Below are 57671 nucleotides of genomic sequence, written 5' to 3'. Positions count from 1 at the left end.
CCAGTTCATCAAGCAGACGGTCGCGATCTTTTTCTGCGTCGCTCATGGCTTCAGCGCCGTGCTGCTTCACGAGATAGGTATGGATCTGCCGCACTTCTTCGGATGTGAAGATCGGCTCCAGATCCTGCACCGCCAAGACCCCATCGGATACCCGGCTCCGGGTGTTCATCACCACTTGCGGACCACGGGCCGCCAACGGCAGAAATCCAAGCTTTTCGAAATACGGCACCTTGCCGGCCACGCAGGCCACCTCCGCGTGGGGATACCGCGCCATCATCGCATCGACCATGGCCCGCCCGACGCCATGCTGGCGATGGCTGTCCCGCACCGCCAGATACAGCAACGCGCACGCGTCGGCGTCATCCACATACGGAAGATACAACGCAAAACCCAGCAGGCTCGCCGGGTCGTCCGCATCCAGCGCCATGATCAGCTCCGGCTTGCCCGCCTGCGCACCGTCCATGCTGTCGAGATAACGATGCACTTCGAACCCCACGACATACTGATAGAGCTGATACAGAGGGTTACTGGGCGGCAGCGACACCGAGCTGATGTCGCTGAGGTAATCCACCACCATCTGCAACACCTGGCCTTTCATCGATTCCGGTGGCGGGGTGTTGAGGTGGGTGAGGGTGAACATGGTTGGGCTCCGGCGCGGTTTGGCAAAGGTTGCATTGTAACGGCGATCCACTCGAGGGTAGTGAGATTAGGCCCGAGCGTGCTGTGTCTCGACAGACAGGGACCTTGTGAGCCGTAGCCCCAGGCCCATCAACACTACGATCCCGGCAGCCATCATCAGCCATGTATTTGCGAGGCTGTTCAGGTGATCGCGCAGCAGGCCTGCCGTCAGCGGCGCCAAGCTGGCGATCAGATAACCACCACCTTGCACGAAGCCCAGGAGAGCGCCTGTCTCGGCGGCGTGCTCGACATGGTCCATCGCCAGTATCAATGAAAGGGGAAACAAACCACCAATCCCCACGCCCAGCAGGATGGCTGTAGGAATGGCCAAGGTCAGTGGGGCAAACGCCAGACATAACAATCCGACCAGCACGACTGTCAGTACACCCATGACCAGCAGCCGGCGCTTTTTGAATCGTCCGATAAAGGCGGAGAGCAACAGGCCCGCGCATACCTCGGCGAGGCTGATCCCGCCAAGTAAGAGGCCGCTATCGGCAGCGCTCCAGCCAAGAGAGGTGTAATAGGGTGGCAGCCATGCCAGCACCAGGGTATAGGCAGCGGTACCGACGCCGAAGAAAATCATCAGCCGCCAGGCTACCGGTGATCTCAATGGCAATGGATGTGAAGAGGTTGGGCCTGTGGCGACTGGGCGTTGCGCCATGAACCACCATCCCACCAACGTCAGTACTGCCGGCACTGCCCACATGGCCAGCCCATTGGCCCATCCGAATCGCTCGGCTAGTGGCGCTGCCGCCGTGGCGGCCACAGCAGCGCCACCCATGATGCCAGTGGTATAGAGCCCCATCAGAGTGTTGGCGCGCTGCGGATGGCAGCTACGTATGTAAGCCGGTACCAAAGCTTGTGCCAGAGCAATCCCTGCGCCTCCCAGCGCAGCTGTAAGGATCAGCCCCGTGCCGCTTGGCGCGCCCCATCGCAGGGCGCTGGCCAGAGCGACTAGCGCGAGCCCAAGCGCCACGCCACGTCGCTCGCCAAGACTCGCTTGAAGCCTGGCCCCGCCGAGCGCACAAAGACCCATCGCGGCGATGGGCAGCGTAGTCAATGCACCGGCTCCGCCGCCGCCCAGTCCTGTCGCAGCCTGGATACCATCGAGCAGCGGGCCGATGGACGCCAGGATTGGCCTCAAATTCAGGCCCACCAGTAGCACAAGCACGACTGTGGCTAAGGCTTCGCCACCCCGCAATAATGAAGGCGATGCGGATGTTCGAACGGAAAGCATATGTTTCTCCGGGAAGGCGGCAAGTATCTTAACGAAAAGTATCTTAGCACTAAGATAAATGGATGAGGAATTCATGACTGATCGAGCGCAGCTCGCCGTGGAGCAATGGCAGGACCAACGGCCCGACCTGGATACATTGCCGATGCGCCTGATCGGGCGTCTGGGTGAGGCGGCACAGTTGCTGAGTAGGGATGTGCTCCAACCGTTCTTTGATGCACATCGGCTGCACTTCGGTGAATTCGACGTACTGGCGACTCTGCGTCGCGCAGGAGCACCCTATGCGTTGAGCCCGACTGCGTTGTATGAGGCCGCGATGATTTCCTCGGGCGGGATGACCAACCGGCTCGACCGATTGGAGCGCGCAGGACTGATCGATCGTCGACCCAACCCGGACGATCGTCGGGGCACACTGGTCGCCCTAACCGACTCGGGCTTTACCCTGATCGACGGTCTAATGGAAGCACACGTAGAAAATGAGAAACGAGCGCTTGCGCCCCTCAGCCGTGACGAGCAAGAGCAGCTCGATGCGCTACTGGGCAAATGGTTGGCGGGGCGCTAAGGCGAATATCGGACGGTAGATAGCGCGACTGGCAAACCACTTGCGCCGCATGTAACCGCCGGTCCTCAGCAAGCTTTGGCTTGCTCTTGAGCGGCTTGGACCGCAGGAGTAACCGCTAGCGCGGCCGCAAGTCCCCCGCCACCTGTTCCTGGCTGGAAACGTTCAGCGTAAGCGTTGCTGCGGCGCCATGGGACGCCGCCTGATCGATGCTTGGTGTGACTGCGCTCAGCCTACGGTTTGATCAAAAACCGCATGCCGTTGTTGCCGCCTCAGTAAGGCATGGCGGCGTTGAGCAGCAACATCAGATCGTTATTGCCCGCCTCGTTGTTGTAGTCCTCGATGCGCAACAAGCTGCCTTTGAAGTTGATTGCCCATACGGGCATTTCGTAACGGAAGAACATTTCATATTCCATGTGCTTGCCATCGGCGTTCAGGCTCAGATCAACCTGATTCCAGGCTATGCTGTTGTCCTGGTTCAAATCGGTGGGCAATGATGTGGAAAGCGTGCCGTCTTTGATCCGTAGAGGCTGATAGGCGAGGGCGCCCAACTGCCATTGGCTGGTTGGTTGTCCGATCACGCCGAGGGTAAAACTGTCGCTGTATACGGTGGCTTCCTGTGCCCAGCCGTTGCTGGCTAAGCGGCTCCGGCCCGTGTTGTATCGCCCATAAACCTTCCAGCGTTCACTGAGCGGCATTGCCACGTTCAAACCGCTGAACAATGTTCGCGCCTGCCCATCACCAAACAACGCATTGCTTTGTGAGCCAAGCAGGCGCTGTTCTTCGCTCAGTACTCCCAGCTGTACGCTGGCTGCCAGGCCTGAGGGCGCAACGTAACCCCATTCGGTTTGCATACTGTGCTGCAGTTGCGAATCTCCTCGGTCGGCGAAGCGCTGCGGCACCTTGCCGGCTTGAACCTGCAAGCCGCCATGCCAATGGCTACCGAGCTGCCAGTGCATGCCCGCTCCGCTGGCCTGCTCGTCCAGGCTCAGATAAGGGTTACTGAATGCTTGGGTCAGGCTCGCGTGTTTGAGCGTCGGCGCCAGATGCTGCAGGCCCTGGTTCCAGGACGGATCGGTGTTGAAGCTGGCGCTGAGGGCAAGATCCGGGCTGAACTGCTGCCAGGCCTGCATTGCGCCGACGGCGTCGAGCCCGCTGCCTTCACCGCCTGCGCTGTAGTCCAGACGCAGGCCGCCCTCGGTGGTGAGTGACTGCATGCGGTACTCCTGATCGAAGCGCGCCAGATACCGGTCGGTGTCGATTCGGCTGGGCTCTGCCTGAGCATCGGCGCTCAGTGTCGCTCCGCTGAACAGGAACGGGGCGTTCAGGCTGTCCTTGAGTACCAGATCCACCTTGGCAAGCGAATTGCGGATTGCACTGCCCATGGCGGAGCTCTCTGAGATCACCGCGCTGTTGAACGGGACTATCCGGCCGGTGGAGGTCTCGATCATCAGCGCACCGATGGGTTGAGTGGCGGCGTTCAGGTCCATCACGCCCTGACCGTAAATAGCCTGGTCCGAATAAGGCCCGGTCTTACTGGCTGAGACGAGCAGGCGCTGGACGATCTGCGCCGGGCTCAGCGTGGGGAACAGATCCATCAGCAGGGCGACTCCGCCGCTGACTTGCGGAGCGGCAATCGAGGTGCCGGCTACCCATTGACTGGAGCCATCTCCATGGACATCGACCACGATCTGCCCAGGTGCCGCTATACACCAGGCTGCCGCATCACCGCAGCGATTGGAGTACCCGGAGATTGAGCCGGTGGAACTGTTGTTGTGGTCGACCGCGACAACTGCAAGCCACTGCCCCTGAAGGCCGGGGACGAGTACTGGCAGTGCTGCTAGGGAGCTGGGCTGGCTGTCACCGCTGTTGCCAGCGGCCCAGACGTAGACGATGCCCGCATCGACTCCTTGCTGATAGATCGGGCCAAAGTGATCGCGAACCCACTTGCCACCGTCGGCGTTGTCCTCGATGCGCGAGGTACCACCGCCCGCTCGGGTCAGGCTCCAGCTGTTGTTGGAGACGCGGGCGCCATACTGAATCTCTCGAGCGACCTGGTCCTGGTCGCTCAGTGCGCCGCTTCCCATTACCCGGATTGGCAGCAGTTTCGCACCGTACGCCACACCGTGAACGGCCGAGTCGTTCTTTTCCGCGGCGACTGCCTTGGCGACAGCAGTACCGTGGGTGCCGGTATCCGACATCCGCTCGCCGCCGTCAGTTACACGGTCCCCGCCGGGTGCGATCTGGTTTCGAAGCTCGGCCGCATCGATATCGACGCCGGTATCTTTCACCGCCACGACAACGCCATCGGCACTGGCCCCGCGGGCGTAGGCGTAATCGGCACCGAGCAACGACAGATGGTTGGCGCGGTTGAACTCAGGCGTGCGGAAATCCCCGGGCACAGCGACACGCGGGGGTTCAGGTGGCTGTGGCTCGGGTTCAGGTGTCGGGTCCGGTTGAGGAACTGGTGCTGGTGCTGGTGCTGGCGCTGGTTCCGGTTCCGGTTGTGGGGCCGGGTCCGGCGTCGGCGTCGGGGCTGGGCTCGGGGTCGGATTCGGTTGCGGAGCGGGACTCGGTGTTGGAGCAGGTTGCGGTGACGGGGTAGGCGCAGGAGCAGGAGCAGGTTGGCCACCCGTTGACGGCTTCGGGCGGCTTTCATCGGAACGGTTATTGGCTGCTATCAGCACGGCTGCCGTCGCAACGGCCCCGGTGATGGCAAGTTTCTGGCCGCGAGGCGTCTGAAACCACGCCACGCGCTCCTCCTCGGTGGCATTGGAAATCTCAGCCAGCAGCTTCTGCCTTTGCGGGCTGGCATCCAGGGCCAGGTATTGCACAAGCGAGCTGCGGTATTCGGGGAAAATCTCCAGAGCCGGCTCGACCTGCATGCGCAGCAGGGAGTCCGGCAGCTCATACAGACGTATGAACTCCTGCTGGATTTCAGGCATCAAGTCTGCTGGAGGAAAAGGCGTGGCCCACGCTGAAGTAGAGATAAACAGACCCAACAGCGTTCTGCGAGCAACCAGCCCTGTATTCCATGCCGACTTTCTACCCTTATCCATCTGTATGAACTCCCGTGTTGTTCTTGGCCATCCAACTGGCTAGAAGCAACCGGTGCGCCACTCTATTGGCGAAGTGCCATGCGTGTGCCGTTTTTGTGACGCGAAGCGCGCATGGATAAAAGTGAAAGCGAAGCGGTTAACGAAGCGGGCATACGTGCTCGCCAGTGCCGAGCCTTTCCTTTGCCCAGCTGGTGACAATTTTCGCCACCATCGACATTAGAAGGTCAGCGTGGCATGACGATTTAGCGTCGATTCCGGACATCTAAACTCTTGGCAAGCACGTAGTAAGGTTGCACAGAGCCCAGTAGAAGCCGGGCTCTGTGCCATTCAGTATTCGATTCGACAAGCTATACCGCCTCGGTCTGCCTTTGATTGCTAGGCAGCGCAGTGGCGGCCTCCAGCGTCATCTGAAGCTGAGCGACCAACACATCCACCTGATGCAGGGCCTGCTCCACCGAGGCAGCCAACACCTCGCCGCCCGTTTCCTGCCCTTCGATGGCAATCTGGTGGATGCGGGTAATGCCGATAAAATTCAGCGCCGTTATCAGATTCGGCTCCAGATGGTTCATGTGCGCCATCTCGCCGCCGGGGCCAAAGCCGATGCCACCCCTGGCAGTGAGAATGACAGCGTGCCGTGGCCTGTCTGCCAGCAATGGGACGTAAGGCTCAGGGAGTTTGGTTTCGTCGATTCCAACAGTTCGGGCCAGACGCACGATCTGATCAATCCACGCCTTTAGTGGGGCGGGCATGCCGAAGTTGTAGAGCGGCGTCCCGATGACCAGCACATCGGCGGCGATCAGCTCATCCACAAGCTGGTCGCTCTCCGCCAGAGCGTCCTTCATCCAGGGCTCCTGGCGTTCTGGCGGCGTAAAGGCCGACGCGATCCAGTCATGGTTGAGATACGGAGGCGGGTTCTGGCCTATATCCCGATACACGATGCTGTCCTGCGCGCGGTGGGCTCGCCACTGGCTGACGAAGCGATGGCTGAGGTTGCGGCTGTGAGAGCCGTGTTGGTCCTTGCCGGCAAGACCGGGGCGGGCGCTGGCGTCGAGGTGCAGAAGGTGCGTCATGGTGAGTCTCCTCTGTGAACGAATTCATCTGTCATTCGCGGTAGACCCAGCCTAGGGTTAGGCTCTATGGGCGACAAACGACGATTTCTTTCGAATACAGATGAGGAAAACTCAGCCATGGCGCACCGCTGGTTACCTTCGCTTTCCGCACTACGTGCCTTCGAAGCGGCTGCGCGCCGAGAGAGCGCCAAGCAGGCTGCCGAAGAGTTGAACGTCACCGCCACGGCGATCAGTCACCAGATTCGCTTGCTGGAAGAATCGCTTGGCGTCTCGCTGTTTCTGCGCAAACCCCGAAAGCTGGAATTGACCGCCCAGGGGCGGGAGCTGCAACAGGTGCTGGAAACGGCATTCGACGCTATCAGCACAACGGTCGACCGCCTCAGCGCTAAGCCCTGCCGGCAGGCCATTACGCTGACCACCACACCGGCAATAGCGGTCCGCTGGCTGGTGCCCTGGGTCTGTATGCTGCGCGATTCCCATCCCGACATTGATTTGCGCTTCCACACCTCCCACGAGCCGGTCGCGCTGGATGGTGTCACGGCGGATGTCGCAATCCGCTATGGCGATGGTCGCTGGCCCGGCTTGGTGGCGGAGAAGCTGTTCGACAACACCTTCGTTCCCGTCTGCAGCCCGCATCTCGGTTTGCGTGACGTAGCCGAGCTACCCAGGCACTCGCTGATTCACTTTCATGCGCAAGCCGCAGCTTCCGCTCCGATTCATTGGGCGTCATGGCAGAAGCTTGCCAACGTGCCGGGGCTGGACGTCAGCGCGGGGCTGGTGTTCTCCGACGAGACGCACGCCATCTCAGCCGCCATCGGCGCCCAGGGCGTGGCCCTAATGAGCCGCCAGCTGATCGAGGATGAACTGAAGGAAGGGAGGCTGGTGCAGCCGTTTGGGCCGGAAATGCCGGGCAAGCCGTTTCACCTGGTGTACCCCGAGAGCCGGCGGGATGACCCGACGGTACAGGCAGTGCGCGACTGGGTGATGGCGGTGCCGGGTGGGTTGTGTGAGGTGACGGGCTGATAACGGCAAAGCTGAGCCGCGCTATGCGAGGTCCGGGCCTTAGGGTGGAAAACGGCGAAGCCTTTTCCACGCGTATCGTCCAGGCTGATTGCTAGCTGCCCACCTTCCACCTCGCTGATCGGGCAACGAGGCGGAGGCAAACGCGGCGCGGTGTTATCGCACCTTTGCGACCGTTGGGTGCGGTGCCTTGAGCTCGCTTTTGAGGCCTATGACGATGCTGACGCACATCAGCAGCAGCACGAAGGTGAACGGGAAGCCGGTCGTCACCACCATGGACTGCAATGCCTTGAGGCCCCCACCCAGCAGCAGGGCGACGGCCACGAGGCCTTCGAAAATGCACCAGAACACGCGTTGAGGAATGGGGCCATCGTCCTTGCCGCCCGAGGTGATGGTGTCTATGACCAGCGAGCCGCTGTCCGATGATGTGATGAAGAAGATGGCGACCAGAACGATGCCCAACAGCGACATCGTCTGAGTGAATGGCAAGAGGTCGAACATTGCGAAGAGTTTGACCTCCAGTGCCGCATCCGCCACTGCGCGGTAGCCGTCATTGATGTACTGGTCGAATGCGACGCCGGAAAAGATCGACATCCAGAGGATGCACACGGCAGAGGGGACGATAAGCACGCAGATCATGAATTCGCGCACGGTGCGGCCGCGGCTGACCCGGGCGATGAACATCCCTACGAAGGGCGACCACGACACCCACCACGCCCAGTAGAACGACGACCAGCCCTGCGCGTAATTCGCGTCCTCGCGTCCGAAGGGATTAGACAGTGCCGGCAGATAGGCGAAATAGCTGACCACCGAATCGCCGACGCGCTCCAGGATGGCGCCCGTTGGGCCAAGCACGAACACGGCGACCAGCAGCACGAACGCCAGGATCATGTTGATTTGCGAGGCACGCTTCACACCGCCTTCGAGCCCCCGCAGAACTGAATAGGTCGCGATACCTGTAATCGCCGCAATCAACACAAGCTTCGTCGTGCTGGTCACCGGAACGCCGTAAAGGAAGAACAGGCCGGCGTTGATCTGTTCGGCGCCAAGCCCAAGCGAGGTCGCGAGACCGAAGAGGGTTGCCAGTACGGCCAGAATGTCGATGGTATGTCCGGTCCAGCCCCAGACACGCTCACCGAAGATCGGATAGAAGGTGGAGCGTATCGCCAGCGGAAGGCCCTTGTTGAAGGCGAACAGCGCCAGAGCAAGGCCCACCACGGCATAGATCGCCCAAGCCTGCAGCCCCCAATGGTAGAGCGTGGCGGCAAGTCCAAGCCTGGCAGAGCCTTCGACATCACCGGGCAAACCACCCAGCGGCGCCCAACTGTCAGGGCTTCCGGCATCCTCCGCGACGGCGCTTACGAAATGCGTCATCGGCTCACCGACGCTCCAGAACAGCAGCCCGATGCCCATGCCCGCCGCAAACAGCATGCAAAGCCATGCAGATAAGGAGAAATCCGGCTTCGCGTTCACTCCGCCGAGTCTGACTTTGCCAAAGGGCGAGATGGCAACCGCGATGGCGAACACCAGGAAGATGTTGGAAGCAAGAATGAACAGCCAGTCGAAGCGGACCGTCACCCAATTCATCGCGGCGTTGAAGATGCCGGTGGCGAAATCCGGAAACGCGAGGGTGAAAATGACGAAGACGATCGTCATCAGACCGGAGATCGCAAAAACAGGATTGTGGATGTCGACATCGAAGGGGCCGATGTTCGTGACGAGATTGTCCTGGCCGATCTGGTAATCGGTATCGATCAGGTTCCCGCCTGCCGCCGGGGTTTCGTTGCTATCGGCCATGCTTACCCTCCAATGTTTATTCAGCTTATCCGTGCGTGTCCTGCCCCTCGGCTGCCTACTACCTTTGTTATCAAATGCGCGAGCCTGCTGAGCGCCAAAGCCAACAAGCATAACCACGATTCCGGCACGCGTGGTCTTGCCTGACTTTTCAGGCATTCGACCATGCTTACACAAGATCAAGCTGCAAGACGGCTCCCCTTGCGACAGCGACGTCTGCGTTACCGTCAAATGGGAGCATTTGGTGGGGCGTCTGGATCAGGGAACAGGCCAGTCATGGCAAAGATTGCACGGTGCATCTGGCCAGTTACGGCATGGATAGCCAAGCCCGGCATCGATGCGAGAAGAGGGTGATTTGGCGTTCCGGTAGTCCCCACGCCTTACTCACGCTGCCTTGCTGCTTGGCCTACACGACGTAGTCGAGCTATTCATCCATCGCCCGAGGCGGATATCCGAAGAGGCCGGGTTCTCGTTCAGGCCGGCAGCGCGGCGCGAGGGCGCAAGGTCAAGCCGGCGTGTACCACCAGCGTCGCGATGACCAGTGCTCCGCCGTACAGCGTCGCGCTGGCGGGCGTTTCGTGCAGGAAGTACCAGGCCCACAGCGAACCCAGCACGCTTTCCAGCAGATAGAACAGCGCGACTTCAGCGGAGGGCAGGTAGCGGGTCGCGTTATTGATCATCAGCGTGGCCAGCGGCATCTGCACAAGGCCCATCACTGCCAACGCCCAGTAGCTCGTTGCGCCCAGGCCGAACGGCTGGGCATTAGGCAACGCAATCAGCGCGCCTGCCAACCCGCCCAGCGCAATGAGCGGCATCCGGTCAATGGCCGGGTGGCGGCGTAACAACGTGAGGTTCGCGCCCACCGCCGCTGAAGACAACAGCGCATAGCCATTACCGGCCAGATCCGTCGGAGTAAAGGTTCCGGCGAACACAATCACGATCCCCAGCGCCGCCGCGCCGATTGCGAGCCAGGTATGCAAGGCCACTCGTTCACGCAGGAAGAAGCGGGTGAAGAGGGCGGCGAAAAGGGGCGCTGTGCTGAGCACGACCACCACATTGGCAATCGTGGTATGGATGACCGCCAGCACAAAAAAGATCGAAGTAAACGCCAGCAACAAGGCCGAGCCGGCGCTGATCAGCGAGTGCTTCATGATGCTGGCTCGGCTCTTGGCGGACAGCGAGAACACGCCCAGCGCCAAGAACATCAACAACCCGCGCCAGAACACGATGCTCCAGCCATCCGCCTGCGCCAGGCGCACCAACAGGCCATCGAAGCTGAGTACGAAGATGCCGCTCGTTACGAGCAGCAAGCCGCGGGCTGAATCTTTCATCTGTGGTCCTTTGTGGCGCTGACGGGCGTCGTTGCCGTGCCCAGGCGAACTGTGGAGTAGGGCGCGCTCAGACGTCACGACGATGATGGCCTCCGTGGTTTTCGCGAGCGTGTCCAGAAGCGGCTTTGGGACGGTGGATCGCGACCTTGACGTCTTCCGCTCGCCAGGTAGTGAACCTAAAAGGGCATCTGTAGCGCCTCCCTAGATCACGTACCAGAACTCGTCAAATAGCGGGTTTGAGCTAGCTTCGGCTTAGAACCAATCGTTCGGTCCATACTAATCTTTCGGCTTATGACTAAGGATCTGAGTTCCCCATCTACCGGACTCATAACAATGTTCTCACGCTCAATTCTCGCTGCCGCAATATCTCTGACATTGATGGCCCAGGCTCACGCTGCTGGCACCGCTACTTCTGAGCAGATCGGTAATTCCAACCTCACAGAGATTACACAGCAGGCAAATCAGAACGTTTCGGCTGCTACGTTGCAGGAAGGTGTTTCCAACCAGGCGATCATTGATCAGAAAGGCGCAGAACTCACAATTCAGACCACTCAGCGTGGCGCCGGAAATCTGTTGGATATCCGGCAGGACGGATGGGAGTCAACTGCCGAGGTAAACCAGAACGGTGAGGCAAACGTTGCGACTGTTTACCAGCTGCCTTTTGACAATGCTCAGCTGACGGCCCTCATCGACCAGACTGGGCAGGGGAACGAAGCAATTATCGAGCAGCTTGACGCTAATGTGACCTACGCCAGAACCACGCAAGACGGCATCAACAACTTCGTTGAAGTCGAGCAATCAGGGCAAATGAGCAGCATCAGCGTTACGCAGATCGGGGATTCGAATGACGTATCGGCTACCCAAACAGGTAGTGGGGCTAACGTTCTGCAGATCGGCAATAACAACAATGTTGAGCTCGACCAATATTCCGATTCCTATGCCAGCACCAATATCGAGCAGAACGGTAGCTTCAACGATGCCTACGTGACTCAGTCTTCGGGTGGCCGCTACCCAGGCGGCACAGTAGACCTGTACCAGCAAGGTGAAGGTAACTTGGCGCAAGTTAGCTCAGGCGGAGCATGGGCCGATGTCAACTTCGATCAAGTAGGTGCTGGCAACGGATTGACGATTAGTCAGTCCGGCATAAATGTCAGCGTTACTGGTTACTCCAACGGCCAGAACAATTCTGTCGACGTTATTCAAAGTGGCGACGACAGTTCGCTCGATATCGCTCAGAATGGAGCGGACAACATCATTGAGGCGTCACAGTCTGGGGGTGTTTTCTATAACGGGACTAACGATTCCGGAGTCATCTCTCAGACTGGTACTGCCAACTTCGCATCGCTCACCCAAGTCAGCCCTAGCGGTGACTTGAGCGCTAACTCGGCGAGCATCATGCAAAACGGCATCGGCAATAGCGCGGTTGTTACGCAGCGCTGATTCCCTAGCCGATTAGGCGGCGGGGTGAAGTAACCCTGCCGTCTGTTCACGCCAGAATAAGTGAGTTTCCCGATGGGGCGCTCGGGTGATGTCCTTCGCCAGAGGGACTTCGGTAAGCGTAGCGTGGAAACGGCGGAGCCTTTATCCATGCATCACTTATAGGCTACCTCGCTTCACTTCAGGGGTAGACCTGTTGCTTGGTGTCACGGTCGAGCACAAAGGATGAAACCTTAATTTCCATCTGCTCTCGCTGAGGCGGGCCCTTGATGCTAGTAGCAGTAGACCATGTCGCGAGATAACGCTTGCCGGCCTCCAGCTCTATATCGTTGACGCCTAGACCACATATGCCGCCGCCGGTGCCGAGCTTATTCATAGATATCCAACACCATTCAATCGTGTGCTTCCCTGGTGCCAGCCGGATGGCCTGATAGCCCGAAAAATTCATTAAGGAATGCCGGCCAGCGTGCGGTAAGCGTGCTCCGTCAACTTGAACTGCCAGCAGCAATCTATGAAACGGGATGCCTACGTCGCGGTATTGCACTGTGTCGAAGTGGATGACTGGCGCATCGGCTGCGCCGTTGGATAAATCTAGGATCTCAATTGCCGGATCGTCCACGTTGCCCAAATAGGTTTTGTACTGATGGTTAGAACATCCTGAGGCAAAAGTAAGTAAAGCTATAATTCCTAACCATCGAAGAATCATCAATAGTTCCTTATCTGATCTATTCGTTAAGTTTGTTCAAGTAACTTGCGTTCCAGCCCGCAGAGCCGGGGATAAGGAATTCATCCTCTTTTCTTCGCGCTTAAAACTTCCGCTACGTGGGTATCTCGTTTTGCGTGGTCTTGCACTTTGGGTACTGCGAGCAACCCCAGAACGTGTTGCCAGCGTTGCCTCCTCGTTTTGCCACGCGCTGTACCATCGGTGCCTGACAAGTAGGGCAGGAGGGTCGTGTTGCGCGATGGGGTTGTACAAGTGTGTCTGACGAGACCGATGTAGGCTGGTAAGGCGCTTTGCTGGTAGTAGGTTGCGACTTCTGGCGCGCTGCAGTCGCGCGGCTTTGACGAATCATGTCGCTAAGCTCGACGCCTTCGATCAGTTGCAGATTCTTGCCGCGGGCAAACGCCTTAGCATCTTCGGTAAACCGGCCTGAGATCACGACGAATCCGCCTTTCGCCCCCTCGGCTGCCATGACGCCGAATAGCTCACGCACTACGTTCACCTGAACCAGCTGGCGGCGCCATTGCTTACACTGAACCAAGTACTTTTCGCCGTCCTTTAGGAGCACTAGATCAATCCCGCCATCCGCTCCGCCTTGACCGGTCTCCTCAACGGTAAAGCCCTTGCGCCGGAATGCTTCACCAACGAGTAGCTCGAACTCGCGCCAGCTGATGGATTCAAGGGTGTTTTCGGTGCTTGCGATGGAGTTGAAGAGCTTCTTGCGTCGCATTCGGGCGACAACCGAAGCGATGGCTCCGATTACCAGCGCAGCGGGGAGTAAGTACTGCGCGGGCACTGCCAATCCGCGAAGCATCATGCCGGACATGTGACTGCCAAAGTCGGCTGGATTGGCAACTGTCGGAATCGGTGAGATTGCGATGCTGTGAAGCCACAGGTACGCGATGAGCGCAAGCGGCAGGGTGAGCCACCAAGGCAACAAGGCAGCAAGATCGATCAGGTCTTCGAAAGGGGATTGCTTGCGGCGGCGTGCCATATCGCGTCCTTGTGATGGCTAAATGATTGCGCCGGGCAATGTGCCGATATGAGGATAAGTCAGCAAGAGGTTTTTGTCGTTCCCTGACTGACGGTTGTTGAAGCGAACAAGGAGAAAAGTCAGCGGATTGGGTGCCGTTTCCGCCAGGAAGAGCGTAGGTAGGGGACTAGAAAATAAATCTGTCCCCTTTTCCAGTATCGGTTTTCTCTAGAGGGATGTCAGAGGCGATTAGCGTGGTGCCGCAGTTAGTCGAGATGGCTAACCTGTGGGTTGCTTTGACGATTATGCGAACTGGCCATGGAATAAGTTGCGCCCGGCACCTGTGCGCGGTGGTATCGAGCCATGGCAGCTCATCCTTGAGCGTGGTGTTGGCGGTGGCTTGGTTTCGGTGGATAAGCGAAGCGTTATCCACCCTACGCCATCACACCCGCCCACACCGCCGATGCATCGACGTGCCAGAACGCGTGCTTCCCCGGCTACCTCGCTACGCCATTTCTTCCAGGCTACCTCGTTGCATATCGAATTAGGGTTTTAAGCGAGATCGTTCTATTTTGTTATGAATGTGAATCAGGTCGTCAATGTGTTCAAGGCACTCGGACGTAAAAAATTCCCGAGCTTTATTGATCCGGTAGCGGTCAAACAAGCAATGCAGACCTTGCTCAAGCTTTGAGTAGTTCGATGTTTCAAGCTGCGATATGACGCGAAAACGAAAAGGGACCCCGGTGGTATAGAGTTGTGTTATACGCCTCTCTATGGCACCTGTCGTGATTCCGATTTTTATTATTTCCATTCCATCCGCAGTAAAAAGATTAGTGCCGAGTACGTAGAGAGTACCTACGTCATTGGCGAGCTTCTCTAGGCTTTCTCCTTCTATGGATTCTTCGGCCTCAAACTCGCTCGGTTCCGCGGCGACCTCTAATGACATGCGGTGAGGCTTTTGGGTTTTATCAACAAATATATCGCGAGCGTTGCGGCAGCCAATATATATTCTAGCCAGCAGCGCATGATCGAGATCTTTGTAGTTTCCGTTCAATACGTTCCGATGGTGAGATTCCGTGCCGTAGTATAATGGGTAGCTAGACTTAACTATTTCTCTGATTTCTTGGGGGGTTAGCCCCAATGGATGATCTTTAAGGATTATACGTATTACATCGGGGAAGCTAAGGTTCGTTTCCATTGCTACGCTACCTTGCTAATCAGTTGAGGCGGTTGAGCGCGGTTTATCCATATTTGTTAGCCTGTCTTTCAGTCTTAGGGCCGCATAAACTCTAGACACATATCTAATAAGTAAAAAGAAAGAGGCAAGGCTAAAAAAACCTAATGTCAGCAGCGCAATTCGTTGCGCAACAAGACTTTTATTAATTCTCTCCTTAGTCTCTGGTTTGGGGAGGTCGTTACAAAATTCGCTAAGTCTTAGGGTAGTAAAACCACTTTCCTTGCTAATACTGGATAGAATCTGAGGTGAGTCACAGGTTTGGGAATTTAATGAATAGTCACTCAGCAGCGAAAACTTGATATTGTTTTCAGATAAGTAGAAATAACTAGTGTTGGGAAGGCTCGCCATTACGTATTTAGAGCTCCCTAGCGCGAAACTGAGGGTCATCAGTAAATATATGAATATTGCGCCCAGTGCTGCGAAGAACTTTCGAGCCCTAAAGTTCCTGTGTTTAATCTTGAGGTCTGCGAAATCACTCCAGTCAATGTACTTACTTGCGCGACTTATTTCCCGTAATGGCAGGTTTTTAGTTGTGACCCAGCGTTCGAAAGATTCGGCCTCTATTAAATCGATCGCTGGCACGCCGAATTCAAACCTAAAATGCTCAAGCTCCCTTTCATTGTCTCTTAGTCTTTGAAATGAATTTATGTTGAACTTGCTCTTGCCTCCGAGGAGCACCCAGATACGGTCTCGCATGAAAAGCACAGATCCCGCCCTTAGATAAATTGTAATAAAAACAACCGTAACGAAGATGGCGTTTGCAATACTCGCTAAGGTTGTAACATTTGAAGTTGCCCAGTAAAAAGTCTCTTTCATTGCTCTCTCCTATGAGGTTGCGTACATTATTCTTCCATGTGCGGCTGCCGCTTGTCCGATAATTGCGAGGGTTTGTTAAAATTCATCCAGCGCAGCAGCATCTCGTAAAAACGGTGAAGCCTTTTCCACCCGTTCTTCCAGGCTACCTCGCTGATTACTTTCTCTTTCGCGCGAGCAAAGAGAAAGTAACTCGCCGTAAGGGCGAAACGGTAGAAAAGGGTGACGAAGAAATAAATCTTCGACTTATCTTTGCTTATAGTTGTTGTTCCGTCTTTTTTCTTGATGATTTGCTGTGCAAATCGTTTAAAAAATCTATGTTTGAACGAATTACTTGGATAACGCCTTCGATCTGTAAAATCGCTGCAGAAATTATGATGGCTGCTATCGCTGGTGTTGTGCTTTGTTGTAGTGGGTTATCAAAAGCAGCGCTTAATAAATTTGCTATTAAGATGGCTGTTGCTACGAGAGAGGACTGAATAATAGAGCCCACAATTCGCCCTAGACGTTCCTTCTCCTCCTCGTTTTCGGTAAAGTCAGTGGGTTCTAATTTTTTGCTTTTTAACCTAAGTATTGCGTTGGGGTATATAAAGGCGATCCATACGCCCATGATTGTAAATATCATTCCGGAGATGGATAGTGTTATGTCAGAGGTTTTTTGAATGCCGACCGTCGAAAAGTTTATTCCCAGTTTGTAGATGGTCGCACCTACAATGGCGGGTAAAATTAGAGAGATTATAAGTCTAAGCACTTTGGGCCTCCGACACTCCGCTGTCTGGTGTGAGGACAGCCTCTCTAGCTATTTCGGCAATAATCGGGTTTAAATATTTTTCTCGCTCCAGCGCAAGTTTTGCGTAAATAACGTCACCTGGCAGGATTTTATGGCCTAAGTCATCCATGAAAATACTTTCGGTCATTCTGAATTCATCAGCCCATTTTATTCCGCCACGCTTAGTGACAAAGCCGACGTTGGTAAACTCGCGGTCGTCAGGTGTGATTTCTAAAGAGCAACTTTCGATAATGTTTTTAATTTCTTCGGGTGTAGGTTGCGCTTCGATTTTTATTTCAATTTTTCGCTGGAGCTTGTTTTTTTCGTTAGGTGCGCTAGAAAGAGCTTGAGGGATGCGCCCAAGAAGCTTCAGGAATTCTGGACGTTCATCAATCTCTGTGAGCTCAATTCTCTCTTTGCGAATAATGTGGGTTGTATTTTGCGATAGCTCTTGAAGACGTGCATCGTTTGTTTTGATGCTTTTGATGCTCATGTCAAATCGGAATATGGTTTTTATAGTGGCGTCTTCATTTTCTTTGGAGTTGTCACTTCTTATAAATTGAACATAACCGTTGTCGTTTGTTTTTTTTGTGGAGCCTGGGATTTCGATTCGATTATTTACTGAGCTAGTTATCCAGTCTTGGAATAGCTCTGAGTCAGTTCTTGAATGCTCAAATTTGATCGAGGCTATCAAATTGTATTGCGGGATGATCCAGTAATAACACGGTTTTCCCCAGATCACTGTTTTCCCTAGATGTTTATCGGACCTGGTTATGACCGTGCCTTCACCCTCTATTACACCAACAGACTGGCCCGTGGAGTCAGAATCACTTTTCCATAACGTCAGTATGTAGTCGCTATTGATCGGGCTTTTATATATGTCCCGCAGCCTGCATTGAGGTTTATTTTTTTTTTGGGTGACCAAGGTAGTGAGTTTTCAAAGTCGACTGTGCTCCGCCATTCTTTGATTAGCGCAAAAAGCTCTGTTGGAAGGCACGCTATGGGTTCTTTGCCTGCATAACGGTAGGTTCCACAAGAATTGATATTAAAGAATGTAAGGTGACCAGTGATTTGCATGACTTCTCCATAAAAAAGCCCCGCACTAAGCGGGGCTTTTTCTAAGCTTTAACCCCAACATCCATGGCAGGTGTAGGATCAATCTACTCTGATGTCAGCGAGCCATCAATCCCAGCTCAACGCCCCACCCGTCTGATACTCAATCACCCTTGTCTCAAAGAAGTTCTTCTCCTTCTTCAGGTCCATGATCTCGCTCATCCACGGGAACGGGTTGGTAGTGCCCGGATACTCTTCCTTCAGGCCAATCTGCGTCAGGCGACGGTTGGCGATGAACTTGAGGTAGTCCTCCATCATCGAGGCGTTCATGCCGAGGACGCCGCGGGGCATGGTGTCGCGGGCGTATTCGATTTCGAGCTGCGTACCCTGAAGGATCATCTGGGTCGCTTCGTCCTTCATGGCGGCGTCCCACAGGTGTGGGTTTTCGATCTTGATCTGGTTGATCACGTCGATGCCGAAGTTCAGGTGCATGGACTCGTCGCGCAGGATGTATTGGAACTGCTCGGCGGTGCCGGTCATCTTGTTGCGGCGGCCCATGGAGAGGATCTGGGTGAAGCCGCAGTAGAAGAAGATGCCTTCCAGGACGCAGTAGTAGGCGATGAGGTTGCGCAGGAACTCTTTGTCCGTCTCGACGGTGCCGGTCTGGAAGGTCGGGTCGGAGATGGAGCGGGTGTACTTGAGGCCCCAGGAGGCTTTCTTCGCGACGCTCGGGATCTCGTGGTACATGTTGAAGATCTCGCCTTCATCCATGCCCAGCGATTCGATGCAGTACTGGTAGGCGTGGGTGTGGATCGCCTCTTCGAAGGCCTGGCGCAGGATGTACTGACGGCACTCGGGGTTGGTGATCAGGCGGTACACGGCCAGCACGAGGTTGTTGGCGACCAGGCTGTCGGCGGTGGAGAAGAAGCCGAGGTTGCGCTTGACGATGCGGCGCTCGTCCTCGGAGAGGCCATCCGGCGTCTTCCACAGGGCGATGTCGGCGTTCATGTTCACTTCCTGCGGCATCCAGTGGTTGGCGCAACCATCCAGATACTTCTGCCAGGCCCAGTCGTACTTGAAGGGTACGAGCTGGTTGAGGTCGGCGCGGGCGTTGATCATCTGCTTGTCGCCGACGTGAACGCGGGCGGACTCGCCTTCCAGTTCGTCGAGGCCTTCCTGGATATCGAGATCGTCCAGAGCCTTTTTGGCGCGGGCGACGGCAGCGGAGTCGTCAGCGGCGACGGCGCGGGCTTCTTCGACGGAGCCGGCGGCGTCCTGGTCGAGTTTGGCCGGCGCATCAGTATTTGCAGCAGCGGCTTGAGGAGCGGCTTGCGCGGTAGTGGTGTCTTCTTCGTCGAATTCGTCCCAGCTCAGCATGGAGGTGTCTCCTGATTGGGGACCGGCGCGGCCGGTCGAAAATGTCTGGTGGCTTTTGGTTTGCACGCAAAAGCGGGTGTTTTTTGGGGGGAGGGTGGTGGTGCCCTGCGCCCTTGGTGTTCTGTATCAGGTCGGGGTTTGGGCCCGGCCTTTGTGTTGTCTGGTGGGCTGCCCCTTACCCTAGCCCTCTCCCCGGAGGGGCGAGGGGACTGGATTTGAGGTGGCGTCGGACTTGGTTAACGATCCAGACCCCGGCGTTGGCGAGTAGTGGATCGCGAGCAAGCTCGCTCCTACGAAAAGCTAATCAACAGCAGACGCAGCGGTGGCTCGGTGTGAGCGGTTTCTAGAGCGAGGCAGCGCTAGGCGCCTGGCGGGTCGGAGCCCCTGAGCGTACGCATGTACGTGATGGGGGCCGGCCTGCCGGGCAACAACGCGCGGTCCGCTCTGGGGACTGCGACTTCCTTAACTACTTATTGGCAGGCTTCGCAATCCGGTTCGTCGATTGCGCACGCCTTTGGCACCGGTGCCGGGCCGGCTGACATTTCGGGCGCTGGCGCAGCCTTCGCCGGAGCAGCGTTGGCGCTGCCGTTGCCACCGCTGGACACGGCGTTGAGCTTGCCGGTGTTGACGGTGGACTTCTCGGTGCTGGTCGCGGCCAGGGCACGGAGGTAGTAGGTGGTTTTCAAGCCACGGTACCAGGCCATGCGGTAGGTCACGTCCAGCTTCTTGCCGCTGGCGCCGGCGATGTAGAGGTTCAGCGACTGGGCCTGGTCGATCCACTTCTGGCGGCGGCTGGCGGCGTCGACGATCCACTTGGTTTCCACTTCGAAGGCGGTCGCGTAGAGGTCTTTCAATTCCTGCGGGATGCGCTCGATCTGCTGCACGGAACCGTCGTAGTACTTGAGGTCGTTGATCATGACCGCGTCCCACAGGCCGCGCGCCTTGAGGTCGCGAACCAGGTAGGGGTTGATCACGGTGAACTCGCCCGAGAGGTTCGATTTCACGTACAGGTTCTGGTAGGTCGGCTCGATGGACTGCGACACGCCGGTGATGTTGGCGATGGTCGCGGTCGGCGCGATGGCCATGATGTTCGAGTTACGGATGCCGTTCTTGACGCGGGCACGCACCGGGGCCCAGTCCAGGGACTCGGTCAGGTCGACGTCGATGTACTTCTGGCCACGCGCTTCGATGAGGATCTGCTGCGAATCCAGCGGCAGGATGCCTTGGCTCCACAGAGAACCCTGGAAGGTTTCGTAGGCGCCACGCTCGTCGGCCAGGTCACAGGAGGCCTGGATGGCGTAGTAGCTGACCGCTTCCATGGATTTGTCGGCGAAGTCGATGGCGGCATCGGAGCCGTACGGGATGTGCTGCAGGTACAGCGCGTCCTGGAAGCCCATGATGCCCAGGCCGACCGGGCGGTGCTTGAAGTTGGAGTTACGCGCCTGCGGCACCGAGTAGTAGTTGATGTCGATGACGTTATCGAGCATCCGCACGGCGGTACGCACGGTGCGCTCCAGCTTGGCGGTGTCCAGCTTGCCGTCGACGATGTGGCGAGGCAGGTTGATCGAGCCCAGGTTGCAGACGGCGATCTCGTCCTTGTTGGTGTTCAGCGTGATCTCGGTGCAGAGGTTGGAGCTGTGCACCACGCCGACGTGCTGCTGCGGGCTGCGCAGGTTGCACGGGTCCTTGAAGGTCAGCCATGGGTGGCCGGTTTCGAACAGCATGGACAGCATCTTGCGCCACAGGTCTTTGGCCTGCAGGGTCTTGTAGTTCTTGATCTTGCCGTATTCGATCAGGGCTTCGTAGTACTCGTAGCGCTCTTCGAAGGCCTTGCCGGTGAGGTCGTGCAGATCGGGTGTTTCGCTTGGCGAGAACAGGGTCCACTTGCCGTCGTCGAAGACGCGCTTCATGAACAGGTCCGGAATCCAGTTGGCGGTGTTCATGTCGTGGGTACGGCGACGGTCGTCACCGGTGTTCTTGCGCAGCTCGAGGAATTCCTCGATGTCCAGGTGCCAGGTTTCGAGATACGCGCAGACCGCGCCCTTGCGCTTGCCGCCCTGGTTGACCGCAACAGCGGTGTCGTTGACCACTTTAAGGAAGGGCACGACGCCCTGGGATTTGCCGTTGGTGCCCTTGATGTAGGCGCCCAGTGCACGCACCGGAGTCCAGTCGTTGCCCAGGCCGCCAGCGAACTTGGAGAGCAGGGCGTTATCGCGGATGGCGTCGTAGATGCCGCCCAGGTCGTCCGGCACGGTGGTCAGGTAGCACGAGGACAGCTGCGGACGCAGGGTGCCGGCGTTGAACAGGGTTGGCGTGGAGGCCATGTAGTCGAAGGACGACAGCAGGTTGTAGAACTCGATGGCGCGGGCTTCGCGCTGTTCTTCCTCGATGGCCAGGCCCATGGCGACGCGCATGAAGAAGATCTGCGGCAGCTCGAAACGCACGCCATCCTTGTGGATGAAATAGCGGTCGTAGAGGGTCTGCAGGCCGAGGTAGGTGAACTGCTGGTCCCGCTCGTGGTTGATCGCAGCGCCCAGCTTGGCCAGGTCGTATTCCTTCAGGCGCGGGTCGAGCAGCTCGAACTGCACACCTTTTTCCACATAGGCCGGCAGCGCTTTGGCGTACAGGTCAGCCATTTCGTGATGAGTGGCGGACTCGGCGACTTCAAGGAAAGTCAGGGCCTCGGCGCGCAGGGTGTCCATCAAGAGGCGAGCGGTGACGTAGGAGTAGTTCGGCTCACGCTCGACCAGAGTACGGGCGGTCATCACCAGGGCGGTGTTGACGTCGGTCTGCTCGACGCCGTCGTAGAGATTCTTGAGGGTTTCTTTCTGGATCAGCGCGCCATCGACTTCTTCGAGGCCTTCGCAGGCTTCGGTGATGATGGTGTTCAGGCGGCCCAGATCCAGCGGCGCCATGCTGCCATCGGCACGCTTGATGCGGATGCTCGGGTGGGCGTCAACCGGCGTTTCCACTGCACCGCGCTTGCGCTCCTGGCTACGGGATTCGCGATAGATCACGTAGTCACGGGCGACTTTCTGCTCGCCGGAACGCATCAAGGCCAGTTCGACCTGGTCCTGGATTTCTTCGATATGGATGGTGCCGCCGGAAGGCATGCGGCGCTTGAAAGTGGCGGTGACCTGTTCGGTCAGGCGGGCCACGGTGTCATGGATGCGCGACGAGGCAGAAGCGTTGTTGCCTTCCACTGCGAGAAACGCCTTGGTGATGGCGACGGTGATCTTGTCATCGGTGTAGGGGACGACTGTACCGTTGCGCTTGATCACGCGAAGCTGGCCCGGCGCGGTGGCGGCCAGGTCCAGCGTGCTGTTGTCGGCGTGCGGGTTCTCGCGAATGGACTCGTTCTGCATGGGGTCTCCGGATTCTCTCTGTCTCGGTAGCTCGTTAGGTGTCAGGCCTGCTTCGTGGGCGGCCTTGATCAAGTGCTGCATGTCTCGTATTGCATGAACCATGCCCCGGCGTACCGGCTCATGGGTACCTCAAAACTGGAAACGATCCGGCACCGGAGGTGGCGAATCGAGTGTGCCGAAGCATAGTCACGCGTTGTGAAGATCACAACCTCAAAACACAACATGTAGTGTGATGCGTTTGGCGCATGCGCTACTGCTGGGCTTGAGCAAAATCAACGTTGGGCGCGCAGATTGGCGGTCTGCGGCGGTCTTCACTCACGGCCTATGCGCGCGCGAGCGGGGTAAAAAACAGCGCGAATTATTTTTCTTGCTTTTCTCGGCGTTTGTGTCTGCATCGCTCCATACACCCAACATATGGGGTAAAAGGCGCCAGGAGCGACACGATAGTGAGGCTTCCCGCACAGTGCAAGACGCTGGAAATGAACAACCTGTGGATAAGATGTGGGTGAGCTGTGCGCGATCTGAGCGCAGCCCGCGCCGTTTCGGGGCTACGCAGGGTTCGGATGAAATGCGTGCCCGACCGGCGCTTTCCGGCAGCTGAAGGAGCTGAAGGCAAAACACTATATGTGGTGTTTTGTCAAAGGCGGATTTCCGGCGTTCTGCCATCAGCGAGACGGCAAACCGACCGTGCGTGGATGGATGGTGGCTATCTGCCTGGTATTGCGACCCACCTGCCTGAGATAGGCATCAGCTGTTTAGTCGCAACCGCATTGGAATGGGGCAACGCAGAAGGGCGGAAGGGGCACACGGATCAGGATCGACGAGCGGGGCACAGCCTCGATGCGGCTTCGACGCCAGGCTGTAGGCCAGTTATGGTCTGGCACCAATGGTAGGACAAATACCACCCTACACAAGCAGCTGGAGGGCGGGCGCAATGCTGGGTGCCAACTGCGATGCCGTTCCAAACCGTGCCGTCCCTCTGCCGCTGCCCTCTGCCCGTTTCCTGGCGCTACAATGCCGGCCGGTGTCTGGGGAGGGCGCGTGGTGGATCAAGAGTCTTGGAACATCCTGATTGTCGAAGATGACCAACGGTTAGCCGAGCTGACCCGCGATTATCTAGAGGGTAACGGCTTGCGGGTCTCCATCGAAGGCGATGGCGCCGTGGCGGCGGGACGCATCATCGAGGAGCGGCCGGATCTGGTGGTGCTCGATCTGATGCTGCCGGGCGAGGATGGGCTCTCCATCTGCCGTAAGGTCCGCGACCGTTACGACGGCCCGATTCTGATGCTTACCGCCCGCGCCGATGATCTCGATCAGGTGCTCGGCCTGGAGATCGGCGCCGATGACTACGTCTGCAAGCCGGTACGCCCACGCTTGTTACTGGCACGTATCCGCGCACTGTTGCGGCGGCGTGAAGGCATCGAGGCGCCTGCGCCGGTAAGCAAGCGCATCCAGTATGGCCCGTTGGTGGTTGACCACGCCTTGCGTGAAGCCTGGCTGCGAGGCGAGGGCATCGAGCTGACCGGTGCCGAGTTCGACCTGCTATGGCTGCTGGCGTCGAATCCTGGCCGCACCATGTCTCGCGAGCAAATCTTCGCTGAGCTGCGCGGAATCGAATACGACGGTCAGGACCGATCCATCGACGTGCGAATCTCGCGCATTCGGCCAAAGATCGGTGACGATCCGGATCATCCCCGCTTGATCAAAACCGTGCGTGGCAAGGGCTATCTCTTCGTATCCGAAGCGGCTGAAGCGCTGCAGTGAATTCGATCTTCCTGCGGATCTACGGCGGCATGCTTGCCGTTCTGGTCCTGGTCGGGCTGCTGGGCGCCGGCGGTCTGCACCTGCTGAACGAGGTGCGCGCGGACAAGCACCGCGAAGCGCTGGCCAGCGGGACCTTCCGCCTGATGGCGCACAACATGAGCAGCATGACCCCCATCGAGCGGCGTCAGGCGGCCAATCTCTGGGGCCGCCTGCTGGGGATCCCGCTGCGCGTAAGAACCCTGGAAGACATCAGCCTGGAAAGCCGGCTGGAAAGCAGGCTGCTAGGCGGGCACGTTCTGGTCGAGCAGTTGCGGCCACGCAGCGTGACGATATTTTCCCTGGTTAGCGCCGAGGACCGTCTGGCCTTGACCGGTGAGGTCGAGCAGCTCAGCGAGCAACTGGCGCGCGCTACTATCTATCTGCTGATCGACGAATTGATCCGCTATCCGGAAGACGAACAACCCCAGCGTCTGGCCGAGCTCAAGGAAGCCCGCGGTTTCGGCTATGACCTGGAGTTGCTGACCCGCAACAGCGCCAGTCTGGACGACGATCAGCGGCGCCGCCTGGATGAAGGCGACACAGTCATGGCGCTGGTGGGCGGTGGCGAGGCCATCCGGGTGTTCGCGGCGATCTCGGGTACTTCCTGGATCATGGCGCTGGGGCCGCTTTACCAGCTCAATCCCTATCCACCGCAGCTGCTGGTACTGATCGGCGTGCTGGGCCTGTCGCTGATCGGGCTGATGGTCTATCTGCTGGTGCGCCAATTGGAGCGGCGACTACGCAGTGTCGAGCGCGCCGCGACACGGATCTCGGGTGGTCACCTCGAGGCGCGCGTGCCCGATGCCGGAACCGATTCAGTCGGGCGGTTGGCAAAGGCATTCAATGGCATGGCCAGCCACCTGCAGCGTCTGCTCGCGGTGCAGCGGGAGATGGTCAGCGCTGTGGCTCACGAACTGCGCACGCCTGTGGCGCGGTTGCGCTTCGGGCTGGAGATGGCGAGCTCGGCGCAGACGCCCGAAGCGCGCAACAAATACCTCGATGGCATGGATGGCGATATCGACGATCTGGACCGGCTGGTGGATGAAATGCTGGTGTACACGCGTCTGGAGCGGGGGTCGCCGGAACTCACCTTTCAGACGGTAGATCTGGGCGCCCTGGTTGATCAGGTCATCGGCGAGTTGGCCCCTTTGCGGCCCGATGTGCAGGTCGAGCGAGGCCGCTGCCAGACGGCCGAGGACGGCAGCAGCCTGGTGGAGGCCGAACCCCATTACCTGCGCCGGGCCCTGAGTAATCTGATCACCAACGCCATGCGGCATGCCGAAACCCGGGTCGAGGTGAGTTTCGCGATTGACGCCGGGCGCGCCATGCTGGCGGTTGACGACGACGGCCCGGGCGTGCCGGAAGAGGCCTGGGAGAAAGTCTTCGCGCCGTTCCTGCGGCTGGATGACAGCCGCACCCGCGCGTCCGGCGGGCATGGCCTGGGGTTGTCCATCGTTCGGCGCATTTCGTACTGGCATGGCGGCCGCTCACTGATCGCCCACAGCGAACTTGGCGGTGCACGCTTCAGCCTGGTATGGCCACGCAGACAACCGGTAGGTCTAGCTGCATCGGCGAGCCTGTAGGGCCCGATTTCGTCCGGCCAGAAATGATGTAACGCACGTAGGACGGGTTGACGCTGCGATACCAGCCTCCGGGGTGTGATGCGCCATCCTACGGTGATCCCGGTAAGGGGCATCGCAGCACGTATATGGGTTGCGGCTGTGATAGCCATCGGCTCACGCCGGAATGCTCACCAAGCTCAACAGATAATCATCTTCGAACTGCACGAATTGCCCGTCCAGCTCAGCGCCAGATTTCCACTCTTCCGACAGGTCGCTCAGCAGACGCAGGCGGGCGCGGCCGGTGCTGTCGTGATCGATGAGTTCGGCTTCCTGAAAATAAAAACGCTTGTTCACCAGCGGATAGAGCGCCTTGAACAGGCTTTCCTTTAGCGAAAAGGTCAGGGTCACGAGCAGTGCGCGCTGAGCCTCGTCCAACTCGACGTAACCCTCCAGCTCCCGCGGCGTGAGGATTTCTGCAACGAGGCGGTCGGCGCGGGTGGGCGGTAGCCGCTTTTCCACATCCAGCCCGATACCGCGCCATTGCTCATGGCGTGCCACGACGGCCGCGGCCCAACCGGCACCATGGGTTATGGACCCGACCGCTCCCGTGGGCCAGCAGGGCGAACGATCTTCGTTCACGGCCGGGGTGCAGGGCTCGCCGGTAGCCCTGCGCAAGGCTTCGCGGGCACAGAGGCGACCGGCAAGGAATTCGGTCTGACGTTTGCTCACGGCGCTCATGCCCGGCACGCCGCAGCGGGTGAAGTCCTCTGGGTCGAGCAGGGAGGGATCGAAACGGGTGCTGATGAGCTGCACACCCGGCAAGGCAAAGGGCAGCGGCCAGTGATCCTGCAAGGGTGAGCAGCAAGCTGGATGATGGGAAATAGGCGTCATGGCGTAAGTGTGCCTCACTGCTGCGGCCGACGCAGCTCGCGACGCGCGCTCATGCTTCTCATAGTTTCAACGCGACTAATAGCATCGGTATTTTCCGCTGCCTTTGATCGCCAGCAAGCTGGCTCCTACGGATTCATTTAGGGCCCGTGATGGCCCCTCCGTTTCTTCGCTAACTCCAGCACACGCATCGCAGCGCTTTTCGCATAGTTTCAATGCGACTAGTAGCATCGGTGTTTTCCGCTGCCTTTGATCGCCAGCAAGCTGGCTCCTACGGATTCATGTAGGGGCCGGGATGGCCCCGCTGTTTGTTCGCTGACTCCATGGCAGCTTCGGCCTAGGCGCCTAGGTCCCTTCAGGCCGCGCAAGAATCCTCGGCGCGGCTTCGATGATTTGGCGCGACAGGTTCTCCATGCGCGGCGACTGTACCTTCCAGGTGTGCCAGTACAACGAGATATCCAGTGGCGTCGCCTTGGCCAGGTCGACGATGACCCCTTCGTTGAGGGCATCGTGCAACAGCAACTCCGGCACCATTCCATAACCAAGCCCGTAGCGGATCGCACTGAAGCGCGGCTCGGCTCCCGGTACGTAATGGCAGGGGTAGGCACCGTCGGGCAGGCCCAGGTGCTGCAGCAGGAACGATGAAGTGAGGCGATCCCGGCGGGTGTAGGCAACAACCGGTGCCTTGCGCGCAGCATTACGGTTCAGCCCATTTGGAAAATACTGCTGGCGAAACCTGGTGGAGGCCACCAGCCGATAGCGCATGCTGCCCAGTGCGCTGGCCGTGCAGCCCCTCATGGGTTTGGGTTCGGTGCTGATGCAACCAATGGCCAAGCCGGTTTCAAGCAGACTGTAGGTGTGGTCCTGATCCTCGATGGTGAGGTCCAGCAACACGCGTTCCCCTATCAACACTTCGGCCAACGCGGGGAAGAACCAGGTGCCCAGGCTGTCAGCGTTCAGCGCGGCAACGACCACCAGCGGGGCATCGCTGCGTTCGGCAAGTTCAGCCATCAGATCGGCTTCGAGCAGCGTTGCGCGCTTGAGGTACTGCATCAGGCGTTGCCCGGTGGCGGTCGGGCGACAGGGCCGGCTGCGAACCACCAGCGCGCTACCCAGGGCGCTTTCAAGTGCACGCACCCGTTGCGAGATGGCCGGCGGCGTCAGATGCAGGCTGATGGCGGCCTGCTCGAAGCTGCCTGTCTTGATCACGGCGCGGAAGGCTTCGGTCTGCTTGGGGTCGAGATTCAAGAGGCATCGCTCAGATTAAGTAAATATTGGTATAGCCTAAATTTACTTAGCTACGTCAATTGTCCAGAAGTGTGCCCCATAATCGCGCGCCTTTCAGCTGCCTTGCCCCGTATGGAGTCGCGCCGTGACCTTGCTTCACATCATCTACCTCGTCGCAATTACCGCGGAAGCCATGTCGGGCGCCATCATGGGCATGCGCCGCGGGATGGATTTGTTCGGCATCTGCATGCTCGGCACCGTTACCGCGCTGGGTGGCGGCACTGCTCGTGACGTGTTGCTGGGGCACTATCCGGTAGGTTGGATTGCGAACCCGGAATACCTCGGCTTCACCATTGGTGCGGCCATCGTTACTGCCCTGGTGGCGCGGCACATGCACCATCTGCGGCAAGTGTTTCTGCTGGTCGATGGTCTGGGGCTGGTGGCGTTTACCGTGATCGGGTGTGGCGTGGCAATGGAGATGGGTGCGCACCTGTCGATCGTGGTGTTGGCGGGCGTGATCACTGGAGTATTCGGTGGACTGCTGCGCGATATTCTCTGCAATCAGGTCCCAATGGTGTTGCAACGCGAGCTCTACGCCACGGTGGCGCTGTTCACCGGTGTGCTCTATGTCAGCCTGCTGTGGCTTGGCGTGAGCAATGAAATCGCATCATTGGCCACGCTTTGTGCCGGCTTTTTATTCCGGGTACTGGCGATGACCTTCCACTGGAGACTTCCACACTTCCAGGAGCGTGACATCCGCGGCCTGGACTGACGCCCATGGCACGCCCCAGAGCGAAACGGGCGGCCTGACCTGCACTCCGTCACCGCGAGGCTCTGGCATGCAGATTCAGCCTCGATGAGCGGCTACACTAGCGGCCGGTCAACCAGGGGAATGGATCCGTGCTAAGAGACCTAGGAATAAAGAGTCGCGTGCTGGTGCTGATTTTACTGCCCAGTACGGTTTTGGCCGTGGCGCTAGGCGTCTATTTCACCTGGATGCAGTTGTCGGAAATGCGGCATCAGCTTGATGAACGCGGTCAGCTGATCGCCGAACAGCTGGCGCCGCTGGCGGCCCCGGCCATGGCGCAAGGCTACGGCAAGCGCTTGCAGCGGATCCTCAATCAGGTGCTGGACCAGCCCGATGTCCGCGCCGTGTCGATTCTCGACATGGATCGCAACCAGCAGGCCCACGCTGGGCCGAACATGATCACGCCTTCGCCACCCAGCGATCCGGAGGCGCTTACCCAGGTCAGCAGCGTCGACACCACCCGCATTCTGCTGCCCGTACTCGGCAAGCACCTGAATCTGGCCAACGACAATCCCAACAATGATCTTCGCCAGCTTGGCTGGCTGGAACTGGAACTATCCCATCAGGCCACTTTGCTGCGTGGCTATCGCAGCCTGTTCACCAGCCTGCTGCTGATCGGTGCCGGATTGATCATCACGGCGTTGCTGGCGTTGCGCATGAGCTCGGCCATCAGCAAGCCGCTGCACAAGGTCAAGGTGGCGGTGGCGCAACTCAAGGACGGCCACCTCGAAACCCGGCTGCCAACGCTTGGTAGCCATGAGATGGACGAGCTGGCGGCGGGCATCAACCGCATGGCGGAAGCTTTGCTCAGTGCCCGCGAAGAGCTGCAGCAGAGCATCGATCAGGCCACAGAGGATGTGCAGCAGAACCTCGAAACCATCGAGATCCAGAACATCGAACTGGACCTGGCGCGAAAGGAGGCCCTGGAGGCCAGCCGCATCAAATCGGAGTTCCTGGCCAACATGAGCCATGAGATCCGCACGCCACTCAATGGCATCCTCGGTTTTACGCACCTGTTGCAGAAAAGCGACCTGACGCCGCGGCAGCAGGATTATCTGTCGACCATCGAGAAATCTGCGGACAGCCTGTTGGGGATCATCAACGAGATCCTCGACTTCTCCAAGATCGAGGCCGGCAAACTGGTGCTCGACAGCATTCCGTTCAACCTGCGTGACCTGATCGAGGACACCCTGACCATTCTCGGCCCGGCCGCGCATTCCAAGGATCTCGAGCTGGTCAGCCTGGTGTACCGCGACACGCCACTGTCGCTGGTGGGCGATCCGCTGCGGCTCAAGCAGGTGCTCACCAACCTGGTCAGCAATGCCATCAAGTTCACCAACGAGGGTACGGTGGTCGTCCGTGCGATGGTCGAGGACGAGCGTTCCGATCGCGCCCAGCTGCGTATCAGCGTGCAGGACACCGGAATCGGCCTGACCGATCAAGACCTTCGCTCATTGTTTCAGGCCTTCAGCCAGGCTGATAACTCCTTGTCTCGCCAGCCTGGCGGCACCGGGCTGGGGCTGGTGATTTCCAAGCGTCTGATCGAGCAGATGGGCGGCGAAATCGGCGTGGACAGCATCCCGGAGGAGGGTTCCGAGTTCTGGATCAGCCTGAGCCTGCCAAAGGCGCGCGACGATATCGAAGACCTTCCGCGGGCAGGCCTGCTCGGGCGCAAGGTAGGCTTGCTCGAGCAACACTCGCTGGCGCGCCAGGCTTTGCAGCATCAGCTGGAAAGTTGCGGCATGGAGGTGTTGCCCTTCGACAGCCTGGACCTGCTGCAGCGTGCCGTTGCCATGGCACAGAACAGCGCTGCGCCGATCGAGGTTGCGGTTCTCGGCGTCACGCATCGGGAGATCGCACCACAGCAATTGAGCCAGCGGCTGTGGGAATTCGAGGGGCTGGACTGCAAGTGCATCGTGCTGTGCCCGACCAGCGAGCAGGCGCAGTACCACGACGCCTTGCCCGAGTCGCACACCCACGCCCAGTTGCAGAGCAAGCCGGCCTGTACCCGCAAGCTGCAGCGGGTTCTGCTTGACCTGCTGCGCCCACCACAGGCGCTGATCGAGAGTGTCGTGGTCCCGGAAACGCGGCCGCCCCGTGTGCTTTGCGTTGATGACAATCCCGCCAACCTGTTGCTGCTCGAAACCCTGCTGACCGACATGGGCGGCCACGTGGTAGCGGTCAGCAGCGGTCAGGAGGCACTCGAAGCGGTCAAGCGCAAGTCGTTCGACCTGGTCTTCATGGACGTGCAGATGCCCGGTATGGACGGTCGCCAGACCACCGAGGCGATCCGCTATTGGGAAAGCGATAGCGGCCAGTCGCCAATGCCGATCGTCGCGCTCACCGCCCATGCGCTGTCCAATGAAAAACGCTCGTTGTTGCAGGGCGGAATGGACGATTACCTGACCAAGCCGATCAGCGAACGTCAGCTGGCTCAGGTGATATTGAAGTGGACCGGCCTGCCATTGGCGCGCAGCTTTCTCGCAGCGCCAGTCGAAGTGCAGCCGCCGGAAAATACGCTCAAGGTCCTGGATTCGGAGGAGGGGCTGCGTCTGGCCGCGGGCAAGCCGGATCTCGCCGCGGACATGCTGAGCATGCTGCTGGCGTCCCTGGAAGATGATCGGCGAGTGATACGCGAGGCGCGGCTATCCAATGATCGACAAGCGATGATCGACCGCATCCACCGGCTGCATGGCGCCACTCGCTACTGTGGTGTGCCGCAGCTGCGCGCCGCCTGTGAACGCAGCGAAACCTTGCTTAAACAAAACCATCCGAGCGCTGCCCAAGCCTTGGATGACCTGGACAATGCCATCGAAAGCCTGGAGAACGTCGCCCGCGTCGTCTAGCGCAGCGACCTGTCGCTACGAGCAGTCAGGCTCAGGGGCCGAGCCTGACTGCTTATGCCATCAGTCGCCCATCACCACGCCTTCCCGGCGTGGGTCGGCACCACCGAACCAGCCGCTGCCCGTGCGCTGGATCGCCTGCAGCCCGCTGGTCATTTCCGTCTCGTTGACCTCATGCCCACGAGCTTTCAATGCCTCCACCGTGGCGGGAGGGAAGCGTTCCGCTTCGAGTACGGTCGGCCCGTTGAAGCTGCCGAAGTTCGGCAGCTCGATGGCACGCTGTGCATCGAGCCCCCAGCCATACATCCCCAGCAGGGTTTTCGCCGTAAAGTGGATGATCGCTGCGCCGCCGGGTGAGCCGACGCTCGCCAGCAGCTGCTCACCGGAGGCGTCGAAGACCAGCGTCGGGCTCATGCTCGAACGTGGACGTTTGTTCGGCTCGACGCGGTTGGCGACCGGCCGGCCCTGGGCATCGCGAGGCTCGAAGGCGAAGTCGGTGAGCTCGTTGTTCAATAGATAGCCGCCGGGCAAACCAGTGCCGCCATCGTTGAGCAGGCGAGAGCCGAAGGCCTGTTCGATGGTGGTGGTCATCGCCAGGGCGTTGCCATTGGCGTCAACGATGCTGATGTGGCTGGTGCCGTACTCCGGCTGCGTTGGCTGGGATGCAAAAGCAATGGGCATCTCCCCGGGGTCACCGGGCTTGGCGGTGCCCATGCTGCGCGGCCCGATCAGTTCGGCACGCTGCTTGAGATACTTCGGCGCGAGCATGCTGTTCCATGTGCGGCCAGGCACAGGCACAAAATCCGGGTCGGCGAGATATTTGGCACGGTCGGCGTAGGCCAGGCGTGCTGCCTCGGTGTAGCGGTGCAGGAACTCGGCGGATGGTACGCCCTGGTCCAGCGCAGGCAGCGGTGATAGCTGATCCAGGATGCCGAGGATCTGCATCTGGGTGATATGTCCGGAAGAGGGCGGCGGGAAGCCGCACACCTGATAACGCTTCTGCCAGAGGTTGCAGAGCGGGTCCCGCTGACGTGGCTTGTACACCTCCAGGTCGCTCAGCGTCATGGCGCCGGCGTTGTGGTGTTCGGTCACCTGCCGGACCAATGCCTGGGCATTGGCGCCGCGGTAGAAGGCGTCGCTGCCGTTGTCGGCGATGTTCTTCAGCACCGCGCCGAGGGCTGGGTTGCGCAGCCGATGACCCACGGGCCAGGGTGAGCCGTCCGGCTGGTAGTAGAACGCCGCCGCGGGAGGGTTGCCGCGCAATGAGGGGTCAGCCTTGAGCAAGCCATGCAAACGTGGGCTGATCTCGAAGCCCTCTTCGGCAAGGCGGATGGCCGGTTGCAGCAATTCACGCCAGGGCAGCCTGCCGTATTGCCGGTGTGCCTGTTCCAGCATTTTCACTGTGCCGGGTACGCCAACCGAGCGTCCCCCGACCACGGCTTCCTGGAACTCCATGGGTTTGCCGTCAGCTTTGATGAACAGGTTTTCGTTCGCCGCGGCCGGCGCGGTTTCGCGGCCGTCCAGCGCAGAAACGGTTTCGCCATCCCAGTGCAGCAGGAAGGCACCGCCACCGATACCGCTCGATTGCGGCTCGACCAGGGTGAGCACCATCTGCACGGCCACGGCGGCATCCAGCGCGCTGCCGCCTGCCTTGAGAATCTGATAACCCGCTTCGGTAGCCAGCGGATTGGCTGCGGCCACGGCAAAGCGTTCGGTTGCCCAGCCAGGTTTGGGGGTGTAGCCGCTGGACGCTTCCGGCGCAGGTGGCGTCTGGCTGGGCGGCGTCTGATTGGGTGGCCCGTCGGGGTGCGTGCAGCCGCTCAGGCCCGCGAGCAGAAAGGGGATGACCAGCGCATGAGGTCTGACGGGCATAGAGTGTTTCCTTGTGGCGAGGCTCGGAGAGGAGAGGCTGTTAATAGGCCTAGACCACTGACAACTATCTGCCAAGCTTGATCGCTGCGTCTGTTTCGCCTTCGCTGTCAGTGCGGCCGCTTTCAGATGATGTTGCCATGGCGTCGCCTTGCTACGACCAAGGCCGAGCGGTCTGCCCGTGTCGGGTAGTTGCCGGTATCATGTGCGCCTTTCCACGGCCGTGCGGTTCATCGTCGCCATGACAATTCAGTACCCCACCATTGCCGATTGCGTCGGCAACACCCCTCTGGTTCGCCTGCAGCGTCTGCCCGGCGAAACCAGCAATACCATTCTGGTCAAGCTTGAAGGTAACAACCCGGCCGGTTCGGTCAAGGACAGGCCCGCACTGTCGATGATCGCGCGAGCCGAAGCCCGCGGTGACATCAAGCCCGGCGATACCCTGATCGAAGCGACCTCCGGGAATACCGGTATTGCCCTGGCCATGGCCGCGGCGATCAAAGGCTACAAGTTCATCCTGATCATGCCGGACAATTCCAGTGCCGAGCGCAAGGCGGCCATGACCGCCTACGGCGCCGAGCTGATCCTGGTGAGCAAGGAAGAAGGCATGGAAGGTGCCCGCGACCTGGCCGTCAGGCTGGCAGCCGAAGGGCGCGGCAAAGTGCTCGACCAGTTCGCCAATGGCGACAATCCCGAGGCGCATTACAGCAGCACCGGCCCTGAACTCTGGCAGCAGACCAACGGCAGCATTACTCATTTCGTCAGCTCCATGGGTACCACCGGCACCATCATGGGCGTTTCGCGTTTTCTCAAGGAAATGAATTCGGCGATCCAGATCATTGGCCTTCAGCCCATGGAGGGCGCCTCGATCCCGGGCATCCGCCGCTGGCCCCAGGAGTACCTGCCGAAGATCTACCAGGCCGAGCGCGTCGACCGCATCATCGATATGGCCCAGGCAGAGGCCGAACACGTCATGCGCCGTCTGGCGCGCGAAGAGGGCATCTTCTGTGGCGTGTCGTCCGGTGGGTCCGTGGCGGCGGCGCTGCGCCTGTCCCAGGAAGTCGAGAACGCGGTGATCGTGGCGATCATCTGCGATCGTGGTGATCGCTATCTGTCGACGGGCGTGTATGACCAGCCAAACTGATCGCCTCGTGATCACGCCTGGCGGAATTCTCTGATGGCCAAGCGCAGCGGCGGCCTTCGCTTCCAGCCCAGCGGTGGCGAAAAGAAGACCCAGATCCCGGCCGGCAAAAAACAACGGCTGAGTATCCAGCGTCTGGCCAATGACGGCCGTGGTATTGCCTTTCTCGACAACCGCACCTGGTTCGTCGAAGGGGCGCTACCCGAAGAGGAAGTCGAAGCGCGTGTCTTGAGCGCCCGCAGCCAGATCGTCGAAGCCCGCACCGAGCGGGTGTTTAGCGAAAGTGCACTGCGACGCCCCGAGCCCTGCCAGCACGCGCGCGTCTGCGGGGGGTGCAATCTCCAGCATCTGAGCGCGGCGCACCAACTGGACTTGAAACAACGCAGCTTGGCCGAGCAGCTTTCTCGGGTTGCCGCCATCGAACCGCAGCAATGGGCCGCGCCGCTCAGCGGTCCGGAGTTCGGCTATCGCCGTCGAGCGCGGCTGGCGATTCGCTGGGATCACAAGACCCGGCGGCTGGATGTCGGCTTTCGTGCCAGTGCCAGCCAGGACATCGTCGCCATTCAGGAATGCCCCGTGCTGGTACAGCCCTTGCAGACGATGCTGCCGGCATTGCTGGGTGTGCTGCATGCATTGGAAAAGCCGCAGGCCATTGGGCATCTGGAATTGTTCAGCGGTACGGCCGAAGCGGTGCTGGTGAGACATACCGCTGCGCTGGCCGCAACGGACCTTGACCGCCTGACAGCTTTCGCGCAGGAGCAGGGCGTGCAGCTCTGGTTGCAGGGCGAGGGTACTCCTCAGCCATTGGACCCAGCGTATGCGTTGGGCTACCGGCTGCCAGCCTGGGATCTGGAGCTGGCTTGGCGTCCCGGCGACTTCGTCCAGGTCAATGCCCCGGTAAATGAGGCGATGGTCGCACAGGCAGTGGAATGGTTGGCGCCGCAAGCTGGTGAGCGCGTGCTTGATCTGTTCTGCGGGCTGGGCAACTTCTCCCTGCCAATGGCCCGGATGGGTGCACAGGTTGTTGCAATCGAGGGCGTTGCCGAGATGGTCGAGCGAGCCCGCACCAATGCGGAGCGTAACGGTCTGGATACTGCGCACTTTTATCAGGCGGATCTGTCGAAGCCGCTTATCGAGGCGCACTGGGCCGCCGCTGGCTTTCACGCCGTACTGCTCGATCCTCCGCGCGATGGTGCGTTGGAAATAGTCAGGCAGATGGCGACTTTAGGAGCACGGCGCGTGGTCTATGTTTCATGCAATCCTGCCACCTTGGCTCGGGATGCAGTGGAGTTGATCGGCCAGGGTTACCAGCTCAAGCGGGCAGGGGTGCTGGATATGTTTCCGCAAACGGCGCACGTGGAGGCCATGGCACTCTTCGAGCGACCCGCGTAGCGCAAAATTTTTTGCAGGCGATCGGCCTGCGGTTCAATCGACCGGCTCCCAGAAAGCCGGCGTTTTTGGCACAGACGATGTGCAGAGGGAAGGTAGATAGATGGTCCAGGTCAGAGCGCTTCAGCCGATCAATACTGACGGCAGCATCAACCTCGATGGCTGGCTCGATCATGTGCTGGGGATGGACCCGGCACTCGACCGCGACGCACTCAAACAGGCCTGCGAGTTCGCCCGAACGGCTGAACAGCAGGCCAATGCGGCACAGAACCTGTGGAGCGAAGGCACCTCCAGTTACCAGACCGGGCTCGAGATCGCCGAGATACTCGCCGACCTCAAGCTCGATCAGGACAGCCTGGTCGCGGCCGTGATCTACCGCGGCGTTCGCGAAGGCAAGATCAAACTGGCAGACGTGCAGCAGCAGTTTGGGCCCGTTGTGGCGAAGCTGATCGAAGGCGTGCTGCGCATGGCCGCCATCAGTGCCAGCCTCAACTCGCGCGAGTCCCTGGTGCTGGGAACCCAGACTCAGGTGGAAAACCTGCGCAAGATGCTCGTCGCCATGGTCGATGACGTACGCGTCGCGCTGATCAAACTGGCTGAGCGCACTTGCGCGATCCGTGCGGTGAAGAATGCTGACGACGACAAGCGTCACCGCGTCGCCCGCGAAGTCTTCGATATCTACGCGCCGCTGGCCCATCGCCTGGGCATCGGCCATATCAAGTGGGAGCTCGAAGACCTTTCCTTTCGCTACCTCGAGCCCGAACAGTACAAGCAGATCGCCCAGCTGCTGCACGAACGTCGGCTGGATCGTGAGCAATACATTCAGAACGTCGTCCAGCAACTCAAGGACGAACTGACCGCGACCGGCATCCACCCGGACATCGACGGCCGCGCCAAGCACATCTACTCCATCTGGCGGAAAATGCAGAAGAAGGGCCTGCAGTTCAGTCAGATCTACGACGTTCGCGCTGTTCGCGTGCTGGTTCCTGAAGTGCGCGACTGCTACACCGCGCTCGGCATCGTTCATACCCTGTGGCGCCACATTCCCAAGGAATTCGACGATTACATCGCCAACCCCAAGGAAAACGGCTATCGCTCGCTGCATACCGCAGTGCTCGGCCCGGAGGGCAAGGTGCTGGAAGTTCAGATCCGCACCCAGGCCATGCACGAAGAGGCCGAGCTCGGCGTTTGTGCCCACTGGCGTTACAAAGGTACGGACGTCAATTCCGGCTCCAACCACTACGAAGAGAAGATCGCCTGGCTGCGTCAGGTGCTCGAATGGCACGAGGAACTGGGCGACATCGGCGGGCTGGCCGATCAGCTGCGCGTCGATATCGAGCCTGATCGCGTCTACGTCTTCACGCCGGATGGGCACGCCATCGACTTGCCAAAGGGCGCGACGCCGCTGGACTTCGCCTACCGCGTGCATACCGAGATCGGCCACAACTGCCGGGGCGCCAAGATCAACGGGCGCATCGTACCGCTCAATTACAGTCTGCAGACCGGCGAGCAGGTCGAAATCATCACCAGCAAGCACGGCTCGCCAAGCCGCGACTGGCTGAACCCCAACCTCGGCTACATCACCACCTCGCGCTCACGGGCGAAGATCGTCCACTGGTTCAAGCTCCAGGCGCGTGATCAGAACGTGGCGGCGGGCAAGGCGCTGCTTGAGCGTGAACTGGGCCGGCTCGATCTGCCACCAGTGGACTTCGACAAGCTGGCGGAAAAAGCCAATCTGAAGACTGCCGAGGACATGTTCGCCGCCCTGGGTGCCGGTGACCTGCGGCTGTCCCAGCTGGTCAACCATGCTCAGCAGCTGGTGGAGCCGGACAGCCATTCAGCCGACCAGCTCGAACTCATCCCCCGCCGGCCCACCAGCACCAAACCGGGCAAGCGAGGCGACGTACAGATTCAGGGTGTCGGCAACCTGCTCACCCAGATGGCCGGCTGCTGTCAGCCGCTGCCAGGCGACCCCATCGTCGGTTACATCACCCTCGGCCGTGGCGTCAGTATCCACCGCCAGGATTGCGGCTCGGTGCTGCAGCTGGCTGGTCGTGAGCCGGAGCGGATCATTCAGGTGAGCTGGGGCCCGATACCGGAGAAGACCTATCCGGCCGATATCGTCATCCGTGCCTACGACCGTTCCGGACTGCTGCGTGACGTCTCGCAGATCCTGCTCAACGAGCGGATCAACGTGCTGGCCGTGAATACGCGATCGAACAAGGAAGACAGTACGGCCCAGATGACGCTGACCATCGAGATCCCGGGGCTGGGCGCGCTGGGTAGGCTGCTCAGTCGGATTTCGCAGTTGCCCAATATCATCGAGGCGAAGCGCCAGAGAACCACCTGACCTGCTCCGAGCTGCTGCGCTGGATCTGGCGTTGTTGAGTGCCTACCGAAAAATGCTCATTGGCAACAGCCAACTCCGCTTTTTCAGTAGGCCCTCGCCTAGCCAGCTCTTCGCTCGCGACGCTCGGGGCCAGGCGCTCGCCCTCAGGCGCGGTCGACCGTAGCCGTAGGATGGCGTTGAGCAAAGCGATTCCCATCAATCTGGGCCTCACCGATGGGTGTCGCAAGCTCAACCCATCCTACGTCTGCTCCAGTGTCGATTTGAAAGCGTTTATCGAGACACCTATTGCGCACCGTAGGGTGGATGTCGCTTTTTACATCCACCATGATGGCGCTGCTGCGGATGGGCGAGGCGTCATCCACCCTACAACCTCAGCTGCAATCTCAGGTTTTGAACGAGGAATTCCATGTACCAGCTCAATGACCTGCTGCACCTGATGGCCCGGCTGCGTGATCCCAAGCATGGCTGCCCGTGGGATCTGCAGCAGGACTACGCCAGCATCGTCCCGCATACGCTGGAAGAAGCGTATGAGGTGGCGGATGCCATCGAAAGCGGCGATTTCGATCATTTGCCTGGTGAACTGGGCGATCTGCTGTTTCAGGTCGTTTATTACAGCCAATTGGCGAAGGAAGAAGGGCGGTTCGAGTTCGATGCAGTAGTCGACGGTATTACCCGCAAGCTGTTGCGCCGACACCCTCATGTATTCCCTGACGGCGATCTTTACGGCTCTCCCGAGTTGCCGCGTCTGGATGAGGCGGCGATCAAGCAGCGCTGGGAGGAAATAAAGGCCGAGGAACGGGCGGAGCGCTCCGCGACGCCGACGCAGCTTTCCTTGCTCGACGATGTGCCGAGCGCACTGCCGGCCTTGAGTCGCGCGGCCAAATTGCAGAAGCGTACCGCGCAGGTCGGCTTCGACTGGCCTGATGCTCTCCCGGTGGTGGACAAGGTGCGCGAAGAGCTCGATGAAGTGCTCGAAGCCATGAGCGAAAACGACCCCGAGGCCATAGCCGAGGAGGTGGGCGACCTGCTGTTCGTTGCGGTGAATCTGGCGCGGCATTTGAAAGTCGACCCAGAGAATGCGCTGCGCGTGGCCAACCGCAAGTTCGAGCGGCGCTTTCGCTTCATCGAGCAAGCCTTGCGGGAAAGCGGCCGACCCATCGAGAATTGCGACCTTGAAACCCTCGACGCGCTTTGGGGCGAGGCCAAGAAAGCCGAACGGGCGCCTTCCTGCGGTTAACCGCGCTGGTGAACGAGTAGGGTGGATGTCGATTTTCATATCCACCACAATGCTGCCGGCGGATCGGTACGCGAGATCCGCCCAACGTCTAATTTGAATTCACGACGAGACGAGCCGACACATGAGTCTTTCCCTTCGCGATCAGCTGCTCAAAGCCGGGCTGGTCAATGAGAAACAGGCCAAGCAGGCCGGCAAGCAGCAGCAGAAACAGCAGCGTCTGGTGAAGAAAGGCCAGATCGAAAAAGACGACTCGCAGCGCGAAGCGGCACTCAAAGCGCAGGCTGAAAAGCTGGCTCGCGATCAGGCACTCAACCGTCAGCAGCAGCAAAAGGCTGAGCAGAAGGCGCGGACGGCCCAGATCAAACAATTGATCGAAGGCAGTCGCCTGCCCAAGCTGACCACCGAGGACTACTACAACTTCGTCGACGACAAGAAGGTCAAGCGCCTGTCGGTGAACAAGCTGATGCGTGACAAGCTGTCCAGCGGCTCGCTGGCCATCGTTCGACACGGTGGTGGCTATGAAGTCATACCGCGTGAGGCAGCGCTGAAGATTCAGGAACGCGACCCGCGCCGCATCGTGCAACTCAATACACAGACCGAAGCGCCGGATGCGGATGATCCGTACGCGGCTTACCAGATCCCTGATGATCTGATGTGGTAACGAGCCTGCCTGAAATCGGCCATCAACGTCGAAGTGTAGGAGGAGCTTGCTCGCGGTTCGGGATGACCCGCGTGGTTGCTGGATCGCCAGCAAGCTGGCTCCTACGATAGGGTTTGATGGATATCGGCAACGGCCGACGGAAGGACGGATTTATGCCGGCCAGACAGCCTCTACTGCTATAGCCCATCCGGGCTAATCGGTAACAGCAGGAGGACGCGATATGGAAACCACATCTTATTTGGACGAGACGCTCAGCTACCAAGCCCAAGGCGTACCGGGAGACCCCGAAGAGCCTGGCGTACCGGATTTGCCCAGCGAGCCCGGTGAGCCGACCCTCCCCGATCAGCCGCCGCCAGCCCCGGTTGCCTGATTCGCGTTACTCAGGTGATGCCGTCGAAGCCCGTGCGAGCAGGTCGATCACCTGCTCGTCGCTGGTTTGATCGAAGTCGCCGTAGTGGCACCCCACCCCGATAAAGGGGTCAGGCATCGCCAGGCACACCAGTTCGTCGACCTCTGCTCTAAGCATTTCCATTTCTGCGCCAGGGCCGACCGGCACTGCGAGCACGATTCTGCTTGGATTCGACTGCTTCAGTCCTTTGAGCGCCGCTCTGACAGTTGCTCCCGTTGCCACGCCGTCGTCGATCAGGATGACGCAACGGCCACTTAGGACCGGCGCTGGTCTTTGACCGCAATAGCGCTGGCGACGGCGCTCCAGCTCGCTCAGTTGCCGCTGCATTTCCTCCTCGAACCAGTTCGGCGGGGGTGAAATCTGGTTGAACAGCTCCTGATTGATCACCCACTTCGGCTCGGCGCCATCGATCACCGCGCCCAGCGCCAGTTCTTCATTGCCCGGCGCGCCAATCTTGCGGACCAGAACCAGGTCGAGCGGAGCGCTGAGCGCCCTCGATACTTCGAAGGCCACCGGTACACCGCCACGCGGCAATGCCAGCACCAGCGGATCCGAATTCTTCAGGTGTTGCAGCGCCTCGGCCAGCTCCTGGCCGGCGTGGCTGCGGTCGCGAAACAGGTTGGTCTCGGGCAGGAACGCGCGCATGGCTCACTCTCCGAACGGGTAGGTATCCGGAACGATCTGGTCGTCGATCTGCTGCGGACCGATAGGCGTCACTGCAGAGGTCTGTTCTAGCCAGATCAGTGCATCGAACTGCTCTGAGAGTATGGCTTGGAAATAATGACTCTGCCGCTCGGTGGTCGGCCGGTAGATCACGCCGATGGCCCGCTCCAGGCGTGGTCGGGCCAATGCCAGGCGCAGCTCTTCGTCGTCGCGCCAGCAGGTCAGCGACGCCGGGATGCCGGCACGCAGGAACAGCTGCTCCCAACTGTCTGGACGGGACGGGCGAATCTGCTTGACCTGCATCGGCTCGTCCCAGTCATCGGCAGCTGCTACCTCCCCGCGGTCGGTGGCCATCCCGATCAGCACGGCGTCTCGCCCGAAGGCGGTACGGCACAGCTCGCCGATATTGAATTCGCCGCCCCAGCCCATGGAGGTTGAAGCGGCATTGCCGATATGCGAGTTGTGTGCCCACACGACGGCCTTGGCCTCGTCGCCCCGATGTTCCAGCAGGGCACGCAAGGTGTCGAACATGTGCCGGTCGCGCAGATTCCAGGATTCCGTCGAGCCACGGTACATGGTGCGGTAGTACTGTTCGGCTGCAAGCACAACGCGGGCGTTGCGTTCGGCGTTGAAAAAACTGCCGCCGTCGCGATCCAGGTAGTCGAGCTGCTGATCGAGCAAGACGCGGAGTTGCTCGACGACCTGATCCTCACAGGAGGGCTCGCCCAGCATCACCTTGCGTCCATATGTTGCGGGTTCTTCGTGCCAAGGGCTGAGGCAGCCGTAGCGGCGTCGCGCGGCGCTGGCGGCTAGTGGATCGACTCGGTCGAGATAGTCGAGCACCTCCCGAATCGAACTGCCAAGGCTGTAGACGTCAAGCCCACGGAATTCGACTCGTTGCTCGGGCGTCAGCGATTCGTTATGCATGCGCAGCCAGGCGGCGAAATCAGCGACGTCCTGATTGCGCCACATCCATGTCGGGAATCGCTTGAAGCCGCGCTCGATCCAGGTTGATGGGTCCTGGTGGCGGGTGTAACGATCGATCTTCGCAGCGTCGGGCCAGTCTGCCTCCACCGCAATGATGTTGAAGCCGTGCCGCTCGACCAGCCGTCGGGTAATGGCTGCCCGGGCGCGATAGAACTCGGACGTGCCGTGGCTGGCTTCGCCGATAAGCACCACGCGCGCATCTGCGAAGCGGTCGAAGAGTTCGGCGAACTCCGGATCATCCACAGGCGGCAGAGCGGCCGCCCGCTGGCGAATCAGCTCGACCAGGTCGTCGTCGGACATGTCTGCAGACTGTAGGCGTGATCTGATCATGACCTCATCTCCAGTTCACTCTCAAGCGAGAGACCGACCCGCTATGGCCCTGTTCAGACCGTTCGGCAGGTCGTCCGATCAAGCACAAGCGGCAGAACTGAACACTTCGGACTAGTCTCTAAAGATAGCGACGCCCAGATCGGCGAGCGATTCGCCGAAGGCAATAGATAGAAGGGGGCATGCATGACGACTTGGATCATCGCGTACAGCAAAGACGGCAACACTTCCATTCTCAGGACCGAGTCCGATCGTCAGCCGGATATAGACGAGGCGGTGGCGTTGGTCACCCAGAAAGCCGAACAGGATTATGCAGGCGAGGAGGACGCCTACGAACACGACCCGGATGTAGAGGAAACTCCGGCCACCCGCCTGGCCGAGCGGTTCGGTATCACCGTGACCGGGATCTCACAGGCCTGATCACCGCTCAACCCACCCGCCATACCGAACCATCCCCCACCACGAACAGACGCCGGCCCGGGTCGGCGTCCACTTCCATCATTCCCGTGAAGCTGCCGAACGCTGGCAGCAGACTGAGCCGTTGGCCGATGCAGAAGCAGGGCAAGCGCAGACTTTGCCGACCGCGCCCGCTCAGGCGATACGCGGGATGGAGGTGGCCGGCCAGGACGTGATGCGTGGGGTGCGGGTCGGGTTCGTGCTGCAGAGCAAAGGGACCGACCAGCAAGGGCTCTGCTACTACGTTCATCTCCAGGCTGGCCGGAGGGTCGCCTGCCCGCCGGTCGTGATTGCCGCGGATCAGGGTGACCGCCAGGCTCGGGTGTGATGCCCGCCATTCGTCCAGTTGAGCAAGGACCGCAGGCGTCTGTGATTCCGGCGCGTGGAGAAAGTCGCCGAGAAAGATCAGGTGCGCGCAGCAATAGCGCGCCAGTAGCGCATCGAGCCGCTGCAGGTTGGCCTGGGTGGTGCCATGAGGCACCGGCTGCCCGAGCCGTCGATAGGCGGCGGCTTTGCCGAAGTGGATGTCGGCGATAAGGAGTGTTTTTTGATCGGGCCAGTAGATGGCTTTGTCTGCGAGCAACCAGAGTTCGGTCTGCTCGAGTTCGATGGGTAGGTGCGGGGTCATGGGATGGAGTTTATCGCGGGTGGTTGTCGGTTCGCATTCGCTGGATGGCTTTCACTGTGTGCCTTGCCGCCAGCCGGTCCAGCCATCCGAGGAGGCGGCGGAAGATTCGCGAGCAGGCTGGTTCGATGCAGTGGCCGTATCTGGGTTAGGGCAGTAACGGGCCATCGACGTGTCTTTCAAACGCCCCGTCGCGCCTTTTTCAGCCTTGGCGTGCCGTCCTTGGTTGCACGCGGTTTGCGCTTCGGGCTTGTTTCTCGCTCAACGGCAATGCTCTCGTCACGCTCTGGCTGATAACCACCAGGGCCGGCCGCCTTGTCCAGCTCGGCGACCATGCGGCGGATGCGGTCGGCAAGTTTTTCCGAACTCATGCTTTCGCGGAAGCGTTCGACCATCAACGGAAACGCCAAAGGCGTCGTCCGCTTGACCTGATGGATGTCCAACTGGCGCTGTTGCAGCCGGCTCATGGTTTGTTCCAGTCGCTCCACTTCCAGCTCCTGCCGCAGCACTTCTTCCTCGGCTTGGTTCAGGAGCAGATTGGCCGGGTCGTACTGGCGAAACACGTCGAAGAACAATCCGCTGGACGCCTGCAGCTGGCGCGCACTTTTCTGAGCGCCGGGATAACCCGAGAACACCAGCCCGGCGATCCGTGCAATCTCCCGAAAACGGCGGCGCGCGAGCTCACCGGCGTTGAGGCTGGCAAGCACGTCATGCAGCAGATCGTTCTGGCTGAAAAGCTCGGGCGTCAGCCACTGCAGCCAGTCCACCTCGGTTGCCGAGAGCAGTTCGAAACCATAGTCGTTGACGGCAATGGAAAAAGTCAGTGGCTGGTGCTGGCCCATACGCCAGGCCAGCAGGCTGGCGAGCCCCAGATGTACGTGGCGGCCGGCGAAAGGGTAGAGGAACAGGTGCCAGCCCTCGCGGGACTTCATTACCTCAGCCAGCAACGTGGTTTCGGTGGGGAGCGCCGACCAATCCATTTGCACGCGAAGCAGGGGTTCGACCAGGCGCATTTCTGGCGTAGGGAATTGGCCACGCGAGGCGGCCCCAAGCTGCTCGACCACCGCATCGGCCAGTTCACTGGAGAGCGGCATCCGCCCGCCGTTCCAGCGCGGCACCGCGGCTTTCTTGCCCGTGGCGCGGCTGACATAGGCGGTCATATTCTCGACCCGCACCAGCTCCAGCAGGCGGCCACCGAAGAGAAAATTGTCGCCAGGGCGCAAGCGCGCGATGAAGCCTTCCTCCACCGAGCCCAGTGAACGGCCGCTGCCGCCCTTGGCCCAGAACTTCACCGTCAGGCTGGCATCGCTGACGATGGTGCCGATGCCCATGCGATGACGCAGCGCCACTCGGCGGCTCGGGACCTTCCACAGACCTGTTTCATCCGGCTCGACGCGCTGGTAATCCGGGTAAGCCGTCAATGAATGGCCGCCATGCCGCACGAACGCCAGCGCCCATTGCCAGTGATCATCGGTGAGGTCGCGGTATGACCAGGCCTTGCGCACTTCGGTGAACAACTGCTCGGGGCGGAAGCCACCTCCCAGTGCCATGCTCACCAGATGCTGCACCAATACGTCCAGTGGGCGATGCGGCGCGCTGCGGGCTTCGATGCGGCGCTCGGCGATCGCGATCTGCGCGGCAGCAGCTTCCACGACTTCGACGCTGTGAGTAGGCACCAGCGTGACGCGGGATGTGCGCCCCGGTGCATGCCCGGAGCGACCGGCACGCTGCATCAGCCGCGCCACGCCCTTTGGCGAACCAATTTGCAGCACACGTTCTACGGGCAGGAAGTCCACGCCCAGATCGAGACTGGAGGTGCAGACAACGGCCTTGAGTGCACCTTGCTTGAGGCCCAGTTCAACCCAGTCACGAACCTCCCGCGCCAGCGAGCCGTGATGCAGGGCGATCAGCCCGGCCCAATCCGGACGGGCGCCGAGAATCGCCTGATACCAGATTTCAGATTGCGAGCGGGTATTGGTGAACACCAATGTAGTGGCGGACGAATCGATCTCTTCGACAACCTGCGGCAGCATGCGCAAGCCCAGGTGGCCGGCCCAGGGGAAGCGTTCAATGGTTGGAGGTAGCAGGGTGTCGACTCGCAGATCCTTGTCGACTCGACCTTGCACCAGCTTGCCCTTACCCGGGTGCAGCAGCACGTCCAAGGCGTGCTGCTGATTACCCAAGGTGGCTGAAAGCCCCCATACGATCAGCTCCGGCATCCACTGCCGCAGCCGTGCCAAGGCCAGTTGCAATTGCACGCCGCGCTTGTTGCCCAGCAGCTCATGCCATTCGTCCACTACCAGCATGCGCAGCCCCGCGAAGGCTTGGCGCGCGTCGGCACGAGTCAGAAGCAAGGTCAAGCTTTCCGGCGTGGTTACCAGTGCGGTGGGCAGCCTTCGGCTCTGGCGCGCACGTTCTGAACTGCTGGTATCACCCGTGCGCAGACCGATGCTCCAGTTGATGCCCAGGTCGTCCAGTGGTGCTTGAAGCGCCCGGGCGGTGTCGGCTGCCAGCGCGCGCATGGGCGTGATCCACAGGACGGTAAGCGGGTCTGGTTTGTCTGCCGCCTTTGGCTGCGGTTCGTCAGCGGTGTGCTTGGCGGCCTTTGCAAACCGATTCAGTGCGCCAAGCCAGACGGCGTAGGTCTTGCCCGAGCCGGTCGTCGCGTGCAGAAGACCGGATTCACCATTCTGTACTGCCTCCCAGACGTCGTGTTGGAAGGGGAACGGCTGCCAGCTGCGGTTAGTGAACCAACTTTCGGCAAGAGAGGCGGGTGGCGTACTCATACCTCGAAAGCCACCGAATCCAAGCGAGGGGCCTGCTTCTGGTCTTCGTAGGAGCGAGCTCCCTCGCGATTCTTGGACTCCGAGCGGATGCTGATCGCCAGCAAGCTGGCTCCTACACAGCAGTCTTGCTTCTGCTTTTCGTAGGATCGAGCTTGCTCGCGATCCTGGGATTCCGCGTGGATTCTGATCGCCAGCAAGTTGGCTCCTACATGGGAGTCTTGCTTCTGCTTTTCGTAGGAGCGAGCTCCCTCGCGATTCTTGGGCTCCGAGCGGATGCTGATCGCCAGCAAGCTGGCTCCTACACGGAAGTCTTGCTTTTGCTTTTCGTAGGAGCGAGCTCCCTCGCGATTCTTGGGCTCCGAGCGGATGCTGATCGCCAGCAAGCTGGCTCCTACATGGGAGTCTTGCTTCTGCTTTTCGTAGGAGCGAGCTTGCTCGCGATCCTGGGGGGCAGCGGGATTGGCGATCGGCAGCGAGCCGGCTCCTACATGGGAGGCGTGTTTGTGCTCGGCTTCTTCGGCTGAGCGCATCATCCAAGCAGTTCCTTCAACGTCTCCAGCGTATCGGCCTCGTCCACTGGCTTGTCGAGGCGCCAGCGCAACATACGCGGGAAGCGTACGGCGATGCCGCTTTTGTGGCGACTGCTGGCAGCGATGCCCTCGAATCCCAGCTCGAACACCAGGGTTGGCGTCACGCTGCGCACTGGCCCGAACTTCTCGACAGTTGTCTTGCGCACGATGGCGTCGACTTTGCGCATTTCCTCGTCGGTCAGCCCGGAGTACGCCTTGGCGAACGGCACCAGCTTGCGCTCCGGATCGCCAGGCTCGCCGTCCCAGACGGCAAAGGTATAGTCGGTGTAGAGACTGGCGCGGCGACCATGCCCGCGCTGGGCGTAAATCAATACGGCGTCGATGGAGTAGGGATCGATTTTCCATTTCCACCAGACCCCGACGTCCTTGGTTCGGCCGACGCCATATTGCGCGGCTCGCGCCTTGATCATCATGCCCTCGACGCCGCGCTCGCGAGAGGCCTCGCGCTGGCGCGCGAGGTCAGCCCAGTCATTGCCTGTCACCAGAGCCGATAGCATCAGCCGCGGGTTGGGGCATTGCGCGACCACCTCTTCGAGCTGCTGCCGGCGCTCGTGGTGGGCACGCTGGCGCCAATCATCGCCCTGCCACTCCAGGAGGTCATACGCGAGCACCGCGACGGGCGCATCCTGCAAGACTTTCGCCGTGAGATTCTTGCGTCCGATTCGCTGCTGCAGCAGAGCGAAGGGCTGCACGCCGACTGGCTCGGTTTTGTCGGCTCCTGCTCCCTCGAAAAGCTCTTCGGTTGCATCCTCAGGACCGTGCCGCCAGACGACGATTTCACCATCGATAACCGTGCCGTCCGGCAGGCACCCGGCCAGCTCACAGAGTTCCGGGAAACGATCACTGACCAGCTCTTCGCCACGCGACCAGATCCAGATTTGCCCGTCGCGCTTGACCACCTGAGCGCGGATACCATCCCATTTCCATTCGATGAGCCAGTTCTCCGGCGCACCGAGCAGGGTGTCGAATTCCTCGACTGGTGCCTGCAGCGGGTGGGCGAGAAAGAAGGGGTAGGGTTGGCCGCCGCGCTGGGCATGTTCGTGCTCGGATTCGTCAGCGATCAATGCCAGGTAGCCCTCCGCACTGGGGCGATGGGACAGGTCGGTGTAGCCCACCAGTCGCTGTGCCACGCGTTTGGGGTCCAGGTCGACCAGCGAAGCTAGTGCCCGGGTGACCAGCAGTTTCGATACGCCGACACGAAAGGCCCCGGTGATCAGCTTGATGCAGACCATCAGGCTGAGTCGATCCAGTTGCACCCACAGGGCGGGCAGCCGCTCGGCCAGTTCTTCCGGCGGCAGGCCGCGCAGTGGCAGCAGCTTGTCTTGCATCCACACGGCCAGCCCGTCATCGGAGCTGTGTTCGGCTTCGGGCATCAGCAGGGAGATGGTCTCGGCCATGTCGCCGACTGCCTGGTAGCTTTCCTCGAATAACCACTCCGGTAGTGCTGAAGCCTGCATGGCGGTTTCGCGCAGCACGCGGGTTGGCACCAACTGGCGCGGTCGGCCGCCGGAGAGGAAATAGACCGCCCAGGCGGCGTCGGCCGGATCGGCCTCGCGGAAGTAATCGCGCATCGCCGCGAGCTTGGCGTTGCTCGAGGTGGTGGCGTCGAGGCGGCTGTACAGCGTGGCGAAGGCTTTCATACTTCACGACCAACGCATTTAGGCGTGGGCCGATCGCCAGGGCCAGGCCGGTGTTTTTGATATGCACGCAGTTGCTGCCGGATCGCGAGCAAGCTCGCTCCTGCAGAGGCGGTAAGGTGGTGTGTCTTGGAACTGCGCGGCGCTGCTGGTTCGCGAGCGATCCCACTTCTACGAGGGTGATGGCGAAGATCTGCGTTGATGCGGGTTTGTAGGAGCCAGCTTGCTGGCGATCCATGGGGACGCGATGGTACAGGGCCGCGAGCAAGCACGGCCCTGCACGGGCGGCGTCGGAGTTGTGCGCCGATAGCTTTCGATAGGAAGCCTGGAGCATGACGGGGGATCATTCGGCCTCCTGCGCAGCATCGTCCTCGTCGCCGTACTCGGTCTCGAATGCCTGTGCGTCGAGGCCGCGCGCTTCGCGAAGGTAGCGCACCAGGGTCGGCACCGAGCCGTGTGTCACCATCACGCGCTCTGCACCCGTTTGCTCGATGGCCCAGAGCAGGCCCGGCCAGTCAGCGTGATCGGACAACACGAAGCCACGATCGACCCCGCGCCGACGGCGGGTGCCACGCAGCATCATCCAACCACTGGCAAAGGCGTCGGCATAGTCGCCGAAACGACGCATCCAGGTGCTGCCGCCCGCAGAGGGCGGCGCCAGGATGATCGCCTGCTTCAAGCGAGGATCGCCTTTCTTCAAATCGCCCGCGTACACGGTAGGTGGCAAATACACACCACCCTCGCGATACACCTTGTTCAGTGGCTCTACCGCACCATGGACGACGATGGTGCCGATGCTTTCATCGAGGCCATGAAGGATGCGTTGTGCCTTGCCGAAGGCGTAGCAGAACAGCACGCTGGCTCGACCCACCGCGGCATTCGCCCGCCACCAGTCATTTATGTCGCGAAACACATCAGCCTGCGAGGGCCATTTGTAGATTGGCAGGCCAAAGGTCGATTCAGTGATGAAGGTGTGACAGCGCACCGGCTCGAAAGGGGCGCAGGTGCCGTCTGGCTCGACCTTGTAGTCGCCTGAGGCGACCCAGACTTCACCCTTGTATTCCAAACGTACCTGCGCCGAACCCAGTACATGGCCCGCCGGATGGAAGCTGAGCTTTACGCCGTGATGCTCGATGGTTTCGCCATAGGCCAGGGTCTGCAGAGGCATGTCAGCATCGATCCGAGAACGCAGGATGCCTTCACTGTCGCTGGATGCCAGGTAGTGGCCCATGCCCCAGCGGGCGTGGTCGCCATGGGCATGGGTGATGACGGCGCGCTCTACCGGGCGCCAGGGATCGATGTAGAAATCACCGGGCGGGCAGTAGAGGCCTTCGGGGCGGGCAACGACGAGGTCCATTGATACAGGCACATTGAGGGCTTGTAAGGTTGGAGCGTCTCGGTTGGCGATGAGTTCGGGCGCCGCGCGCCCGATGAGCAATCAGTCTGCCAATTTCAGGTGGGACGTGTCGGGAACAGGCGCGTCGCTTGCGCGGCGGCGTTCGCCCATGTCACTGCCTACGGGGGCCAGGCTGAACTGCGACAGATCGACGTCTGGCGCCTTTGCGGCAGGACGGGCGTCCTGGAGATCGACTCCGGCGGGCGCAATGCCAAAGTCTGGCGCCTCGACGTCGACGAATGCCGCCATGTACTCATCGCGCGGTATCACTTTCAGGGGTTGCGGTGAGGGCCGCGTAGAGAGAGCCGGCGCTGGGCTGGTCGATGTCTGCGGTGCCGCCGCAGGCTCTTCGGCGGGCGGCGGTGCGAGCTCGATTTCCTCGACTTCCACCGGCATAGGCCGGACTTCAGCGACCGCGCCTGCACGGGCCATGGCCTGACGATACTTTTCTACGCTGGTGTGATCGAGGTTCTGCTTGATCACGATGCGACGACCCGAGAACAGTGCGGCGATGCGCTGGGCATCGGCTTGGAACAGGCGGGTCAGATTGGCCTCGACCTGCTCCAGCTTGGCGCCCGGCGCGAGCTCACCGGAAAACGCGATCTCATAAAGGCTCATCGATTGAAATCCTTCTTTCTGGGCAGGAGCGACGTGCTGATCATAGAGCCTGAGTCTGGCACGTGAAAGGCAGCCGATCAGTTGCGCGCTCTACGCTGCGACGGTGTTGGCACGGCGGTACATCTGAGCCGCTATCTAGCGTCGGGCGCAAGCGACATCAAATGCTGTCCGTGGTCAGCGGTGGAAGGATCGGCTGGGTAATAATGCGCCATCGGACGTCGGCCACGGTCAATCCAACGCAAGGAACCTGTTAATGGTGGTATTCGAAATTCAGCCCATCAACCCAGAAAACTATCGGCAGCAGACTCGCCGTAGCACGCTGATGGTGATCGCCACTTTCGCGGTGCTGGCGATGGGGCTTGCGAGCCTTGCGGTTGCTCTACTTGGCGAGGCGGGCGGCGACAACCTGCGGTTGAATATTGCCGGTGTAGTTGCAGGGCTGCTGATTACGATCGGCCTGGTGCGATGCCTGTACTGGAAACAGGCCTGGATGAGTTGTGCGGTGTACGGCTGGCGGCTCAAGCGCAGCTTGATGAGCATCACTAACGTCATGCACCACGTGACCGCAGGCGTGCAGGCCGGCGACCCGGATGCGATGAAGCTGCTGCGTTTCTACCATCTCGGTCTCACGCAGATGCACATGCTCGATGGCAACAGCGCTTCGCTTGGCGAGGTCTCCGGCGATATCGAACGGCACCTAGAGTTGATGCAAGTGCAACGGCTTGAGACCGATCAGAACCAGTTGCACGATGACTGGCTGGGTGCCGTAAAGAGATTCCCTGCAGCCAGGTGAGGATCTATCCGGCGATTTATGCAGGCGTGCCGATGCGCTTCGCGTTGAGTGAGTCCGCTCACACCGATGACTGTTAAGGAGCGCCAAACCCTCGCCGCACATCAACCGCGTGGCGAGTACGCGATGTGATGCGTAACACGCGTGTTCGACGCTGCGCCGCTGGTTGTTATGCAACGACATATCCATAATCGCGAGCGGTTTCAGCCGGGCACTCCGGCATCTATCCGGTCTGCTCCATTCGCCTCGTAGGCCAAGGAAATTTTCAACGATGAAAAGGCTGTATCTGCTCGGTCTGATGGCCGGTGTGTCGCTGCACTCGATCGCTGCCCAAACCCCCTCGTCGTTGCTGGATGACAAGCCGGCGTTCATCGCCAGCCTGATCGAGCAGATGACGCTGGAAGAGAAAATTGGCCAGTTACGGCTGATCAGCATCGGTGGCGACATGCCTCGTGAACGCATGCTCGAAGAACTGCAGGCAGGTCATATCGGCGGTACTTTCAACACGGTTACACGCCCCGATAACCGTCCAATGCAGGAAGCGGCCTTGCGCAGCCGCCTGAAGATCCCGGTGTTCTTTGCCTACGATGTGGTGCACGGCCACCGCACAATCTTTCCCATCAGCCTTGGATTGGCGTCAACCTGGGACTTGGCCACCATCGCTACCAGCGGGCGGGTATCGGCGATCGAGGCCAGCGCCGACGGCCTGGACATGACATTCGCGCCCATGGTCGATATCTCCCGCGATCCACGGTGGGGACGCACGTCCGAGGGCTTCGGCGAGGACCCTTACCTGGTCTCGGAAATCGCTCGCACCATGGTCCAGGCCTATCAGGGAAAATCTCCCGCAGCCGCAGACAGCGTGACGGCCAGCGTCAAGCACTTCGCGCTCTACGGCGCCGTGGAAGGTGGTCGTGACTACAACGTGGTGGACATGAGCCCGCTGCGGATGCATCAGGATTACCTCCCACCTTATCGTGCCGCCGTCGATGCAGGGGCGGGCGGTGTGATGGTGGCGTTGAACTCGATCAACGGCGTGCCGGCCAGCGCCAATAGCTGGCTGTTGAAGGATCTTTTGCGACGGGACTGGGGTTTCGAGGGGGTCACGCTCAGCGACCATGGCGCGATCAGCGAATTGATACGCCATGGCGTTGCGCGTGACGAGCGCGAGGCCGCGCTGTTGGCCATCAAGGCCGGCGTCGACATGAGCATGGCGGATTCCCTGTACCAGCAGGAGTTGCCCGGTCTTGTGGCCTCGGGGGATGTCGAGATCGGTGAAATCGACAAGGCGGTGCGTGAGGTGCTGGGCGCGAAATACGATATGGGCCTGTTCCACGATCCGTTTCGCCGCATCGGTCTGGCCCAAGACGACCCGAAAGACCGCAACGCTGAAAACCGCCTCCATCGAAAGGAAGCGCGAGAGGTAGCCAGACAGTCGATCGTGCTGCTTGAAAACCGTGACCGGACACTGCCGCTGAAAAGAAGCGGCACCATCGCCCTGGTTGGGCCGCTGGCCGATTCGCCAGTCGACATGATGGGTAGCTGGTCTGCCTCAGGTGTCGCCAAGCAATCCGTGACGCTACGTCAGGGCATGCTCGACGCACTGGGCAATAAGGCGAAACTGCTCCATGCCGTCGGCGCCAACATCACGGACGACAAGCACATGGTCGAGTATCTCAACTTTCTCAATTGGGACAGTCCCGAGGTGGTGCAGGGGCCGCGCTCCCCCGCAGAGATGATTGCCGAGGCGGTTGCCGCTGCCGAGCAGGCCGATGTCATCGTCGCCGCAGTGGGCGAGTCGCGTGGCATGTCCCACGAGTCATCAAGCCGTACCTCATTGCAGATCCCGGCCAGCCAGAAGGCGCTTCTGCGTGCGTTGAAGAAGACCGGCAAGCCGCTGGTTCTGGTCATCATGAACGGGCGTCCGCTGGACTTGAACTGGGCGAGAAACAACGCCGATGCAGTTCTGGAAACCTGGTTCACGGGCACTGAAGGCGGCCATGCCATCTCCGATGTGCTGTTCGGCGATTACAACCCGTCCGGCAAGCTGCCGATCTCCATTCCTCGATCGGTGGGGCAAATCCCGACGTACTACAACCATCTGCGGGTAGGGCGCCCCTATGTTGAAGGCAAGCCTGGCAACTACACCTCCCATTATTTCGAAGAGCCCACCGGCCCGCTGTACCCATTCGGTTACGGTTTGAGTTACACCGACTTCGATATCTCAGACGTGCGCCTGTCCAGCTCGACGATGACACGTGACGGGGGTATCGAGGCAAGCGTTACGCTGAAGAACGTCGGCCAGCGTGAGGGGGCAACGGTGGTGCAGCTATACATCCGCGACGAAGTGGCTTCGGTCATTCGTCCGGTCAAGGAATTGAAGGATTTCCGCAAGGTCTCGCTCAAACCGGGCGAGGTCCGGGAGGTCACTTTCCGGGTCGATGAAGACGACCTGGAGTTCGTCAACGCACAGCTTCAGCGCGTTGCCGAGCCGGGTGCATTCGAAGTGCAGATCGGGCTGGACTCGCAACGGGTCAAACCTGCGAAATTCACATTGCTGTGATGAAGTGCGGCTGCCGTCGGTAGCCGCAGTTCTCCACGGCAGAAAGCGCGCCGTCGACAGTCGTCGGCTGCAAAAAGACCGCTCTGACCCGCTATCCGGCCGCTGTGCCGCATGGGATGATTTGCCGCTTCGCTCGTTTACCCGGGGAATCATTTGCCGCTGGGGTAGACCAACGAGGGCAAACCGGGCCGCGGTGCGGTCGGCGGTAATCGTGATAGCTCAGGAGGCGATGTGTCACGTACCTTTCATTTCGAAACAGGCGCTCGCAAAGGTCGGGCACTGGGAATGACGTTGAGTCTGTGCTTGGGGATGTTTGCTGGCCAAGGCTGGGCATTCAGCCTTGACGATGTGGCGGCCAAAGCCGAGAAACTGGCAGGGCAGAGCTATTCGGCTCCGCAGAGCAATTTGCCGCCGGTTTTTCGCAACATGGCATTCGCCGACTACCAGCAGCTTCATTTCCGGGGCGACAAGGCAGTGTGGAAGGACCTGCCGACGCCGTTCGAGCTGCGGTTCTACCACCAGGGCATGCACTTCGACGTGCCGGTGAGGATCAACGAGATCACCGCCAACGGTGTTGAACAAATCAGATACGAACCGGAAATGTTCGATTTCGGCAAAGTGCAGATCGAGCCTTCGGCATTGGAAGATCTTGGTTTTGCCGGTTTCAAGGTGCTCTATCCACTGAACAAGGCGGATAAGGCGGACGAGCTGATGACGCTGCTGGGCGCCAGCTACTTCAGGGTGATCGGCAAGGACCAGGTCTATGGTCTGTCAGCGCGCGGCCTGGCGATCGATACGGCGTTACCGAGCGGCGAAGAATTCCCACGGTTCCGGGAGTTCTGGGTCGAGCGGCCCGAGGCTGACCGCCGTAATCTGGTGATCTATGCACTGCTCGACTCACCCCGTGCCACCGGTGCATACCGAATGGTGGTCACTCCAGGCAAGGACAGCACTGTCGATGTAAAGGCGCGCGTCTATCTGCGCGACCCGATAGAGAAGCTTGGCCTTGGCGCGCTTACCAGCATGTATCTGTTCGGCGCTAATCAGCCCAGCAATATGCTCAATTACCGTCCGCAGCTACACGATTCAGAGGGGCTGGCGATCCATGCCGGTGCGGATGAGTGGATCTGGCGACCGCTGAATAACCCCAAGCGATTGGCCATCAGCAGTTATAGCGTCGAGAACCCGCGTGGTTTCGGTCTGCTCCAGCGCACCCGTGATTTCGATCGCTACGAGGATCTTGACGACCGCTACGAATTGCGTCCCAGCGGCTGGGTCGAGCCGAAAGGTGACTGGGGCAAGGGGCGCGTGGAGTTGATCGAGATTCCCACCCCGGACGAAACCAATGACAACATCGTTGCGTTCTGGGTACCTGACGAGCGCCCGGAGCCTGGCGAGCCGCTGGACTTCGAGTACCGCCTCCACTTCACCATGGACGAGCCCGCGCTGCATGATGAAAAGATCGCCTGGGTCAGCCAGACGCGGCTCTCGACTGGCGATGTGAAGCAATCGAACCTGATCCGTCAGCCTGACGGCAGCACGGCGCTTATCGTCGACTTCGTTGGTCCCAATTTGGCCGAACTGCCAGCGGACGCACCGGTGAGTACTCGCGTCAGCGTTGACGACAACGCTGAGCTGGTCGAGAACAACCTGCGGTACAACCCGGTAACCAAAGGTTGGCGCTTGACCTTGCGCTTGAAAGTGCGCGATGCGAAACGCCCCGTGGAGCTGCGGGCAGCATTAGTGGAAGGCGAGAACACGCTTTCCGAAACCTGGAGCTATCAGATTCCGACCAATGAGTAATCCCGTGGAACCCTCGATTACTGGTCGCTACATCAGCCAGCTGCCGCTCGACGAACAGCAGCGCCAAGCCCTGAGCCACGAGGTGGAGCAGGGCGGCGGAGGCCTCGAAGACGTGCATCGGGCGTTGGGCCGCAGCGTATCTGGCAATGCTGATGCCGCGCCGAGCGGAGGTGATCTGCTTGGCTCGGTTGCTGCTCGTCTGAGGCTTGGCTGGGGTGAGACCCTGGAGCGGGCGAGGGCGTTGGGTCGCGATCATCAGAATCGCATTTGCATCAACTCTACGCCGCCCATCGTACGCACTCGTATGGTTCCGGAACCGTGGCACACCAACGTGCTTCGGTTGAGCTGGTGGCGATTGCTGCGCAAGAAGAACCGCACCGTCGAGTTGCCAGCGCCGATTGTCGACCGATCAGGCTGGCGCAAGGTGGCGGCCTTCCGCCGTACCACCTTGCTGTTACTGATGCTGGTGCAGACCGTCATTGCCACTTGGCACATGAAGTCAGTCTTGCCCTACCAGGGTTGGGCGCTTATCGATCTGCAGGAGGTATTCCAGCAGCCGCTGCAGGAGTCGGCTCGGCAGATTCTTCCTTACGTGGTACAGACCAGCATCCTGATGTTGTTCGCGCTGCTGTTCTGCTGGGTGTCCGTGGGTTTCTGGACTGCGCTCATGGGGTTCTTCCAGCTGCTCAAAGGACACGATCATTACAATATCTCGGCCAGCACCCTTGATGACGGGCCGATCCCACGTGAGGCGCGCACGGCCCTGGTAATGCCCATCGCCAACGAAGACGTTCCGCGCGTGTTTGCCGGTCTGCGGGCGACCTTCGAATCGCTCAAGGCCACCGGGCAGATGGAGCATTTCGACATCTTCGTGCTCAGCGACAGTAACGATCCCGATACCTGCGTCGCGGAGCAGAAGGCCTGGCTGGAGGTTTGTCGCGAAGTCGACGGATTCGGTCACATCTTCTATCGCCGCCGCCGTCGGCGAGTGAAGCGCAAGAGTGGCAACATCGACGACTTCTGCCGTCGTTGGGGTAGCAGCTACCGTTACATGGTCGTGCTCGATGCGGACAGCGTGATGAGCGGGGACTGCCTGACCAGTCTGGTAAGGCTGATGGAAGCGAACCCTGGAGCGGGCATCATCCAGACGGCGCCGAAGGCGTCCGGCATGGATACCCTTTATGCCCGCATGCAGCAGTTCGCAACCCGCGTCTACGGGCCATTGTTCACCGCCGGGCTCAATTTCTGGCAGCTGGGCGAATCGCATTACTGGGGCCATAACGCGATCATTCGGGTTCAGCCCTTCATCGAGCACTGCGCCCTGGCGCCGTTGCCGGGCAAAGGCTCTTTCGCGGGTGACATTCTCTCCCACGATTTCGTCGAAGCTGCCTTGATGCGCCGCGCCGGCTGGGGGGTGTGGATCGCCTATGATCTGCCGGGCAGCTACGAAGAGCTACCGCCGAACCTGCTGGACGAGCTCAAACGCGACCGGCGCTGGTGCCATGGCAACCTTATGAACTTCCGGCTTTTCCTGGTCAAGGGCATGCACACGGTGCATCGTTTCGTGTTCCTGACTGGCGTGATGTCCTACCTATCGGCGCCGCTGTGGTTCACCTTCCTGGCACTGTCGACAGGACTGCTGGCCATCCATACGCTGATGGTGCCGGAGTACTTCCTGCAGCCTAACCAGCTATACCCGCTTTGGCCCCAGTGGCATCCGCAGGAAGCGATTGCGCTGTTCTCCGCAACCTTG

43 protein-coding genes (2 of these 43 only partly in view) are annotated in these 57671 nt (G+C 60.1%); 18 read left to right on the top strand and 25 right to left on the bottom strand.

The features are described from left to right. Together EA797_RS06780 and EA797_RS06775 are read right to left on the bottom strand one after the other, a co-directional pair. Window positions 1–640: the 5' portion of a GNAT family N-acetyltransferase gene (locus tag EA797_RS06780; protein WP_122164356.1), read on the bottom strand. 53 nt of this gene lie to the left of the window's left edge; only the first 640 of its 693 coding nucleotides appear in the window; it begins with the start codon at window positions 638–640; its stop codon lies off the left edge, out of view. Between the two features lie 66 nt (window positions 641–706). Continuing rightward, window positions 707–1849 carry an MFS transporter gene (locus tag EA797_RS06775; RefSeq protein WP_122164722.1) on the bottom strand — a complete coding sequence of 381 codons (1143 nt, stop codon included), beginning with the start codon at window positions 1847–1849 and terminating at the stop codon, window positions 707–709. Between the two features lie 139 nt (window positions 1850–1988). Between EA797_RS06775 and EA797_RS06770 the strand changes: the two genes are divergently transcribed. Then, window positions 1989–2474 (top strand): MarR family winged helix-turn-helix transcriptional regulator, encoded by a 486-nt coding sequence (locus EA797_RS06770; RefSeq protein WP_167468772.1) that lies wholly within the window; start codon window positions 1989–1991, stop codon window positions 2472–2474. A gap of 269 nt (window positions 2475–2743) precedes the next feature. Here EA797_RS06770 and EA797_RS06765 read toward each other — a convergent pair whose 3' ends face one another. Continuing rightward, complete coding sequence (locus tag EA797_RS06765; RefSeq protein ID WP_122164355.1) at window positions 2744–5416, bottom strand: S8 family peptidase; 2673 nt, start codon at window positions 5414–5416, stop codon at window positions 2744–2746. 461 nt (window positions 5417–5877) lie between these two features. Next, the gene (locus EA797_RS06760; RefSeq protein WP_122164354.1) at window positions 5878–6600 is read right to left on the bottom strand and encodes an FMN-dependent NADH-azoreductase; all 723 of its coding nucleotides are present in this window, start codon (window positions 6598–6600) and stop codon (window positions 5878–5880) included. 117 nt (window positions 6601–6717) lie between these two features. On the opposite strand from EA797_RS06760, the gene EA797_RS06755 reads away from it, so the two are divergent. Further along, window positions 6718–7623: a LysR substrate-binding domain-containing protein gene (locus EA797_RS06755; protein ID WP_122164353.1), complete on the top strand. Its 906-nt coding sequence runs from the start codon at window positions 6718–6720 to the stop codon at window positions 7621–7623. Between the two features lie 153 nt (window positions 7624–7776). Here the strand turns inward: EA797_RS06755 and EA797_RS06750 are convergent, their stop codons facing one another. Further along, a complete protein-coding gene (locus EA797_RS06750) occupies window positions 7777–9417 on the bottom strand; it encodes a BCCT family transporter (RefSeq protein WP_122164352.1) in 1641 nt (546 codons plus the stop codon). Window positions 9418–9887: 470 nt separating this feature from the next. Next, window positions 9888–10745, bottom strand: a complete 858-nt coding sequence (locus EA797_RS06745) for a DMT family transporter (protein ID WP_122164351.1) — start codon at window positions 10743–10745, stop codon at window positions 9888–9890. A gap of 333 nt (window positions 10746–11078) precedes the next feature. Here EA797_RS06745 and EA797_RS06740 point away from each other — a divergent pair, with 333 nt between their 5' ends. Beyond that, window positions 11079–12185, top strand: a complete 1107-nt coding sequence (locus EA797_RS06740; RefSeq protein ID WP_122164350.1) for a hypothetical protein — start codon at window positions 11079–11081, stop codon at window positions 12183–12185. A gap of 178 nt (window positions 12186–12363) precedes the next feature. Here EA797_RS06740 and EA797_RS06735 read toward each other — a convergent pair whose 3' ends face one another. From EA797_RS06735 to EA797_RS06700, 8 genes are all read right to left on the bottom strand, one after another. Continuing rightward, the gene (locus EA797_RS06735) at window positions 12364–12888 is read right to left on the bottom strand and encodes a hypothetical protein (protein WP_122164349.1); all 525 of its coding nucleotides are present in this window, start codon (window positions 12886–12888) and stop codon (window positions 12364–12366) included. 112 nt (window positions 12889–13000) lie between these two features. Next, on the bottom strand, window positions 13001–13897 hold the full coding sequence (locus EA797_RS06730) for a restriction endonuclease (protein ID WP_122164348.1): 897 nt from the start codon (window positions 13895–13897) through the stop codon (window positions 13001–13003). A gap of 523 nt (window positions 13898–14420) precedes the next feature. Then, window positions 14421–15074 (bottom strand): GIY-YIG nuclease family protein, encoded by a 654-nt coding sequence (locus EA797_RS21975; protein WP_122164347.1) that lies wholly within the window; start codon window positions 15072–15074, stop codon window positions 14421–14423. A 15-nt stretch (window positions 15075–15089) separates the two neighbouring features. After that, window positions 15090–15929 (bottom strand): DUF6216 family protein, encoded by an 840-nt coding sequence (locus tag EA797_RS06720; RefSeq protein WP_122164346.1) that lies wholly within the window; start codon window positions 15927–15929, stop codon window positions 15090–15092. Between the two features lie 253 nt (window positions 15930–16182). Further along, a complete protein-coding gene (locus EA797_RS06715) occupies window positions 16183–16677 on the bottom strand; it encodes a hypothetical protein (protein WP_122164345.1) in 495 nt (164 codons plus the stop codon). Further along, on the bottom strand, window positions 16670–17188 hold the full coding sequence (locus tag EA797_RS06710; protein ID WP_122164344.1) for a hypothetical protein: 519 nt from the start codon (window positions 17186–17188) through the stop codon (window positions 16670–16672). The genes EA797_RS06715 and EA797_RS06710 overlap by 8 nt, the downstream gene beginning before the upstream one ends. Window positions 17189–17877: 689 nt before the next feature. Then, window positions 17878–19125, bottom strand: a complete 1248-nt coding sequence (locus EA797_RS06705) for a ribonucleotide-diphosphate reductase subunit beta (protein ID WP_122164343.1) — start codon at window positions 19123–19125, stop codon at window positions 17878–17880. A gap of 470 nt (window positions 19126–19595) precedes the next feature. Next, the gene (locus EA797_RS06700) at window positions 19596–22490 is read right to left on the bottom strand and encodes a ribonucleoside-diphosphate reductase subunit alpha (protein WP_122164342.1); all 2895 of its coding nucleotides are present in this window, start codon (window positions 22488–22490) and stop codon (window positions 19596–19598) included. Window positions 22491–23534: 1044 nt separating this feature from the next. Between EA797_RS06700 and EA797_RS06695 the strand changes: the two genes are divergently transcribed. Continuing rightward, entirely contained in the window at window positions 23535–24254 is a 720-nt protein-coding gene (locus tag EA797_RS06695; protein ID WP_122164720.1) for a winged helix-turn-helix domain-containing protein, read from the top strand. Further along, window positions 24251–25876: an ATP-binding protein gene (locus EA797_RS06690; protein ID WP_122164341.1), complete on the top strand. Its 1626-nt coding sequence runs from the start codon at window positions 24251–24253 to the stop codon at window positions 25874–25876. The genes EA797_RS06695 and EA797_RS06690 overlap by 4 nt, the downstream gene beginning before the upstream one ends. A 153-nt stretch (window positions 25877–26029) precedes the next feature. On the opposite strand, the gene EA797_RS06685 is transcribed toward EA797_RS06690, so the two are convergent. After that, window positions 26030–26746 carry a 4'-phosphopantetheinyl transferase family protein gene (locus EA797_RS06685; RefSeq protein WP_122164340.1) on the bottom strand — a complete coding sequence of 239 codons (717 nt, stop codon included), beginning with the start codon at window positions 26744–26746 and terminating at the stop codon, window positions 26030–26032. Window positions 26747–27088: 342 nt separating this feature from the next. Then, window positions 27089–27991 (bottom strand): HTH-type transcriptional regulator ArgP, encoded by a 903-nt coding sequence (locus tag EA797_RS06680; protein ID WP_122164339.1) that lies wholly within the window; start codon window positions 27989–27991, stop codon window positions 27089–27091. A 124-nt stretch (window positions 27992–28115) separates the two neighbouring features. Here EA797_RS06680 and EA797_RS06675 point away from each other — a divergent pair, with 124 nt between their 5' ends. Continuing rightward, window positions 28116–28742, top strand: coding sequence for a trimeric intracellular cation channel family protein (locus EA797_RS06675; RefSeq protein WP_122164338.1), 627 nt, complete (start codon window positions 28116–28118; stop codon window positions 28740–28742). Between the two features lie 128 nt (window positions 28743–28870). Further along, on the top strand, window positions 28871–31624 hold the full coding sequence (locus EA797_RS06670) for a response regulator (RefSeq protein ID WP_208644411.1): 2754 nt from the start codon (window positions 28871–28873) through the stop codon (window positions 31622–31624). Window positions 31625–31684: 60 nt separating this feature from the next. Here EA797_RS06670 and ggt read toward each other — a convergent pair whose 3' ends face one another. Beyond that, complete coding sequence (gene ggt, locus EA797_RS06665; protein ID WP_122164336.1) at window positions 31685–33493, bottom strand: gamma-glutamyltransferase; 1809 nt, start codon at window positions 33491–33493, stop codon at window positions 31685–31687. Between the two features lie 238 nt (window positions 33494–33731). On the opposite strand from ggt, the gene cysM reads away from it, so the two are divergent. From cysM to EA797_RS21770, 6 genes are all read left to right on the top strand, one after another. Next, entirely contained in the window at window positions 33732–34634 is a 903-nt protein-coding gene (cysM, locus tag EA797_RS06660) for a cysteine synthase CysM (RefSeq protein ID WP_122164719.1), read from the top strand. A 33-nt stretch (window positions 34635–34667) separates the two neighbouring features. After that, window positions 34668–36023, top strand: coding sequence for a 23S rRNA (uracil(1939)-C(5))-methyltransferase RlmD (rlmD, locus tag EA797_RS06655; RefSeq protein WP_122164335.1), 1356 nt, complete (start codon window positions 34668–34670; stop codon window positions 36021–36023). A 100-nt stretch (window positions 36024–36123) separates the two neighbouring features. Continuing rightward, window positions 36124–38370, top strand: a complete 2247-nt coding sequence (gene relA / locus EA797_RS06650) for a GTP diphosphokinase (protein WP_122164334.1) — start codon at window positions 36124–36126, stop codon at window positions 38368–38370. Window positions 38371–38776: 406 nt separating this feature from the next. Then, window positions 38777–39607, top strand: coding sequence for a nucleoside triphosphate pyrophosphohydrolase (gene mazG, locus EA797_RS06645; protein ID WP_122164333.1), 831 nt, complete (start codon window positions 38777–38779; stop codon window positions 39605–39607). A gap of 121 nt (window positions 39608–39728) precedes the next feature. Next, window positions 39729–40268, top strand: a complete 540-nt coding sequence (locus tag EA797_RS06640; protein ID WP_122164332.1) for a DUF2058 domain-containing protein — start codon at window positions 39729–39731, stop codon at window positions 40266–40268. Between the two features lie 220 nt (window positions 40269–40488). Continuing rightward, the gene (locus tag EA797_RS21770; protein WP_167468771.1) at window positions 40489–40638 is read left to right on the top strand and encodes a hypothetical protein; all 150 of its coding nucleotides are present in this window, start codon (window positions 40489–40491) and stop codon (window positions 40636–40638) included. Between the two features lie 6 nt (window positions 40639–40644). Here the strand turns inward: EA797_RS21770 and EA797_RS06635 are convergent, their stop codons facing one another. Together EA797_RS06635 and EA797_RS06630 are read right to left on the bottom strand one after the other, a co-directional pair. Beyond that, window positions 40645–41322: a phosphoribosyltransferase gene (locus EA797_RS06635; protein ID WP_122164331.1), complete on the bottom strand. Its 678-nt coding sequence runs from the start codon at window positions 41320–41322 to the stop codon at window positions 40645–40647. 3 nt (window positions 41323–41325) lie between these two features. Next, window positions 41326–42657 carry an erythromycin esterase family protein gene (locus EA797_RS06630; protein ID WP_122164330.1) on the bottom strand — a complete coding sequence of 444 codons (1332 nt, stop codon included), beginning with the start codon at window positions 42655–42657 and terminating at the stop codon, window positions 41326–41328. 183 nt (window positions 42658–42840) lie between these two features. Here EA797_RS06630 and EA797_RS06625 point away from each other — a divergent pair, with 183 nt between their 5' ends. After that, on the top strand, window positions 42841–43074 hold the full coding sequence (locus EA797_RS06625) for a hypothetical protein (RefSeq protein ID WP_122164329.1): 234 nt from the start codon (window positions 42841–42843) through the stop codon (window positions 43072–43074). Window positions 43075–43081: 7 nt separating this feature from the next. Here EA797_RS06625 and pdeM read toward each other — a convergent pair whose 3' ends face one another. The 6 genes from pdeM to EA797_RS06595 form a co-directional block, all read right to left on the bottom strand. Further along, window positions 43082–43738: a ligase-associated DNA damage response endonuclease PdeM gene (gene pdeM / locus EA797_RS06620; RefSeq protein WP_122164328.1), complete on the bottom strand. Its 657-nt coding sequence runs from the start codon at window positions 43736–43738 to the stop codon at window positions 43082–43084. Window positions 43739–43914: 176 nt separating this feature from the next. Beyond that, window positions 43915–46521, bottom strand: a complete 2607-nt coding sequence (locus EA797_RS06615) for a ligase-associated DNA damage response DEXH box helicase (RefSeq protein WP_122164327.1) — start codon at window positions 46519–46521, stop codon at window positions 43915–43917. Beyond that, window positions 46518–47054 carry a hypothetical protein gene (locus tag EA797_RS06610; RefSeq protein ID WP_122164326.1) on the bottom strand — a complete coding sequence of 179 codons (537 nt, stop codon included), beginning with the start codon at window positions 47052–47054 and terminating at the stop codon, window positions 46518–46520. Before EA797_RS06610 ends, EA797_RS06615 begins: the two co-directional genes overlap by 4 nt. Further along, window positions 47051–48751, bottom strand: coding sequence for an ATP-dependent DNA ligase (locus EA797_RS06605; protein ID WP_122164325.1), 1701 nt, complete (start codon window positions 48749–48751; stop codon window positions 47051–47053). The genes EA797_RS06610 and EA797_RS06605 overlap by 4 nt, the downstream gene beginning before the upstream one ends. Before the next feature lie 340 nt (window positions 48752–49091). Continuing rightward, window positions 49092–50105 (bottom strand): ligase-associated DNA damage response exonuclease, encoded by a 1014-nt coding sequence (locus tag EA797_RS06600; RefSeq protein WP_122164718.1) that lies wholly within the window; start codon window positions 50103–50105, stop codon window positions 49092–49094. An 81-nt stretch (window positions 50106–50186) separates the two neighbouring features. After that, window positions 50187–50762 (bottom strand): hypothetical protein, encoded by a 576-nt coding sequence (locus EA797_RS06595; protein ID WP_122164324.1) that lies wholly within the window; start codon window positions 50760–50762, stop codon window positions 50187–50189. 253 nt (window positions 50763–51015) lie between these two features. Here EA797_RS06595 and EA797_RS06590 point away from each other — a divergent pair, with 253 nt between their 5' ends. From EA797_RS06590 to mdoH, 4 genes are all read left to right on the top strand, one after another. Continuing rightward, window positions 51016–51555: a DUF3087 domain-containing protein gene (locus EA797_RS06590; RefSeq protein ID WP_122164323.1), complete on the top strand. Its 540-nt coding sequence runs from the start codon at window positions 51016–51018 to the stop codon at window positions 51553–51555. Between the two features lie 268 nt (window positions 51556–51823). Continuing rightward, window positions 51824–54115: a beta-glucosidase BglX gene (gene bglX, locus EA797_RS06585; RefSeq protein WP_122164322.1), complete on the top strand. Its 2292-nt coding sequence runs from the start codon at window positions 51824–51826 to the stop codon at window positions 54113–54115. A 285-nt stretch (window positions 54116–54400) separates the two neighbouring features. After that, window positions 54401–55918 carry a glucan biosynthesis protein G gene (locus EA797_RS06580; RefSeq protein ID WP_122164717.1) on the top strand — a complete coding sequence of 506 codons (1518 nt, stop codon included), beginning with the start codon at window positions 54401–54403 and terminating at the stop codon, window positions 55916–55918. After that, window positions 55911–57671 carry the 5' portion of a glucans biosynthesis glucosyltransferase MdoH gene (gene mdoH / locus EA797_RS06575; protein ID WP_122164321.1) on the top strand. The gene runs 819 nt beyond the window's last position, so the window shows 1761 of its 2580 coding nt (coding positions 1–1761); the start codon lies at window positions 55911–55913; its stop codon lies beyond the right edge, outside the window. Before EA797_RS06580 ends, mdoH begins: the two co-directional genes overlap by 8 nt.

The sequence above is a fragment of the Stutzerimonas zhaodongensis genome, from assembly GCF_003696365.1.
In the GTDB taxonomy this organism is placed as follows: domain Bacteria; phylum Pseudomonadota; class Gammaproteobacteria; order Pseudomonadales; family Pseudomonadaceae; genus Stutzerimonas; species Stutzerimonas zhaodongensis.
Note: the sequence above shows the minus strand (reverse complement) of the source record. Positions and strands in the feature narration are given on the sequence as shown.

What these genes read in the sequence shown, in the direction of transcription:
- EA797_RS06770 (WP_167468772.1), top strand. Translation starts at nt 1,989, where the DNA reads ATGACTGATCGAGCGCAGCTCGCCGTGGAGCAATGGCAGGACCAACGG.
- EA797_RS06765 (WP_122164355.1), bottom strand. Translation starts at nt 5,416, where the DNA reads ATGCCTGAAATCCAGCAGGAGTTCATACGTCTGTATGAGCTGCCGGAC.
- EA797_RS06760 (WP_122164354.1), bottom strand. Translation starts at nt 6,600, where the DNA reads ATGACGCACCTTCTGCACCTCGACGCCAGCGCCCGCCCCGGTCTTGCC.
- EA797_RS06755 (WP_122164353.1), top strand. Translation starts at nt 6,718, where the DNA reads ATGGCGCACCGCTGGTTACCTTCGCTTTCCGCACTACGTGCCTTCGAA.
- EA797_RS06750 (WP_122164352.1), bottom strand. Translation starts at nt 9,417, where the DNA reads ATGGCCGATAGCAACGAAACCCCGGCGGCAGGCGGGAACCTGATCGAT.
- EA797_RS06745 (WP_122164351.1), bottom strand. Translation starts at nt 10,745, where the DNA reads ATGAAAGATTCAGCCCGCGGCTTGCTGCTCGTAACGAGCGGCATCTTC.
- EA797_RS06740 (WP_122164350.1), top strand. Translation starts at nt 11,079, where the DNA reads ATGTTCTCACGCTCAATTCTCGCTGCCGCAATATCTCTGACATTGATG.
- EA797_RS06735 (WP_122164349.1), bottom strand. Translation starts at nt 12,888, where the DNA reads ATGATTCTTCGATGGTTAGGAATTATAGCTTTACTTACTTTTGCCTCA.
- EA797_RS06730 (WP_122164348.1), bottom strand. Translation starts at nt 13,897, where the DNA reads ATGGCACGCCGCCGCAAGCAATCCCCTTTCGAAGACCTGATCGATCTT.
- EA797_RS21975 (WP_122164347.1), bottom strand. Translation starts at nt 15,074, where the DNA reads ATGGAAACGAACCTTAGCTTCCCCGATGTAATACGTATAATCCTTAAA.
- EA797_RS06720 (WP_122164346.1), bottom strand. Translation starts at nt 15,929, where the DNA reads ATGAAAGAGACTTTTTACTGGGCAACTTCAAATGTTACAACCTTAGCG.
- EA797_RS06710 (WP_122164344.1), bottom strand. Translation starts at nt 17,188, where the DNA reads ATGAGCATCAAAAGCATCAAAACAAACGATGCACGTCTTCAAGAGCTA.
- EA797_RS06705 (WP_122164343.1), bottom strand. Translation starts at nt 19,125, where the DNA reads ATGCTGAGCTGGGACGAATTCGACGAAGAAGACACCACTACCGCGCAA.
- EA797_RS06700 (WP_122164342.1), bottom strand. Translation starts at nt 22,490, where the DNA reads ATGCAGAACGAGTCCATTCGCGAGAACCCGCACGCCGACAACAGCACG.
- EA797_RS06685 (WP_122164340.1), bottom strand. Translation starts at nt 26,746, where the DNA reads ATGACGCCTATTTCCCATCATCCAGCTTGCTGCTCACCCTTGCAGGAT.
- ggt (WP_122164336.1), bottom strand. Translation starts at nt 33,493, where the DNA reads ATGCCCGTCAGACCTCATGCGCTGGTCATCCCCTTTCTGCTCGCGGGC.
- cysM (WP_122164719.1), top strand. Translation starts at nt 33,732, where the DNA reads ATGACAATTCAGTACCCCACCATTGCCGATTGCGTCGGCAACACCCCT.
- rlmD (WP_122164335.1), top strand. Translation starts at nt 34,668, where the DNA reads ATGGCCAAGCGCAGCGGCGGCCTTCGCTTCCAGCCCAGCGGTGGCGAA.
- relA (WP_122164334.1), top strand. Translation starts at nt 36,124, where the DNA reads ATGGTCCAGGTCAGAGCGCTTCAGCCGATCAATACTGACGGCAGCATC.
- mazG (WP_122164333.1), top strand. Translation starts at nt 38,777, where the DNA reads ATGTACCAGCTCAATGACCTGCTGCACCTGATGGCCCGGCTGCGTGAT.
- EA797_RS06640 (WP_122164332.1), top strand. Translation starts at nt 39,729, where the DNA reads ATGAGTCTTTCCCTTCGCGATCAGCTGCTCAAAGCCGGGCTGGTCAAT.
- EA797_RS21770 (WP_167468771.1), top strand. Translation starts at nt 40,489, where the DNA reads ATGGAAACCACATCTTATTTGGACGAGACGCTCAGCTACCAAGCCCAA.
- EA797_RS06635 (WP_122164331.1), bottom strand. Translation starts at nt 41,322, where the DNA reads ATGCGCGCGTTCCTGCCCGAGACCAACCTGTTTCGCGACCGCAGCCAC.
- EA797_RS06630 (WP_122164330.1), bottom strand. Translation starts at nt 42,657, where the DNA reads ATGATCAGATCACGCCTACAGTCTGCAGACATGTCCGACGACGACCTG.
- EA797_RS06625 (WP_122164329.1), top strand. Translation starts at nt 42,841, where the DNA reads ATGACGACTTGGATCATCGCGTACAGCAAAGACGGCAACACTTCCATT.
- pdeM (WP_122164328.1), bottom strand. Translation starts at nt 43,738, where the DNA reads ATGACCCCGCACCTACCCATCGAACTCGAGCAGACCGAACTCTGGTTG.
- EA797_RS06615 (WP_122164327.1), bottom strand. Translation starts at nt 46,521, where the DNA reads ATGAGTACGCCACCCGCCTCTCTTGCCGAAAGTTGGTTCACTAACCGC.
- EA797_RS06610 (WP_122164326.1), bottom strand. Translation starts at nt 47,054, where the DNA reads ATGATGCGCTCAGCCGAAGAAGCCGAGCACAAACACGCCTCCCATGTA.
- EA797_RS06605 (WP_122164325.1), bottom strand. Translation starts at nt 48,751, where the DNA reads ATGAAAGCCTTCGCCACGCTGTACAGCCGCCTCGACGCCACCACCTCG.
- EA797_RS06600 (WP_122164718.1), bottom strand. Translation starts at nt 50,105, where the DNA reads ATGGACCTCGTCGTTGCCCGCCCCGAAGGCCTCTACTGCCCGCCCGGT.
- EA797_RS06595 (WP_122164324.1), bottom strand. Translation starts at nt 50,762, where the DNA reads ATGAGCCTTTATGAGATCGCGTTTTCCGGTGAGCTCGCGCCGGGCGCC.
- EA797_RS06590 (WP_122164323.1), top strand. Translation starts at nt 51,016, where the DNA reads ATGGTGGTATTCGAAATTCAGCCCATCAACCCAGAAAACTATCGGCAG.
- bglX (WP_122164322.1), top strand. Translation starts at nt 51,824, where the DNA reads ATGAAAAGGCTGTATCTGCTCGGTCTGATGGCCGGTGTGTCGCTGCAC.
- EA797_RS06580 (WP_122164717.1), top strand. Translation starts at nt 54,401, where the DNA reads ATGACGTTGAGTCTGTGCTTGGGGATGTTTGCTGGCCAAGGCTGGGCA.